The organism is Citrobacter sp. Cpo142, assembly GCF_030332425.1.
GTDB lineage: Bacteria > Pseudomonadota > Gammaproteobacteria > Enterobacterales > Enterobacteriaceae > Citrobacter > Citrobacter portucalensis.
In genome coordinates, this window is the sequence record NZ_JAOWHW010000017.1 from 1 (window position 1) to 57502 (window position 57502).

At 50.7% G+C, this 57502-nt stretch carries 55 protein-coding genes; 21 read left to right on the plus strand and 34 right to left on the minus strand.

Translation table 11 applies throughout. From position 1 onward, the window contains the following. Positions 1 to 143: 143 nt before the first annotated feature. Positions 144 to 1514 (plus strand): carbohydrate porin, encoded by a 1371-nt coding sequence (locus OGY18_RS00115; protein WP_279275554.1) that lies wholly within the window; start codon positions 144 to 146, stop codon positions 1512 to 1514. Positions 1515 to 1562: 48 nt separating this feature from the next. Here the strand turns inward: OGY18_RS00115 and emrB are convergent, their stop codons facing one another. The 14 genes from emrB to OGY18_RS00185 all read right to left on the minus strand — a co-directional run bounded on the left by emrB (position 1563) and on the right by OGY18_RS00185 (position 15736). Then, entirely contained in the window at positions 1563 to 3101 is a 1539-nt protein-coding gene (gene emrB, locus OGY18_RS00120) for a multidrug efflux MFS transporter permease subunit EmrB (RefSeq protein WP_286551145.1), read from the minus strand. A gap of 16 nt (positions 3102 to 3117) precedes the next feature. Then, positions 3118 to 4290: a multidrug efflux MFS transporter periplasmic adaptor subunit EmrA gene (gene emrA / locus OGY18_RS00125; RefSeq protein WP_003825968.1), complete on the minus strand. Its 1173-nt coding sequence runs from the start codon at positions 4288 to 4290 to the stop codon at positions 3118 to 3120. A gap of 129 nt (positions 4291 to 4419) precedes the next feature. Further along, a complete protein-coding gene (gene emrR, locus OGY18_RS00130; protein WP_003037300.1) occupies positions 4420 to 4950 on the minus strand; it encodes a multidrug efflux transporter EmrAB transcriptional repressor EmrR in 531 nt (176 codons plus the stop codon). A 90-nt stretch (positions 4951 to 5040) separates the two neighbouring features. Next, complete coding sequence (ygaH, locus tag OGY18_RS00135; RefSeq protein ID WP_003825969.1) at positions 5041 to 5376, minus strand: L-valine transporter subunit YgaH; 336 nt, start codon at positions 5374 to 5376, stop codon at positions 5041 to 5043. Further along, entirely contained in the window at positions 5366 to 6103 is a 738-nt protein-coding gene (locus OGY18_RS00140; protein WP_191219714.1) for an AzlC family ABC transporter permease, read from the minus strand. The genes ygaH and OGY18_RS00140 overlap by 11 nt, the downstream gene beginning before the upstream one ends. A 122-nt stretch (positions 6104 to 6225) precedes the next feature. Further along, a complete protein-coding gene (locus OGY18_RS00145) occupies positions 6226 to 7410 on the minus strand; it encodes an MFS transporter (RefSeq protein ID WP_079938777.1) in 1185 nt (394 codons plus the stop codon). Positions 7411 to 7607: 197 nt separating this feature from the next. Beyond that, the gene (gene proX / locus OGY18_RS00150) at positions 7608 to 8603 is read right to left on the minus strand and encodes a glycine betaine/L-proline ABC transporter substrate-binding protein ProX (RefSeq protein ID WP_043017315.1); all 996 of its coding nucleotides are present in this window, start codon (positions 8601 to 8603) and stop codon (positions 7608 to 7610) included. A 67-nt stretch (positions 8604 to 8670) separates the two neighbouring features. Beyond that, entirely contained in the window at positions 8671 to 9735 is a 1065-nt protein-coding gene (gene proW / locus OGY18_RS00155; protein ID WP_008785611.1) for a glycine betaine/L-proline ABC transporter permease ProW, read from the minus strand. Beyond that, positions 9728 to 10930, minus strand: a complete 1203-nt coding sequence (proV, locus tag OGY18_RS00160; RefSeq protein ID WP_003825980.1) for a glycine betaine/L-proline ABC transporter ATP-binding protein ProV — start codon at positions 10928 to 10930, stop codon at positions 9728 to 9730. The genes proW and proV overlap by 8 nt, the downstream gene beginning before the upstream one ends. 354 nt (positions 10931 to 11284) lie before the next feature. Continuing rightward, positions 11285 to 12244 (minus strand): class 1b ribonucleoside-diphosphate reductase subunit beta, encoded by a 960-nt coding sequence (gene nrdF, locus OGY18_RS00165; RefSeq protein WP_063940983.1) that lies wholly within the window; start codon positions 12242 to 12244, stop codon positions 11285 to 11287. Positions 12245 to 12254: 10 nt separating this feature from the next. Continuing rightward, the gene (nrdE, locus tag OGY18_RS00170) at positions 12255 to 14399 is read right to left on the minus strand and encodes a class 1b ribonucleoside-diphosphate reductase subunit alpha (RefSeq protein ID WP_193134568.1); all 2145 of its coding nucleotides are present in this window, start codon (positions 14397 to 14399) and stop codon (positions 12255 to 12257) included. Continuing rightward, positions 14372 to 14782 carry a class Ib ribonucleoside-diphosphate reductase assembly flavoprotein NrdI gene (gene nrdI / locus OGY18_RS00175; RefSeq protein WP_149385112.1) on the minus strand — a complete coding sequence of 137 codons (411 nt, stop codon included), beginning with the start codon at positions 14780 to 14782 and terminating at the stop codon, positions 14372 to 14374. Before nrdI ends, nrdE begins: the two co-directional genes overlap by 28 nt. Next, entirely contained in the window at positions 14779 to 15024 is a 246-nt protein-coding gene (nrdH, locus tag OGY18_RS00180) for a glutaredoxin-like protein NrdH (protein ID WP_048236625.1), read from the minus strand. Before nrdH ends, nrdI begins: the two co-directional genes overlap by 4 nt. 280 nt (positions 15025 to 15304) lie before the next feature. After that, positions 15305 to 15736 carry a carboxymuconolactone decarboxylase family protein gene (locus OGY18_RS00185; protein ID WP_003825991.1) on the minus strand — a complete coding sequence of 144 codons (432 nt, stop codon included), beginning with the start codon at positions 15734 to 15736 and terminating at the stop codon, positions 15305 to 15307. 90 nt (positions 15737 to 15826) lie between these two features. On the opposite strand from OGY18_RS00185, the gene pdxR reads away from it, so the two are divergent. Together pdxR and OGY18_RS00195 are read left to right on the plus strand one after the other, a co-directional pair. Next, complete coding sequence (pdxR, locus tag OGY18_RS00190; RefSeq protein ID WP_286551156.1) at positions 15827 to 17161, plus strand: MocR-like pyridoxine biosynthesis transcription factor PdxR; 1335 nt, start codon at positions 15827 to 15829, stop codon at positions 17159 to 17161. Positions 17162 to 17284: 123 nt separating this feature from the next. After that, the gene (locus OGY18_RS00195) at positions 17285 to 17635 is read left to right on the plus strand and encodes a DUF2002 family protein (RefSeq protein ID WP_003037262.1); all 351 of its coding nucleotides are present in this window, start codon (positions 17285 to 17287) and stop codon (positions 17633 to 17635) included. Between the two features lie 34 nt (positions 17636 to 17669). Here the strand turns inward: OGY18_RS00195 and alaE are convergent, their stop codons facing one another. Next, the gene (alaE, locus tag OGY18_RS00200; protein WP_003037259.1) at positions 17670 to 18119 is read right to left on the minus strand and encodes an L-alanine exporter AlaE; all 450 of its coding nucleotides are present in this window, start codon (positions 18117 to 18119) and stop codon (positions 17670 to 17672) included. A gap of 558 nt (positions 18120 to 18677) precedes the next feature. Here alaE and stpA point away from each other — a divergent pair. Then, complete coding sequence (stpA, locus tag OGY18_RS00205; RefSeq protein WP_008785604.1) at positions 18678 to 19079, plus strand: DNA-binding protein StpA; 402 nt, start codon at positions 18678 to 18680, stop codon at positions 19077 to 19079. Between the two features lie 36 nt (positions 19080 to 19115). Here stpA and OGY18_RS00210 read toward each other — a convergent pair whose 3' ends face one another. From OGY18_RS00210 to OGY18_RS00220, 3 genes are all read right to left on the minus strand, one after another. Further along, complete coding sequence (locus OGY18_RS00210; RefSeq protein ID WP_003825999.1) at positions 19116 to 19295, minus strand: GDFGVC terminal motif YodC-like protein; 180 nt, start codon at positions 19293 to 19295, stop codon at positions 19116 to 19118. A 90-nt stretch (positions 19296 to 19385) separates the two neighbouring features. Continuing rightward, complete coding sequence (locus tag OGY18_RS00215) at positions 19386 to 19913, minus strand: rhodanese family protein (RefSeq protein WP_286551158.1); 528 nt, start codon at positions 19911 to 19913, stop codon at positions 19386 to 19388. A gap of 9 nt (positions 19914 to 19922) precedes the next feature. Continuing rightward, complete coding sequence (locus OGY18_RS00220; protein ID WP_003037247.1) at positions 19923 to 20222, minus strand: ArsR/SmtB family transcription factor; 300 nt, start codon at positions 20220 to 20222, stop codon at positions 19923 to 19925. A 184-nt stretch (positions 20223 to 20406) separates the two neighbouring features. Between OGY18_RS00220 and OGY18_RS00225 the strand changes: the two genes are divergently transcribed. Then, complete coding sequence (locus OGY18_RS00225; protein ID WP_003037242.1) at positions 20407 to 20565, plus strand: YqaE/Pmp3 family membrane protein; 159 nt, start codon at positions 20407 to 20409, stop codon at positions 20563 to 20565. Between the two features lie 95 nt (positions 20566 to 20660). Beyond that, positions 20661 to 21110 (plus strand): peptidoglycan-binding protein LysM, encoded by a 450-nt coding sequence (lysM, locus tag OGY18_RS00230; RefSeq protein WP_003037241.1) that lies wholly within the window; start codon positions 20661 to 20663, stop codon positions 21108 to 21110. Positions 21111 to 21122: 12 nt separating this feature from the next. Here the strand turns inward: lysM and csiR are convergent, their stop codons facing one another. The 9 genes from csiR to OGY18_RS00275 form a co-directional block, all read right to left on the minus strand. Further along, positions 21123 to 21809 (minus strand): DNA-binding transcriptional regulator CsiR, encoded by a 687-nt coding sequence (gene csiR / locus OGY18_RS00235; RefSeq protein WP_123268097.1) that lies wholly within the window; start codon positions 21807 to 21809, stop codon positions 21123 to 21125. 45 nt (positions 21810 to 21854) lie between these two features. Beyond that, a complete protein-coding gene (gene gabP / locus OGY18_RS00240; RefSeq protein ID WP_048225221.1) occupies positions 21855 to 23255 on the minus strand; it encodes a GABA permease in 1401 nt (466 codons plus the stop codon). Positions 23256 to 23402: 147 nt separating this feature from the next. Next, positions 23403 to 24686 (minus strand): 4-aminobutyrate--2-oxoglutarate transaminase, encoded by a 1284-nt coding sequence (gene gabT, locus OGY18_RS00245; RefSeq protein ID WP_079938787.1) that lies wholly within the window; start codon positions 24684 to 24686, stop codon positions 23403 to 23405. 25 nt (positions 24687 to 24711) lie between these two features. After that, positions 24712 to 26160: an NADP-dependent succinate-semialdehyde dehydrogenase gene (gene gabD, locus OGY18_RS00250; protein WP_286551163.1), complete on the minus strand. Its 1449-nt coding sequence runs from the start codon at positions 26158 to 26160 to the stop codon at positions 24712 to 24714. A gap of 23 nt (positions 26161 to 26183) precedes the next feature. After that, positions 26184 to 27452: an L-2-hydroxyglutarate dehydrogenase gene (lhgD, locus tag OGY18_RS00255; protein WP_286551165.1), complete on the minus strand. Its 1269-nt coding sequence runs from the start codon at positions 27450 to 27452 to the stop codon at positions 26184 to 26186. Between the two features lie 17 nt (positions 27453 to 27469). After that, positions 27470 to 28447 (minus strand): glutarate dioxygenase GlaH, encoded by a 978-nt coding sequence (gene glaH / locus OGY18_RS00260; RefSeq protein ID WP_003826020.1) that lies wholly within the window; start codon positions 28445 to 28447, stop codon positions 27470 to 27472. Between the two features lie 240 nt (positions 28448 to 28687). Beyond that, on the minus strand, positions 28688 to 29401 hold the full coding sequence (locus OGY18_RS00265) for an MgtC/SapB family protein (protein WP_123268103.1): 714 nt from the start codon (positions 29399 to 29401) through the stop codon (positions 28688 to 28690). 31 nt (positions 29402 to 29432) lie between these two features. Continuing rightward, complete coding sequence (locus OGY18_RS00270) at positions 29433 to 30668, minus strand: MFS transporter (protein WP_043017297.1); 1236 nt, start codon at positions 30666 to 30668, stop codon at positions 29433 to 29435. Positions 30669 to 30679: 11 nt separating this feature from the next. Continuing rightward, entirely contained in the window at positions 30680 to 31504 is an 825-nt protein-coding gene (locus OGY18_RS00275; RefSeq protein WP_286551166.1) for an MBL fold metallo-hydrolase, read from the minus strand. Positions 31505 to 31840: 336 nt separating this feature from the next. Between OGY18_RS00275 and OGY18_RS00280 the strand changes: the two genes are divergently transcribed. Next, the gene (locus OGY18_RS00280) at positions 31841 to 34015 is read left to right on the plus strand and encodes an extracellular solute-binding protein (RefSeq protein WP_149281771.1); all 2175 of its coding nucleotides are present in this window, start codon (positions 31841 to 31843) and stop codon (positions 34013 to 34015) included. 56 nt (positions 34016 to 34071) lie between these two features. Here the strand turns inward: OGY18_RS00280 and OGY18_RS00285 are convergent, their stop codons facing one another. Then, complete coding sequence (locus OGY18_RS00285) at positions 34072 to 34674, minus strand: short chain dehydrogenase (protein ID WP_279275562.1); 603 nt, start codon at positions 34672 to 34674, stop codon at positions 34072 to 34074. Between the two features lie 98 nt (positions 34675 to 34772). Here OGY18_RS00285 and OGY18_RS00290 point away from each other — a divergent pair, with 98 nt between their 5' ends. Further along, positions 34773 to 35663 (plus strand): LysR substrate-binding domain-containing protein, encoded by an 891-nt coding sequence (locus OGY18_RS00290; RefSeq protein ID WP_286551170.1) that lies wholly within the window; start codon positions 34773 to 34775, stop codon positions 35661 to 35663. A 91-nt stretch (positions 35664 to 35754) separates the two neighbouring features. Here OGY18_RS00290 and OGY18_RS00295 read toward each other — a convergent pair whose 3' ends face one another. From OGY18_RS00295 to OGY18_RS00305, 3 genes are read right to left on the minus strand one after another with little or no spacing between them, the layout of a single operon-like run. Continuing rightward, positions 35755 to 37269 carry a tripartite tricarboxylate transporter permease gene (locus tag OGY18_RS00295; RefSeq protein WP_003826025.1) on the minus strand — a complete coding sequence of 505 codons (1515 nt, stop codon included), beginning with the start codon at positions 37267 to 37269 and terminating at the stop codon, positions 35755 to 35757. Between the two features lie 10 nt (positions 37270 to 37279). After that, positions 37280 to 37714: a tripartite tricarboxylate transporter TctB family protein gene (locus OGY18_RS00300; RefSeq protein ID WP_100247225.1), complete on the minus strand. Its 435-nt coding sequence runs from the start codon at positions 37712 to 37714 to the stop codon at positions 37280 to 37282. 14 nt (positions 37715 to 37728) lie between these two features. Continuing rightward, the gene (locus OGY18_RS00305) at positions 37729 to 38706 is read right to left on the minus strand and encodes a Bug family tripartite tricarboxylate transporter substrate binding protein (RefSeq protein ID WP_286551171.1); all 978 of its coding nucleotides are present in this window, start codon (positions 38704 to 38706) and stop codon (positions 37729 to 37731) included. Between the two features lie 153 nt (positions 38707 to 38859). Between OGY18_RS00305 and tctD the strand changes: the two genes are divergently transcribed. The 13 genes from tctD to OGY18_RS00370 all read left to right on the plus strand — a co-directional run bounded on the left by tctD (position 38860) and on the right by OGY18_RS00370 (position 54512). Next, positions 38860 to 39534 (plus strand): transcriptional regulator TctD, encoded by a 675-nt coding sequence (tctD, locus tag OGY18_RS00310; RefSeq protein ID WP_003826032.1) that lies wholly within the window; start codon positions 38860 to 38862, stop codon positions 39532 to 39534. Further along, positions 39521 to 40933: a sensor histidine kinase gene (locus tag OGY18_RS00315; RefSeq protein WP_057067654.1), complete on the plus strand. Its 1413-nt coding sequence runs from the start codon at positions 39521 to 39523 to the stop codon at positions 40931 to 40933. The genes tctD and OGY18_RS00315 overlap by 14 nt, the downstream gene beginning before the upstream one ends. A gap of 454 nt (positions 40934 to 41387) precedes the next feature. Next, positions 41388 to 42803 carry an undecaprenyl-phosphate glucose phosphotransferase gene (locus OGY18_RS00320; RefSeq protein ID WP_198579494.1) on the plus strand — a complete coding sequence of 472 codons (1416 nt, stop codon included), beginning with the start codon at positions 41388 to 41390 and terminating at the stop codon, positions 42801 to 42803. Next, positions 42793 to 44079, plus strand: a complete 1287-nt coding sequence (locus OGY18_RS00325; RefSeq protein WP_125112809.1) for an outer membrane beta-barrel protein — start codon at positions 42793 to 42795, stop codon at positions 44077 to 44079. Before OGY18_RS00320 ends, OGY18_RS00325 begins: the two co-directional genes overlap by 11 nt. A gap of 1 nt (position 44080) precedes the next feature. Beyond that, entirely contained in the window at positions 44081 to 44638 is a 558-nt protein-coding gene (locus tag OGY18_RS00330) for a polysaccharide biosynthesis/export family protein (RefSeq protein ID WP_003826038.1), read from the plus strand. Positions 44639 to 44640: 2 nt separating this feature from the next. Then, positions 44641 to 46770 carry a GumC family protein gene (locus OGY18_RS00335; protein ID WP_286551175.1) on the plus strand — a complete coding sequence of 710 codons (2130 nt, stop codon included), beginning with the start codon at positions 44641 to 44643 and terminating at the stop codon, positions 46768 to 46770. Then, a complete protein-coding gene (locus OGY18_RS00340) occupies positions 46767 to 47978 on the plus strand; it encodes a lipopolysaccharide biosynthesis protein (protein WP_286551178.1) in 1212 nt (403 codons plus the stop codon). Before OGY18_RS00335 ends, OGY18_RS00340 begins: the two co-directional genes overlap by 4 nt. Further along, complete coding sequence (locus OGY18_RS00345) at positions 47975 to 49345, plus strand: capsular biosynthesis protein (RefSeq protein ID WP_286551179.1); 1371 nt, start codon at positions 47975 to 47977, stop codon at positions 49343 to 49345. The genes OGY18_RS00340 and OGY18_RS00345 overlap by 4 nt, the downstream gene beginning before the upstream one ends. A gap of 4 nt (positions 49346 to 49349) precedes the next feature. After that, positions 49350 to 50339 carry a glycosyltransferase family 2 protein gene (locus OGY18_RS00350; RefSeq protein WP_200025624.1) on the plus strand — a complete coding sequence of 330 codons (990 nt, stop codon included), beginning with the start codon at positions 49350 to 49352 and terminating at the stop codon, positions 50337 to 50339. 14 nt (positions 50340 to 50353) lie between these two features. Next, on the plus strand, positions 50354 to 51565 hold the full coding sequence (locus OGY18_RS00355) for a glycosyltransferase family 4 protein (protein ID WP_286551182.1): 1212 nt from the start codon (positions 50354 to 50356) through the stop codon (positions 51563 to 51565). Position 51566: 1 nt separating this feature from the next. After that, positions 51567 to 52679, plus strand: coding sequence for a glycosyltransferase family 4 protein (locus OGY18_RS00360; protein ID WP_057067649.1), 1113 nt, complete (start codon positions 51567 to 51569; stop codon positions 52677 to 52679). Between the two features lie 2 nt (positions 52680 to 52681). Next, positions 52682 to 53089, plus strand: a complete 408-nt coding sequence (locus tag OGY18_RS00365; protein WP_003826052.1) for a hypothetical protein — start codon at positions 52682 to 52684, stop codon at positions 53087 to 53089. A 31-nt stretch (positions 53090 to 53120) separates the two neighbouring features. Beyond that, positions 53121 to 54512 (plus strand): DUF4832 domain-containing protein, encoded by a 1392-nt coding sequence (locus OGY18_RS00370; RefSeq protein ID WP_286551183.1) that lies wholly within the window; start codon positions 53121 to 53123, stop codon positions 54510 to 54512. A 46-nt stretch (positions 54513 to 54558) separates the two neighbouring features. Here OGY18_RS00370 and galE read toward each other — a convergent pair whose 3' ends face one another. The 3 genes from galE to OGY18_RS00385 form a co-directional block, all read right to left on the minus strand. Then, positions 54559 to 55575: a UDP-glucose 4-epimerase GalE gene (gene galE, locus OGY18_RS00375; protein ID WP_149385068.1), complete on the minus strand. Its 1017-nt coding sequence runs from the start codon at positions 55573 to 55575 to the stop codon at positions 54559 to 54561. Positions 55576 to 55627: 52 nt separating this feature from the next. After that, entirely contained in the window at positions 55628 to 56566 is a 939-nt protein-coding gene (locus tag OGY18_RS00380) for a glucosamine inositolphosphorylceramide transferase family protein (protein ID WP_126317533.1), read from the minus strand. A gap of 207 nt (positions 56567 to 56773) precedes the next feature. Continuing rightward, complete coding sequence (locus OGY18_RS00385; RefSeq protein WP_003826059.1) at positions 56774 to 57409, minus strand: carbonic anhydrase; 636 nt, start codon at positions 57407 to 57409, stop codon at positions 56774 to 56776. Positions 57410 to 57502: the final 93 nt, after the last annotated feature.

Below are 57502 nucleotides of genomic sequence, written 5' to 3' on the forward strand. Positions count from 1 at the left end.
ATGGCTCATGATGTCCCTCTGGGATGCGCTCCGGATGAATATGATGATCTCATATCAGGAACTTGTTCGCACCTTCCTTAATAGCCGGTAGATAGGGCTTTTATCAAATCTTATCTGGTATACATTAAACTTTAGGGATGAAAATGAAGGCTAAATATTTGGCGCTGATGATCGGTGCTTGCTTTTCTCATAACCTTTGGGCAGCAAATAATATCACTATTGAGCAGCGTCTGGCTGAACTGGAGCAACGTGTTGTTAATGCCGAAAAACGGGCATCCGATGCTGAGGCGCAAATTCGCTCGCTGAAGCAGCAGCAGGTCGCTGCTGCGCCGACGGTGAATGTCCAGTCTGCCGAGCCGATTGCAGCAGGTGAAACTCCGCCTAAGCTGACATTATCTGGCTTCAGCGATATTAAGTTCTATGGCGATGTCGAATTTAATATGGATGCGGCAAGCCGTTCCGGTAGCCTGACATCGACGAGAACATCAGCGAATAAAGATTGGGCACCAGGAACCAATGAACGCTGGGATATTAACGGACGCCTGTTGCTGGGCTTTGATGGTTACCAGCGGCGGGACAACGGTAATTTTGCAGGGTTCTCGGTACAGCCTCTGGCGGACCTGACCGGAAAAATGAACCTCGATGATGCCGTTTTCTTCTTTGGTCGTGAGAATGACTGGAAAATTAAGGTTGGTCGTTTTGAAGCCTACGATATGTTCCCGCTGAATCAGGATACGTTTGTTGAATATTCGGGGAATACAGCGAACGATCTCTACAGTGACGGTTACGGCTATATCTATATGATGAAAGAAGGACGGGGACGTAGCGACAGCGGGGGTAACTTCCTGCTGAGCAAAACCATCGACAACTGGTATTTCGAAGTTAACACATTGCTGGAAAATGGCAGTACGTTATATACCGAGAAGCAGTACCACGGAATGGATTTAACCAACGATAAAAACGTGGCTTACGTCCGTCCGGTTATCGCCTGGCAAAACGGGCGTTTTTCAACGGCGATAGCGATGGAAAGTAACGTCGTTAACAACGCCTACGGCTATTACCAAAATGGGACGTGGATCGATCAGTCAGATCGTACGGGCTATGGTTTTACCATGACCTGGAATGGTCAAAAAACGGACCCGGAAGATGGCGCAGTGATTAACCTGAATACCGCCTATATGGATGCGACCGATGAGACAGATTTTACCGCTGGGGTGAATGCGTTGTGGCATCGATTTGAACTGGGTTATATCTATGCGCATAACAAAATCGAAGCCTTCAATGCTACCAATATCGATACCGTTTGTGAGGACGATTGCTGGATCACCGATCCCGGCAATTATGACATTCACACTATTCATGCCTCATATTTATTCCCCAATGTGATGGATATGAAAAACTTTAACATCTATCTCGGTGCCTATGCTTCATGGGTAGAGGCCAATCCGACTAATGGTGATAACAGCGAAGATGCGCGTTACGGCGGGCGTCTGAGATTCAAATATTACTTCTGATTGTAGGTCTAATAAAAAAGGGATCCGCAGATCCCTTTTATCAGATAGTTAGTGTGCGCCACCACCACCGCCGCCCGCACCGAAGGGCGGTTTGGCGAACCACACCAGGCCAAGCAGGACCAGGAATATCCCCGCCGACATCCAGAAGATTTCGTTAGCGGAAATAATCAGCCCCTGATTGGTGATCTGCTGAGCTATCCAACCTGAAGCCTGCTGGTGCGTCATCCCTAAATCCTGCAGCTTATCGTACATAGCCTGTGCATTTGGGTTGTAGGGGTTAACAGATTCCGTTAGCTGAGCATGGTGCAGCGACTCGCGGTTCGTCCACATTGTCGTCGTAATCGATGTACCGATGGAACCTGCCAGCGTTCGCGTAAAGTTCGACAAGCTGGATGCCGCCGCCAGACGTTCAGGCGGTAAACCGGACAGCGTAATGGTGGTTAGCGGCATAAAGAAGCAGGCTACCGCGAACCCCTGAATAAACTGCGGCCAGGCCGATGCGCCAAAGCCCATACCCGGCTCGAACGTCCACGCACGCCAGTAGAAACAGACGGCGTACATAATAAAACTGAACGTCACCAGCCGACGCATATCCAGCTTGTGCGCGAAGCGGCCGATAATCGGCGACAGGATCACCGGAATCACCCCAACCGGCGCTGACGCCAGACCAGCCCAGGTTGCCGTATAGCCGTATACCTCCTGCAACAGCTGCGGCAGCAGGACGATTGCGCCGAAGTAGAGCATATAGGCCAGACTGATACACAGACAGCCGATGGTAAAGTTGCGCGACTTAAACAGCGAAAGATCGACAATGGGGTGCTCGTCGGTAAGCTCCCAGACGATCAGGAAGCTGATAGCGATAACGGCGACCACCGTCAGGATGATAATCTCCTGCGAGGCGAACCAGTCCAGCTCTTTGCCGCGGTCGAGCATAATCTGTAAACTGCCGATACCGATGACCAGCAGTGCCAGACCAATGGCGTCAATGCGCCGCTGCTCGGTTTTGGTTTCTCGACCGCGCAGGGTTTGCAGGGTCATCAATACCACTACAGCACCGATTGGCACGTTGATAAAAAATATCCAGCCCCAGTGATAGTTGTCGCTGATATAGCCCCCAAGAATAGGACCACATATCGGGGCAACAATCACCGTCATCGACCATAGCGCGAGGGCGATGGAACGCTTGGCGGGTGGATAGTTATTCAGCAACAGGCTCTGTGACAGCGGAATTAATGGACCGGCAACAATACCCTGGATTACGCGGAAGAAAATCAGCATGTTCAGGCTGGTGGACATCCCGCATGCCCATGACGCAATGACGAAGGCGATAGTTGACCACATAAAGAGTCTTACTTCGCCAAAGCGTTTTGCCAGCCAGCCGGTGATCGGAATAGAGATAGCGTTCGCCACCCCGAATGAGGTGATCACCCAGGTTCCCTGGCTCAGTGAAGAGCCGAGGTTCCCGGCGATAGTGGGGATCGCCACGTTAGCAATGGTGGAGTCCAGCACCTGCATGAATGTCGCCAGGGACAGCGCGATCGTCATAATGACGAGCTGCGCGCCTTCCAGCGGTTTTTGCTGTTGCATCACACGCACCTTTGAATTAGCCCGCGTTGGCCCGCACGATCTCTTCGATCATCTTATTGACCGGAGCAAGGTTGATTTCACGTGCATTACTTTCTGATACCGGCGTGGTACGAACCTGGCTTGCCAGAATTTGTCCGTCACGATTTGAGGTATCTACCGTAACCAGCGTAGACAAACCAATACGTAATGGATGCTGTGCCAGTTGCTGCGCATCCAGTTCGATACGTACCGGCAGACGCTGGACGACTTTGATCCAGTTGCCGGTTGCGTTCTGCGCTGGCAGCAGGGAGAAGGCGCTGCCCGTACCCATATCGAGACCGACAACTTTACCGGTATATTTTACGTCATCGCCGTAAATATCGCTGATAACGGTCGCCGGTTGGCCGATACGCATGTGCGCGAGCTGTGTTTCTTTGAAGTTGGCATCTACCCACAGGTTAGTGGCCGGAACAACCGCCATCAGCGGCGTGGTTGGGCTAATTTGTGCACCAGGCTGTACGGCGCGACGGGATACATAACCGGTCATTGGGCTGACAATTCTGGTACGTTCCAGCGCCAGCCAGGCATTGCGCACTTCGGTAGCAGCCTGTTGCACAGCGGGTTGATCTTCCAGCTTGCTACCCAGAATCATCGCCTGGTTAGCATTATATTGTTGGATTGCGACATCAAGCTGGGCCTGAGCGCTGGCGACGGCATCACGAGCGTGTTGCAGCTCTTCGCGGCCAATCAGGTTGGCATTGCCCAGCGGAACTCGGCGATTAAAGTCGCTTTGTGCCTGCGCCAGTGCGGTTTTCTGCACTTCAATGCTTGCCTGTAACTGCTTGCTGTTGATCATCAACTGGTGCGTCTGACGCACGCTGGAAGCCAGCGCAGTTTTGGCTTTTTCAAATGCCTGCTTTGCATCTGTCTGGTCGAGGGTGACCAGCACATCGCCTTGTTTTACAAAGTCAGTGTTATCAGCCCAGACTTTCGTCACGCTGCCTGATACCTGAGCCATGATTTGAACCTGGTTCCCTGCCACGTACGCATCGTCTGTCTCTTCGACATGACGAAGTACTAAAAACCAATAAATCCCATATGCCACGGCAATGATAATAAAGAGCAAGGTCAGAAGGAGCAGCATACTTTTACGTTTGCCATTCTTCTTGACCGGTTGCTGCGGGGTTTGAGTCTCCGCATTTGCGCTCATGTTGTTCTCCACGATCTTATTTTTTTCACATCGGCTGAGCCGACCTGTTTATCAGACAGGCCAGCAGTATGCGTGCTGGCCTGTCGGTTTTTTCATTTATAAATCTGGATTTCTGAGCGAGTCGGCGCGTTAGCGCAGCGCTTCTAACACCGCGCCATCCTGCTCCATCTGATCAAGACGGGTCAGAAGTTTACGGGTAATTTGCTCAAGCTGATCTTTTTCGGTGGTGCTAAGAGACGACCAGAGCTGATGCAGGCAGTTATGCTGAGGCGGTAACACCTCTTGCAAAAAAGCATGGCCTTTCTCGGTCAATTGCAGATGCAGACAGCGGCGATCGTTATCGCTTTCACGACGTTCGATCCAGCCACGTTTTTCTAACTCATCCGCAATGCGGGTAGCGTTAGTGCGTGACGAGCCAAGCGCGCAACTCAGTTCAGAAGGCTGAATACTGTGGTTTTCCTGAGACTCCAGCGTAATCAACGCCATAAACAACGTCTCGTTAATCCCTTGAGCTTTCAGCATCTTATTGCGGTTTTCCAGCAGCTTGCCCTGCATGTGCATGCATAGGCGAGTCAGAAGCACTTCCTGATAAGGGAACTCTTCGTAGCGGCTGGCGCGAAATTTTAGCATTTGTTCAATGGGCGTAAACGAACTATCCATTTGGGTATAACCTCATTAATTTCAGCCGATATAGTAACGACAGTGACAAATAAAGTAAATGTATTATTTCTTTAAAATGATTGTTTTTATCTATAAGCCAACAAGCATTTTCCAGGCTAATCCATAGCCCAGAGCACTCAGTAACGTTGGAATGATGATGCTGCGGGTCTTATAGAAGCTTGCGCCCAGTATGACAAACCCCACCAGCGTAGGCACGAACCGACGAGCGTCGTGCATAACTTCTGGCGCGGTAGACACCACCAGCAGGGCGCAAATAGATGCAATGCCAATAGTGTCGAGTAATATGCCCGTCGCGCCGCGCTTCGTCGGGCGAACATTGCCGACCCCAAGACGGAGTGGCAAATAGCGAAAACAGTAATTAACGCAGCCGACCAACAGGCCAAGCAGCAGAACCTCATAGCTCATCAGGACCTCCCTGCCAAAATGACTGGATGAGCGCCGTCAGGCATCCACAGACAATACCTGCAAGGATAGCGGCAGGGATGGAAAACAGCATCACGCCAGCCAGCGCCCCGGCCAGGGAGGCAGTCACGCAGAGCGCTTGTTTACGTTGGAATGACGCGAGCAGGAAGCTCATAAACAGCGCCGGGAGCATGAATCCCAGTGCCGCTTCAACCGCCGGGTAATCCTTGAGTAAACCACTGCCGGAAAACGCACCGATCACCGTACCAAACACCCAGGAGGCCCAGGAGCACAGTGCGATGCCGATCATCCAGTTTTCACTCCAGCGCCGATTATCCCGGACCAGTTTTGCCGTTGCGGCGGCAAAGACTTCATCGGTAAGGCCAAAAGCCCACAGTGCACTTTTGGGTTTACTCAGTCGCTGGGCTATTCGGCTGCGCAGGGAAGGGCCGTACAAAACATGGCGGACATCCATGGCCATGACGGTCAGCGCGGCGACCCACAGCGAACTGCCTGCGGCGAGCATGGTGGTAATGACAAACTGGCTGGCCCCCGCATAGATAATGCAGGAGAAAAAGACGCTTTCAACCGGCGTGAAGCCAAGGCGAGTGGCATTGAGACCAAATGCAAAAGCGACCGGAATATAGCTGATGACTATTGGCAGGCTGTCTTTGAATCCTTCCGTTAACGTTGCCGAACTGGATTCAGACTGGGGTACAGGGTGTTCCATAGGGTTATAGGTTTCATTACCGAAATTAATATAACTTGGTTCAATGAGTTATAACCTTAGCAGACTGATGGGCTCCTTAACACCCTGTGGAGCCCAATCAGCGGTAAACATGCGCTATACGCTTAATTTACGGCTTCCTGACGGTGAAAGCCTCGCCACCAGACCAACAGGTTGAGTATGGCAACGGTCGTACCCGCCAGGCAAACGCCAGCCCACCCGGCATGCTGCCAGGCGGAGGCTGAAATCAGTGAACCTGCCGCTCCGCCAATAAAATAGCTGGTCATGTATCCGGCGGTCAGGCGATTACGCGCGTCAGGATGGATGCGATAGATAACCGTCTGGTTGGTGATGTGTACTCCCTGAACGGTGAGGTCCAGCACCAGAATACCGATAATCAGCATGGGGACGGAAGCGTGCCCAAGCCAAATAGCAAGCCAGGAGAGCAGCAGTAATAGCAGCCCCATAGTTGTGGTCAGGTGGGATTTACCCTTATCGGCAAAACCGCCTGCCGGACGTGCGCCTAGCGCCCCTGCGGCACCCGCCAGACCGAACAGACCAATCATTCCTTCCGAATAGTTAAACGGCGGCGCGGCGAGCAAAAACGCCATCGAGGTCCACAGAATACTGAAATTGGCAAACGTCAGGCAGCCCAGCATCGCGCGGGTACGCAGCAATTTATCGTGAATAAACAGACTGAATACGGAGCCTAACAGCTGCGGATAGTTAAGATGAGTATCGGATTTCATCTTCGGCAGGCCGCGCCACAGTGCAACCGCCATCAGCGCCATTAATACCGATGCCACCCAAAATACGGTGCGCCAGCCGCCAAGGTTCGCCAGTAATCCTGCCACGGTGCGCGCCAGCAGAATACCCAGTAGCAGGCCGCTCATAATCGTACCGACGACCTTCCCGCGCTTGTCTGGCGTGGCAAGCGTTGCCGCCAGCGGAACCAAAATCTGTGCCACTACCGAGAACAGCCCGGTCAGGGCAGTACCGAGAATCAGCATACCCAGCGACTGGCTGCTGGCGGTGATCAGCATGCCGCCAGCCGCGAGCAACGTCATGGAGACAATCAGCATCCGGCGTTCAAACATATCACCGAGCGGTACTAAAAACAGCAGGCCGGCGGCGTAGCCGAGCTGGGCCGCGGTGACGATAAACCCGGCGGTACTGGCAGATAGCGAAAAGTTACGCGCAATGGTGTCGAGCAACGGCTGCGCATAATAGTTACTGGCGACGGCGAGGCCGGTGGCGATAGACATTAACAGGATTAGCGAAGGGCTAAGTCCCTGAGTGGTTTTCGTCATTGTTTTCAACTGAGTAATGGGTTGCAGAAAACAATCATAACGGAAGTGATTAAATGTTGCTGATTTGTTGGGTGATGGATTGTGCGATTTAGGTGAGATAGAGGGAGGTAGACCGGATAAGACACATCGCGCCACCATCCGGTATTGGCATAGTTACAGTGCCTGATGAGACTACGCTCATCAGGCCTGCGAGCCGGTTATTTCTGCGCAGCCAGCGCTTCGTTCACCCAGCCGTCAAACTGCTGCTGGTGGGCTTTGATCCAGCCGTCAACGTGACCCTGCACGTCGGCTTCAGACGCTTTCCCGTCGTGCATCATCGCGTTCTGCGCGTTGATATCCGCCAGCGGCAGCTTCATGATGGCAAACAGTTTCGCCGCAGCCGGGTTTTTCTCCGCCCAGGCTTTATTGGCGACAATATGCATAGTGTTCACCGGGAAGCCGTAGTTGGCACCGTTTGGCAGTTTGGTATCAATATCTTTCTGCTCGCCTGGCAGGGAAGAGAACGGTACCTGCAGCCAGACCACATCTTTACCCGGCTTCATTACGTCGCTGACCCAGTACGGTGTCCAGGTGTAGTAAAGAATGGGTTTACCTTCTTTGAAGCGGGTAATGGTGTCGGCCATCATCGCCGCATAGTTACCGTGGCTGACCTCGACGGTTTTTTCCAGATCGAAAGCTTTGTTCTGGTGGTTGATTACTGCTTCACAGCCCCAGCCCGGTGAACAGCCCATCATATCGGCTTTTCCGTCACCGTTGGTGTCAAAGATTTTGGCGATCTTCGGATCTTTTAACTGGGCGATATTGGTGATTTTATACTGCTCAGCGGTTTTCTTGTCGATCAGATAACCCTGTGCGGCACCTGTAACGAATACCCCCTCGCGATAAAACTTTTTGTCTCCGCCCGCAGCGGCGTACATATCATCATGCAGCGGCTGCCAGTTCACGGCGGTAAAAGTTGCATCGCCAGAGGCAATGGAGGTATAGCCGACGTTGTAGTCAACTTCGCTGGTTTTGTTAACGGTGTAACCCAGTTTCTCCAGCGCACGGGCGACTAACTGCGTCTGGAAGGATTCTTCAGAGATAGTGCTCTGGATTGGCTGTACGGTGATGCCTTTGCCCGGCAGGTCGGCAGCGAAAGTGCTGGTGGAGACAAGGGTGGCAAACGCTGTGGCAATAATTATTTTCTGTCGCATCGTTGTTCCTTAATTATTGGAGGGACGTATAGGCCCGGTAAGCATGCGCCACCGGGCAACGGGTGAATTACTTCGTGAATGGGCGAGTGATAAGCCCAATGGGACCGGTGGTGTACCAGCGACGGTTGCCACGACTACGCGAGTCGCGACCGACGGCCTGCGTCAGGCGGTCGAGAATGATTGCGAGGATCACAATCCCAACCCCGCCGACGGTGGCAAGCCCCATATCCAGACGACCGATTCCGCGCAGAACCATCTGGCCCAGTCCGCCGACGGCAATCATCGACGCGATGACGACCATTGAGAGCGCCAGCATCAGCGTCTGGTTAACCCCAGCCATAATGGTGGGCATTGCCAGCGGGAGCTGCACTTTAAACAGCATCTGACGCGGGCTGGCGCCAAACGAGCGCGAGGCTTCAATCAGATCGGCTGGCACCTGGTTAATCCCCAGAATAGTCAGACGCACGATTGGCGGCAGGGCGAAGATAATCGTCACCACTACGCCCGGGACGTTACCAATACCGAAAAGCATGACAATCGGCACCAGATAGACAAACGCGGGTGTGGTTTGCATGGCGTCCAGCAGCGGGCGAACAATTTTTGCTGCTCGTGGACTGCGCGCCAACCAGATCCCCATCGGCAGACCGATAACCACGCAGAACAGCAACGCGGTCAACACCAGCGCCAGGGTTATCATGGCCTGCGACCACGCGCCGATGGCACCGATGGCAATTAAGGAAATCAGCGTAGCAACGCCCATCCCCACGCCGGAAATCTGCCAGGCAATCAGCGCGAACAGGATAATCGCTACCGGGGCTGGCATACCTAACAGCAGCTGTTGAAAGCCGTTGAGAATGTAATCCACCGGGACACGAATGCCCTGGAAGACCGGACGGAAATGGGTAACGACCCAGTCGATCCCCTCTGTGACCCAACTGTCCAGCGGGATCAGCGTCTTATGGAACGGATCCATAATATTGAAATGCTCTGGTGCCGGCGCGGGTGCGCTGGTCAGCCAGTCCGCGCCACCACCGTCAGTGGGTGCGCCTGATGGCGTACTCCAGGCATCAGCATTTTGTGCGGCACTGTCGGCCGCTGGTGTGGTGTCCCACGGATTAGTTTGATCAGCCATTGTTTACCCCCTCACGATCTAAAGCCTGTAACAGCATGCGTTTTGAAATGACGCCCACATACTGCTGTTCCTCATCTACAACCGGCACCGCGCACGGGGCCTGACCGACATGAGAAAGCAACTCGCTGAGAGGGGTTTGTGCATCTACGGCTAACGGCTCATCGATCAATGCCGCTTCAATACCTTGCGCCTGACTTAACGCTGTTTTTAATGAGTCGATAGAGACAACGCCAACGAATTTATTGCCGCGTTCGATCACGTAACCATATTCGCGATCTTTGTCCTGCAATAATTGCAGCGCCGAACGTGGACCCACCCCGGGGTTTTTACGAATTAAACCTTCGGGACTACGGCGTGAAATATCTTTCGCGCTAAAGACCTGGCTAATATCAACGCCACGGAAGAAGGTGCGTACATAATCATTGGCCGGATTATTCAGGATTTCATCCGGCGTACCGACCTGGACCACTTCACCGTTTTGCATAATGGCAATTCTGTCGCCAATACGCATAGCTTCATCGAGGTCGTGGGAAATAAAGACTACGGTACGTTGATGTTTCGCCTGTAGCTTTACCAGCTCATCCTGCATCTCGGTACGAATTAACGGATCGAGGGCTGAGAAGGCCTCATCCATTAATAAGATGTCAGGGTTAATGGCTAATGCGCGGGCGAGGCCCACACGCTGGCGCATCCCCCCGGAAAGTTCATCCGGGTAACCGTGAGCATAATTCTCCAGACCAACCTGGCGCAACGCATCTAACGCTTTTTCACGACGTTCATCCGCACCAACACCGGCTAATTCCATGCCGAATGCCGTATTGTCCAGGACCGTCATGTGTGGCATCAGGGCAAAGGACTGGAACACCATCGCAATCTTTTTTCTGCGCACCTCGCGAAGCTCAGCATCGGATATCCGGGCGATGTCTACGCCGTCAATCAATACCTGCCCGCGGGTGGGTTCAATCAGGCGATTGAGAAGGCGTACCATTGTGGATTTACCCGAACCGGATAATCCCATGATGACAAATATCTCGCCTTCTTCAATGGCCAGACTGGCGTTCTTAACGCCAAGCGATAGCCCCGTTTTATCCAGAATCTGCTCTTTTGAAAGTCCTTTTTCAATATATTTGAAGGCTCTCTGGGGATGCTCTCCAAATATCTTATAGAGATTTTTAACTTCTAATTTAATTGCCATGCAATAGAATGATTCCTGTTATTTGTTTATATCGATATATTACCTGATGGAAATAGTGACCTTTTTCTACCCTAACATACTGAGAATCTGAGACAACCCTGAATTTGGTTGTGGCATGAATATTGCCGAAGGCCAGGCGGCGGGACTTCCCGTGATATAAGGGCTGAGCGCGAATGCGGGCGGGTTAATATTTTTTGTAAATGCCAATGAAAAATCGCCTGAATTGCTGGAATGCAGGCGAATAATGCGGCTGATATTGAGTGTAGATCACACAATTATATTTGCACGACAAAAGTGTGATCCTGTTAAAATATTTCCGCGAAAAATATACGGTATTTCCCGCAGAATTGATTGCTAGAAATTCCAGTCGTCGTCTTCGGTTTCGACCGCTTTTCCCATCACATAGGATGAGCCAGAACCCGAGAAGAAATCGTGGTTTTCGTCAGCGTTGGGCGACAGCGCGGCAAGGATTGCCGGGTTAACCTCCGCCATTTCAGGTGGAAATAGCGCTTCATACCCCAAATTCATCAATGCCTTATTGGCGTTGTAGCAAAGGAAGGCTTTGACGTCATCCACCCAGCCTGTTTCTGCATACAATTCTTCCGTATAGCGCGCTTCGTTATCATACAATTCCATCAGCAGATCGAAGGCAAAGTTCTTTAACTCCTCGCGTGCGGACTCGGAAATATGCTCCAGACCTTTTTGATATTTATAACCAATGTAATACCCATGAACGGCCTCATCACGAATAATCAGGCGAATAAGATCGGCTGTATTGGTCAATTTTCCGCGGCTGGAAAAATACATCGGTAACCAGAAGCCGGAATAGAACAGGAAGGATTCCAGAAACACGCTGGCAATTTTCTTCTTCAACGGTTCGTCGCTGGCGTAATGTGCCAAAACGATCTGCGCCTTGCGCTGGAGTGGGGTATTTTCTTCACTCCAGGCGTAAGCTGCATCCACATCTTTGGTCTGGCAAAGGGTGGAGAAAATAGAGCTGTATGAACGGGCGTGCACCGCCTCCATAAAGCTGATATTCGACAGCACCGCCTCTTCATGCGGTGTTAACGAATCAGCCATTAACGCTGGTGCTCCGGCAACATTCTGAATGGTGTCGAGCAGCGTCAGCCCGGTAAAAACGCGGATTGTTAGCTGTTGTTCGGCGGCGTTCAACGTTTGCCAGGCCGGAATGTCATTGGAGAGCGGGACCTTTTCCGGGAGCCAGAAGTTACTGGTCAGACGGTTCCATACCTCAAGATCTTTATCATCCTCAATCTTGTTCCAGTTGATGGCGCTCACGCGGGATAATGTCATTTTCTCCTCCTTACAGCGCGCATGACACGCAGCCTTCTATTTCGGTGCCTTCCAGCGCCAACTGGCGTAGTCGGATGTAGTACAGGGATTTGATGCCCTTACGCCAGGCGTAAATCTGCGCTTTGTTGATATCGCGCGTGGTGGCGGTATCGGGGAAAAAGAGCGTCAGTGAAAGCCCCTGATCGACATGGCGTGTTGCTTCTGCGTAGGTATCAATGATTTTTTGTGGACCGATCTCATAGGCATCCTGATACAAGGCCAGATTCTCATTGGTCATAAACGGGGCAGGGTAGTAAACGCGCCCGGTTTTGCCCTCTTTGCGAATCTCCACTTTCGACACGATCGGGTGAATGCTTGACGTGGCATGATTGATGTAGGAGATAGAACCGGTGGGGGGAACCGCCTGTAAATTCTGGTTATAAATGCCGTAGCGCATCACATCTTCACGCAGCTGTGACCACATCTCGCGCGTCGGCAGCGTAATGCCGCTGGCGGCAAACAGCGTGCGAACCTTGTCGGTTTTTGGCTGCCAGTCGCCCTGCAGATACTGGTTAAAATATTCGCCGCTGGCGTAGCGCGACTGTTTGAATCCGGCAAAGGTTTGACCGCGCTCGCGGGCGATCTTCATTGACGTATTCAGCGCATGCCAGGTGATGGTGTAGAAATAGAGATTGGTGAAATCCAGCCCTTCCGGCGAACCGTAGGCGATCCCCTCCCGCGCCAGATACCCGTGCAGATTCATCTGCCCAAGACCAATTGCGTGCGACGCGCTGTTTCCGGTCTCAATCGAGGGCACGCTGCGGATATGGCTCATGTCCGAAACGGCGGTTAAGCCACGAACCGCCGTTTCCACCGTACGACCAAAGTCGGGTGAATCCATGGTATGGGCAATGTTTAACGAGCCGAGATTGCAGGAAATATCGTGCCCGGTCTGTGCGTAATTGAGATTTTCATCGTAGGTAGAGGCACTGTTAACCTGCAAAATCTCCGAGCACAGGTTGCTCATATTGATCCGACCGGCAATCGGATTGGCGCGATTCACCGTATCTTCAAACATGATGTAAGGATAGCCAGACTCAAACTGGATCTCGGCCAGCCGCTGGAAGAAATCGCGGGCGTTAATGAATTTTTTGCGCACACGTTCGTCGGCAACCAGTTCGTCATACCGCTCACTCACGGCGATATCACCGAACGGTTTGCCGTAAATCCGTTCCACGTCATACGGTGAGAACAGCGCCATTCGGGCATTTTCTTTCGCCAGTTGAAAGGTAACATCCGGGATCACCACGCCAAGCGAGAGCGTTTTGATGCGGATTTTCTCGTCGGCGTTTTCGCGCTTGGTATCGAGAAAACGTAAAATATCCGGATGGTGTGCGTGCAGATACACCGCCCCCGCACCCTGACGTGCCCCGAGTTGATTCGCATAAGAAAACGCATCTTCCAGCATTTTCATTACCGGTATCACCCCAGATGACTGGTTCTCAATGCGCTTTATGGGCGCTCCTGCCTCGCGCAGGTTGGAGAGTAAAAATGCCACACCGCCGCCGCGTTTGGAGAGCTGAAGTGCGGAGTTGACCGCCCGACCAATAGACTCCATGTTGTCTTCAATACGCAACAGGAAGCAGGAGACCAGCTCACCGCGTTGCTGTTTGCCGCAGTTTAAAAAGGTTGGTGTGGCGGGCTGAAAGCGCCCGGAAAGCATTTCATCGGTCAGCTGCATCGCGAGCGTTTCATCGCCCTGTGCCAGCGTGAGCGCCACCATTGTGACCCGATCCTCAAAGTCTTCGAGATAGCGCTTACCGTCGAACGTTTTCAGCGTATAGCTGGTGTAGAACTTCCATGCGCCGAGGAACGTCTGGAAACGGAATCCGCTGGCGTGGGCGTGGTTGAATAGCTTCAGCACGAACGCGCGATCGTAGCGGGCTAACACGCTGGCATCGTAATAGCCTTCATCCACCAACGTTTCCAGGCGCTCCTGCTGGCTGGCAAACGCCATCGAGTTTGGGCGGACGTGGGAGGCAAAGAAAGCCTCCACCGCCTGATGGTCTTTGTCGAACTGAATGCGCCCGGCTTTATCGTACAGATTCAGCATGGCGTTCAGGGCGTGATAATCCAGCGTTGGCTGCATTACACGTTCTGCGGTTGTCGTTGCCAAAATTCGCTCACTCCTTTTCGAACGTTGTCGATATCGCTTTGGGTGCCCATCAGCTCAAAGCGATAGAGCCACGGCACGCCGCATTTTTGTGAGATGACATCACCCGCGCGACCGTAGGCGTCACCGAAATTACGATTGCCGGAGGCGATCACTCCACGGATTAACGCCCGGTTGTGCGTATCGTTTAAAAAGCGGATCACCTGTCTTGGGACCGCGCCAGCAGTGCCGCCGCCGCCGTAGGACGGCACGATTAATAGGTAAGGTTCGTCTACCCGGATCCGCTCGCGTTCGTTAAGCGGAATGCGGATGGCAGGCAGCCCCAGACGCTGCATAAAGCGGTGCGTATTTTCGGAGCTGCTGGAGAAGTAGACGAGCTGACTCATGCGCTGGCCACACGGTGTTCCGGATGCAGACGGTTGATCATGTCCGGGCGAAACCCTGACCAACTGGTTTCACCCGCGACCACGACCGGTAGCTGGCGAAACCCCTGATCGCGCAGGCTATCAGCCAAATCGGGCTGTAAATCGACATTTACCATCTCAAAGTCAAACCCACGGCTTTCCATTGCCCGTTTGGTGGCGTGGCACTGAACACAGTTATTGCGAGTGTAAATAATAATGCGCATGATTCGTATTTCCATTTAAAAATAAAAGATCGGCGCGATAGAGAGCGTCGGGTTGTGTGTGTCCTGATAGGAAAGATACTAGATGTAGTTTTAAAAAGATTCAACCATACAAGATATGGGAATTTTAGATTGATGATGAGCAGGGTGATGAGCGTGGCGGGGGAAGGCTAACGGGTGATTATAAATTGCCCGATGGCGCTAAGCTTATCGGGCCTACGGGCTACAGGAGAGCACAACGTAGGCCGGATAAGGCATTATGCCGCCATCCGGCAGCGCAGAATCACATGCGCATCCCCACCGCCAGGCGGTTGAAGCAGTTCATCAGGCTAATGGCAAATGTCAGGTCGCTAATCTCTTTCGCGCTGAAATGGTCGAGCAGCGGCAGATAAACGTCATCTTCGGCGTGTGTAGTGGCAATTTGGGTGACCGATTCGGCCCACGCCAGCGCCGCACGTTCCTGCTCGCTGAAGTGGTGACTCACCCTCCAGCCTGCCAGAGCGTCCAGTTTGGCCTGCGCAACACCGGATTTGCGCAGTGCTTTACTGTGCATTTCCAGACAAAAGGCGCAGCCGTTGATTTGCGAGACCCGCAGGTAAATCAGTTCCGTCAACGTAGGTTCCAGCGCGCAGTTTTCCAGCGCCTGGCTTGCCTGAACCAGAGCGTTATAGATTTCGGGACTGAGTTCGTAATAGGGCTGGCGTAACATTGTCATGGTATTTCTCCTCGTTTGGATGACCCGCACTGTAGCACTATAATGGACTGCAACAGAGAGCCATATTGTTGCCAAAAAAGCAGACCATAAATGCCACGTTATCAGCAAATCGCCCGTCAGTTAAAAAACGCAATTGAGAAAGGTGAACTCAAGCCCGGTACCAGATTGCCCTCCAGCAGGACCTGGGCCCAGGAGCTGGGAGTATCACGCTCGACGGTGGAAAATGCCTATGCAGAGCTGGTGGCGCAGGGCTGGCTCGCGCGGCGTGGGCAGGCAGGAACGTTTGTCAGTGAGCAACTGCGACCAGAAAGGGCGCCTGCATCGCCTGCCATCTTCGCCGGAGAAAATCCCAGACCGCAACCTTTTCAGATGGGATTACCCGCACTCGATCTTTTTCCGCGTGAAGTCTGGGCACGGGTGATGGGACGGCGTTTACGCACCCAAACGCGTTTTGATCTGGCGGTGGGCGATGTATGTGGCGAAAGGGTGTTACGCCAGGCAATTGTTGATTACCTGCGCGTTTCACGCAGTATTGAATGCCAGCCAGAGCAGATTTTTATCACTTCAGGCTATGCGGCATCAATGACGTTAATCCTGCGCGCTCTGGCGCATCCCGGTGAGGGAATGTGGGTCGAAGATCCCGGTTTTCCGCTGATCCGGCCCGTGGTGGCTCAGGAACGCATTGAGTTGATGCCGGTAGCGGTGGATGCCGATGGTCTGGATGTCAGTGCCGGGATCCGCGACTACCCGCAGGCGCGTTTTGTACTGCTCACTCCCGCACATCAAAGCCCACTGGGGGTAGCACTGTCTTTGGACCGTCGCCACCAGTTGCTGGAGTGGGCGACTCGCGCGCAGGCGTGGGTAATCGAAGATGACTATGACAGTGAATTTCGTTACCACGGTAAGCCGTTGCCGCCGCTAAAAAGTCTGGATGCGCCCCAGCGGGTGATTTATGCCGGAACGTTCAGCAAATCGATGTTTCCGGCTTTGCGTACGGCATGGCTGGTGGTGCCCCCGACTCAGGTCGATTATTTTCGTCAGCAGGCGGCGCTAACGGCCTGTAGCGTTCCGGTTTTATGGCAGCAAATGCTGGCAGATTTTATGCAAGACGGCCACTTCTGGCGGCACTTAAAACGTATGCGCCAGCATTATGCTCAGCGACGACAATGGATGGAAAACGCCCTGACTGAACAAGGGTTTAGCGTCATTCCTCAGGAAGGTGGGATTCAACTGGTGATGAGTGTAGACGGAGATGATATTGCGCTGGTGCGCAAAGCGAATCAGGCCGGGTTAGCGGTTCAGGCGCTAAGCCGCTGGCGAATAACGTCAGAAGGAAAGGGTGGAATATTGCTGTCATTTACCAATATCAGCTCGGCGGAAATGGCGCAACAGGCGGCCTACCAACTGAGGTTGGCGCTGACATAAATCTGTACGGTTCTTAAGATATTCATCTCATCGTGTTCACTCGTTTATGGACTTTTCTGAAAGCGTTGTTAATGCTGAATCAGGTAAGGTAAGCCCGCAGTAAAAGATAACGAGGAAAATAATATGTATTTACGACCTGATGAGGTGGCGCGCGTACTTGAAAAAGTGGGCTTTACCGTTGATGTAGTGACGCAGAAAACGTACGGCTATCGGCGTGGCGAAAATTATGTGTATGTTAATCGTGAAGCTCGCATGGGGCGTACCGCATTAATTATCCATCCCACGTTGAAAGAGCGTAGCTCTTCGCTGGCGGAACCGGCAACGGATATTAAAACTTGCGATCATTACCAGCAATTCCCGCTGTATTTAGCCGGAGAGACTCATGAGCATTATGGTATTCCGCACGGCTTTAGCTCGCGTATTGCGCTTGAACGTTATCTGAGCGGGCTGTTTGGCGACGTTAATTCTAACTAATAACGCGACTGGCAGTGCCAGTCGCGAAGAAGCGTCAGGCTTTAGCCTGATGATAGCTGCTGACCTTAAACAAGCGGCGGCAATAATCAAGAAAGTAGCCATAGACAGCGCCCATCAGCATTGACACCACGATGTTCGAACTTACTGCAGCTGTAATCTGATGCCAGTCTGCGCCAACCGTCAGCAGAATAATCACATACACCGGCGACTGGAAGGTGACATAAGCCAGCACATCCGCCAGATTTTTTGCCCATCCTGCCTGCGTGGCTTTACGGGCCGCGCGCATGAACAAATCACGATACATGCCGTATGGCCACGCGATCAGTATGTTGACAGGGATAGCGACTAATCTGGAATACAGCGACTGTTCGAAGCTCATTCCAGAAAGGAATATTTCGATCAACATGTTCACGACAGAACAATAAACAACCATCGCGAACGTGTCTGCTACTGCATGACGCAAGCGTGACTGCGGAGAGAACATGTTAATGCTCCTTGTAAAAAGGGGAAAAAAGGTTTTGAATACCTTAACTGCTAGTGATTTGTCTTGCTGCTTTCGCGTTTTAATAGGATATCTGCCTGGATAATAACTAGCAACTAGCTGAAAATTTTTATTTATTGTCTTTTTGTCGATAAAATGCTCTGCAATGGTTTGTTTTTTGTTCGTTTTGGTATTTTCGTTGCTGTATTAATTAAAGTCTTTTTAGATCAAAGAGTTATTGTTGCTTGTTTTTCTGAATTTTTTGCGCTCCTTTTCTGAATGTTGACTGATGTGCAATATGTATACTCGTTGGTTCCACGAGATGCTGTGGCCTGTTTCTTAAGTGACGCGCTGAGATACCTTGCAGGTATATTCAAAGCTGCAATCAGAGTAATAGAATATATTGTCTGGGCGATAGCAGAATGGATGCTGATAAATATCAGAGTTGGCTATTTGTTTAATGATAAACGAATAAATTAGACTGGAAATATAATAATCAGTTGCATACAATATTTAGCGTAATACCGTTTTTATGTTTTACGTTAAAGAGGTTTTGTTAATATGAGTTCAATGTTAAAAAACTTAAATAATATCCGCTCGCTGCGTGCAATGGCTCGTGAATTTTCCGTTGATGTACTGGAAGATATGCTTGAAAAATTCAGGGTAGTGACCAAAGAACGGCGCGATGAAGAAGAACAGCTACAGCGCCAACGTGCAGAACAGCAGGCAAAAATTAATGCCTTGCTGGCGCAGATGCAGGCAGACGGGATCAGCCCGGAGGAGCTGCTGAGCATAACACCTGCGACGGCACGTTCAGTTAAAAAACGCCAACCGCGCCCGGCGAAATATCGTTTTATCGATCTCAATGGTGAAACGAAAACATGGACCGGACAAGGTCGCACACCGAAGCCAATTGCCCAGGCGCTGGCTGCCGGTAAATCTCTTGATGACTTTTTGATCTAATTGCGAAGGCGGTGAGGAGATCCTCACCGCTTATTTTCAGCAAACGCCGAAATCACCCTCTTCGGTATATCGCGTGACATCAGCTGCTTTCAGCGTGAATTTATCACCGCTTTCATTACTGGCTTGTACCGCCACAATTTGATCGTCATTGACTTCAACAACCTTCAGTTTTGGACCGCCCATACGCGGTTGAACCAGATCGCCAGGTTTAAACATATTGCTGCGCTCCTTTATTTATCATTTATCGCAGAACTCACCATAGATCACGTCAACCGGCGGGTACAGTGCTGTTTCAATGATTACCGCTTAATGAGTACGTCGGTTCCAGGGCATGATGTCCAGTAATCGCGCCATACCGCAAAAGCCGGTCATGCCAGCGAGAATCAGCCCGGCGCCTACAAAACCGCTCAGCAGGAAGAAGGCGCTGCTAACGCTATAGCCCAGAATAACGCCGAGTAGGGCAAGGCTGCCTGCGGCTATCTGCACCTGACGCATCAGCGGTAACGGTTGTGAACTGTCTTTTGCCACCGGCAAACCAGCGGCTTTCCAGCCCTCAATTCCACCTTCCAGCAACCAGACCTGCGCGGGCGCGGCAATGGCGTTCAGTTTTGTTGCCGCATTTTGAGTACGTTTGCCTGACTGGCAGTGAAAAATCACCTGCTCTGCGCGTAAATTCGCAGGCAGCGATCCCTGCTCAAGGGTAGGTAACGGCGCCAGATGTGCCTCAGGAATATGCTCGTGTAGATACTCATCAGCATCGCGGATATCAATCAGTTTTGCACCCTGCGCGACCAGTGTCTGCGCCTCGCGTGGGGAAATCATCCCAATAGTCATGATGGCTCCTTATGGGCAATACAGTGTTTTTAATGTGGCGATCAACGAATTCACAGCCGCATTTTTAATGGAGTAGAGGATGCGCTGAGCATCGCGCTGGCTTTCTATCAGACCTTCTTCACGCATACGCGCCAGATGCTGGGATGTGGCGGAAGGGCTAAGGCCGGTAACACGGGCTAATTCGCCCGCGCTGGTACCGGGTGAACCACAGAGCATGCACAAAATCAGCAACCGTTTCGGGTTACTCATCGCTTTTAGCAGGGCGGCAGCCTGTTCAGCGCTGGCCTGGAGTTGTTCAAGTTCAGTCATATGTATTTAAGCATAATCTAAATTAAGCACATTCTAAAATAAACAACCAGCGTACGCCAGTGTAAAGAGCGTAAAGGAGGGTAAAACAGCCGCGGAATGCTGGCAGAGTTGGGTAGAATGGCTACTCTTAGAGATAAAATCTCTTTTTAAACAATGATTAATTTTTTGCTTGTAGGGAGTGTGTATGGGTTTCTGGAGAATCGTTTTTACTATTATTCTGCCCCCGCTTGGCGTGCTGCTGGGGAAGGGATTCGGCTGGGCATTTATCCTCAATATCGTTCTGACGCTGCTGGGCTACATCCCAGGTTTGATCCATGCCTTCTGGATACAGACGCGTAACTAATTCCTTTCTACTACGGCGCTTTGGCGCCGTTTTCTTTGTGCCCCTTTCTCCTCTGCTACACTTTTGGGTGTTGATTGTTAATTACCGAGGTGGATATGGGACTCTTCAATTTTGTAAAAGATGCGGGTGAAAAACTGTGGGATGCGGTCACTGGAAACCATGACACAGCCGATCTGGCAAAAAAAGTGCAGGAACACCTGAACAAAACAGGCATCCCTGATGCGGATAAAGTGGATGTGCAAATTAACGAAGGCAAAGCCACTGTTTCTGGCGATGGATTAAGTCAGGAGGCGAAAGAAAAAATTCTGATCGCGATTGGTAATATCTCCGGTATTGCCAGTGTAGACGATCAGGTTAAAACCTCTGCGCCAGCGAGCGAAAGCCAGTTTTATACCGTGAAATCTGGGGATACCCTGAGTGCTATTGCCAAACAGGTTTACGGTAATGCCAACCTGTATAACCAGATATTTGAAGCGAATAAACCAATGCTGAAAAGCCCGGATAAAATCTATCCTGGGCAGGTATTACGTATTCCGGAACAGTAATGTGATTCAGGCTTATTGCGCCAGCAATTTGCCGGACATAGCCTGTTGAATAATCGGAATCGGCGTCAGCAAGTGCTGGCGCATTAATTCGCTGGCACGCGCGGCATCACGTGCCAGAATCGCTTCGGTTAGCGTCTTGTGCTGATCGTGTTTGTCTTCCAGCATTTCAACCGATAGTACCGTTTTACGCAGCCAGATAAACCGGTAGCGCGCCGCCAGAGAGAACAGCCGTTCACGCATTTGCAGCAGATATTGTGAACCACAGCCGGCGACAATCGCCGAGTGAAACGCCTGATGGCGTTGATCCCACTCGTCGAGCATCTGTTCGCTGGCGTCAATGGCTTCAAGCTTACTGAGCATATGTGCGCGCGCCAGAATTTCAGCTTCCCAGGCGTCGTCGCCGCGTTCAATGGCCAGTGCGACCAGCATGGCTTCCATATTGGCGCGGGCATCGAAAATATCGAGCAACTCCTGTTCTGACATCGGGGCGACACGATACCCTTTCTGATTAACCACCGTCACCAACCGCTCGGCAACTAACTGCGAAAGCGCTTCGCGTAGCGGTCCCACGCCAAGCTCATAGCGTGAGGTCAGCAGGCTCATACGCAGTTTTTCATCAGGCTGATACACACCGCGGATGATGTCGTTCTTCAGCCAGCGGTATCCATCAATGGCCGTCGGTTGGGGAATGGCGGTCATGGTCATACTCCTGAAAGGATTTCCCGGCCTGCGCCGGGAACAGGTTTAATGCGTATTTTGCAATGGTGCTTTTTGCCACGATAGCAGTTTTTTCCAGCGTGACATAATGGGCACGGTGCAAATAATTCCTATGGCTAACAACCCGGTAGAGATAACTTCCAGCTGTTGGGCCGGGCGAAACAGCATGACCACCAGCACAAAGATAATAAACGCGATGACCAGCCAGGTAAGCCACGGATAGAGCCACATTTTCAGTTTAATTTCACCGCCTCGCGCCAGCAGGATTTTGCGCATCCGCAGTTGAGAAACGGCAATGACCAGATAGACCAGCAGCGCGATGGCACCGGAACTGTCGATCAGGAATTTAAACACTTTGGCCGGGGCGTAATAGTTGACGATGACGGTGAGGAACGCGGCACCTGTCGACAGTAGCACCGCCACATAAGGCGTTTTGCTGCGGTTCGTTTTACCCATAAAGGCGGGGGCATCGCCACGGCGGCTCAGGGAGTAGAGCATGCGCGAGGATGTATACAGCGCGGAGTTAAGACAGCTGGTCACCGAAAGCAAAATGACGCAGTCCATGATCAATTTCGCGTGCGGGATATGCAGTAGCTCCAGTACCGAGCGGTAAGAACCCACTTCTTTCAGTCCCGGCATGTTCCACGGGATCAGCGCCACCACCACAAAAATAGAGCACAGATAGAAGATAGAGATACGCCAGATAACCGAGTTGGTGGCGCGAACGATATGTTTATCCGGGGTATCGGATTCGGCGGCGGCGATGGTAACTATCTCCGCACCCATAAAGGAGAACATGGTGATTAACATCGCGCTGATCACGGCGCCAAAACCGTTGGGCATAAAGCCACCCTGATCCCACAGGCGTGAAACTCCGCTAACCTCGGCATAAGGGTAGAAACCGCTAATCGCCGCCGCACCGAGGGTAATAAACGCCAGAATGGCAATCACTTTGCACAGCGCCAGCCAGAACTCGAACTCACCGTAATTTTTGACGCTCAGCAAATTACTGCCGGTTAACGCCAGCGTGATAACCAGAGAAAACAGCCAGATAGGAATGCCCGGTACCCAGGAGTGCAAAATGATGGCGGCGATATTCGCTTCCAGTGGGATAACTAACACCCAGAACCACCAGTATAGCCAGCCGATGGTATAACCTGCCCACGGCCCGATGGCCTTATCGGCGTAAGTGGAAAAAGAACCGGTATCTGGGGTAGCAACGGCCATTTCGGCCAGCATGCGCATAATCATCACCACCAGCAATCCGGCGAACAGATAGGCTAATAATACTGCGGGACCGGCTTCTGCAATCGCCACGCTTGAACCGACGAACAAACTTGCGCCGATTACCCCGGCAATAGACAGCATGGTGACGTGGCGTGATTTCAGCCCGCCCCCTAAATCATGTGATTGTGACACTTGCCCCATCTTTAAACCTCGTTATTGTTATTGACGTCGCTTCCTGCACCTTACCCGTAGGCCCGGTAAGCGTAGCGCCACCGGGCATCACAACATTGCCGGATGGCAGCGCTTGCGCTTTATCCGGCCTACAATTTCCCGTTTTTATTCGGGGGTTTAACCCTGTTTTGCCTCGGCAAAACACTGGGCGATAATGTCCAGCCCCTGGCGGATTTGCGCATCTTCAATGGTCAGCGGGACAAGAATGCGCAGCACGTTGTAGTAAGGTCCGCAGGAGAGCAGGATCAGCCCTTTATCGCGTGCACGCGCCACCACTTCCGCAGTCAGTTTGGCGTCTGGCTTCGTGTGATCGCCATCTTCGAACAGTTCGATAGCAATCATCGCGCCCAGCCCGCGTACGTCGCCAATCTCGCGGTGAGTTTCCGCGATAGCCAGCAGGCCTTCGCGCAGGGTTTGTCCCAGCTCGTTGGCTTTTTGCAGCAGATTTTCCTGTTCGAAAATGTTCAGTACTGCCAGTGCGGCGGCACAGGCAATTGGGTTACCGGCATAGGTACCGCCCAGACCACCCGGTGGGATTGCGTCCATGACTTCGGCGCGCCCGGTCACGCCTGCCAGCGGGAAGCCTCCGGCGATGGATTTGGCGAAGGTGGTGAGATCGGGCGCAACGCCCATCTGCTCCATGGCGAACAGCGTACCGGTGCGGCCCGCACCGCTCTGTACTTCATCGGCAATCAGCATGATCCCGTGTTCGTCACAAATGGCGCGCAGCCGTTGCATAAAGGAAGGAGAGGCCGCGTAAAAGCCGCCTTCGCCCTGAACGGGTTCAATCACGATGGCGGCGACGTCTTCTGGCGCGGCATCGTTTTTGAAAATGCGGTGAATGCTGGCGATAGCATCATCTTCACTGATGCCGTGCAGTGGGCAAGGATAAAGCGCGCGATACACGTGGCCCGGCATCAGCCCCATTCCGGCAGAGTATGGGTTCACTTTCCCTGTCAGTGACAAGGTGTAGTGGGTACGGCCGTGGTAAGCACCGCTGAAGGCGATCGTACCGGTGCGTTTGGTGGCGGCGCGGGCGATTTTCACCGCGTTTTCCACCGCTTCAGAACCGGTCGTCACCAGCAGGGTTTTCTTGGCAAAATCACCCGGCACTTTCTTATTCATGATTTCGCACAGCTCCAGGTACGGCTCATAGGCCAGCACCTGGAAACAGGTATGAGACAGCTTTTTCAACTGCGCTTCTACCGCAGAGACGATCTGCGGATGCAGGTGACCGGTGTTCAGCACCGCAATACCGCCAGCAAAGTCGAGGAATTCACGGCCTTCAACGTCCCAAACCCGACAGTTTTCTGCCCGCTCGGCAAAAATAGGGTGGATCTGTCCTACGCCACGGGGAACGGCGTTGCTACGACGTTGCATTAGTTCTTTGTTGGTGCTCATCAGGTATTCTCCAGTATTTATTTTATTAAAGGCCGATGCACATATATTTGATTTCTAAGTAATCTTCGATGCCGTATTTCGATCCTTCACGACCAAGACCGGAGGCTTTGATCCCACCAAACGGGGCGACTTCGTTGGAGATAATGCCGGTGTTAATCCCGACGATGCCGTACTCCAGCGCTTCGCCAACGCGGAAGACGCGGCTCAAATCACGGGCGTAGAAATAGGCGGCCAGACCAAACTCGGTGTCGTTGGCCTGAGCGATGACGTCAGCTTCGTCTTTAAAACGAAACAGCGGAGCCAGCGGGCCGAACGTTTCTTCTTTGGCGACCTTCGCGTTATCTGGCACATCCACCAGAATGGTGGGCTGGAAGAAGTTACCGCCGAGCGCGTGAGGTTTACCGCCCGCGATAATGCGTGCGCCTTTATCCAGAGCATCGGCGATGTGTTCCTGCACTTTGGCAACCGCTTTCTCGTCGATCAGCGGTCCGGTGGTGACGTCAGGTTGCAGACCATCGCCGAGATGCAGCTTGCTCACCGCCTGCTGGAGTTTTTCGGCAAAACGCTCATACACGCCGTCCTGCACGTACAGGCGATTGGCGCAGACGCAGGTTTGCCCGGCGTTACGGAACTTCGATGCCAGCGCACCTTCCACGGCTTTATCGAGATCGGCATCGTCAAAGACGATAAACGGCGCATTGCCGCCCAGCTCCAGCGATACCTTTTTGATGTCTTTGGCACACTGCTGCATTAACTGACGGCCAATTTCGGTTGAACCTGTAAATGACAGCTTGCGCACCAGCGGGTTGCCGGTCAGCTCGTTACCTACCGCGCTCGCAGAACCGGTCACCACGCTGAAAACGCCAGCCGGGATCCCGGCGCGATTAGCCAGTTCTGCCAGCGCCAGTGCGGAGTAGGGAGTCTGGCTGGCGGGTTTAAGCACCATCGTACAGCCTGCTGCCAGCGCCGGACCGGCTTTACGGGTGATCATCGCTGAGGGGAAGTTCCACGGCGTAATCGCGGCGGTAACGCCGATCGGCTGCTTGATGACGATCAGACGCTTATCGGCCTGATGACCAGGGATCGTATCGCCATAGATGCGTTTGCCCTCTTCGGCAAACCACTCAATAAATGAGGCGGCATAGGTGATTTCGCCTTTGGCCTCCGCCAGCGGTTTACCCTGTTCCAGGGTCATCAGGTGGGCGAGATCGTCCTGATGCTCAATCATCAGGTTGAACCAGCGGCGCAGGATATTGGCTCGCTCTTTGGCGGTCAGCGCACGCCAGGCCGGTAAGGCGCGGTTAGCGGCGTTAATCGCTTCGCGGGTTTCATCTGCCCCCATTTTAGGTACGCTACCCAATTGCTGACCGTTGGCGGGATTGGTTACCGCGATGGTCTCACCGCTGTTGGCGTCACGCCAGTTGCCGTCGATCAGTGCCTGCTGGCGAAATAAGGTTGGATCGTTAAGTTGCATGATTGCTTCCTGTCTTAATCGGTTTAACGGGTAAATGCGGCGTGTAATGTCTCCACGCTACGTGCCGCACGCAGCGTGCGTCCGGGATTACTCTGGTTCTCCAGCAGTGCATGAACTTTGCTGACAATATGTGCGCCGATAGGGATCGCCGACGTTGCCGCCGGAGAAGGGGCGTTACAGGTGTGAATTGAGCGTGGCGTGGTGACAAACAGAAAATCGTCGATAAGCTTGCCATCAGGTGATACCGCCTGTGCCCGTACGCCCGCAGGCCACGGTTGCAGATCCTTGAGCGTCAGGCTCGGGCAGTACTTTTGTACCAGCCGCAGATAACCGCTTTTGCACAGCGAATTCTTCATTTCACCAAGCCCTGAGCGCAGGTTGTTTTGCAGCACGCGGCGAATACCAGAAGAGCCGAGGATCTCCAGCGTATCGCTGAGCGAGAAGTCACGTTTACGGTAGCCTTCACGTTTAAATGCCAGTACCGCGTTGGGGCCGACGGTGACGCTGCCGTCAATCATCCGGGTCAGATGAACGCCGAGAAACGGCATCGCCGGATCGGGGATGGGGTAGATCAAATGGTTAACTATCTGATTATGTTCTGGCGCCAGGCGGAAATATTCGCCCCGGAACGGACAGATGATAAAGCCAGGTTCAACGCCGAGCATTTTTACCAGTCGGTCCGCCATCAGGCCAGAACAGCTAATCAGCGTCGCGCCTTCATATTCCTGGCCCTGACGGGTACGGACAATCACGCCCGCAGCATGCTCTTTCAGCGCGCTGACCTCGGCGTTGTAAATAATCTCCCCGCCTTTGGCCTGGAAAATCTTCGCCATCGCGGCGGTGACTTCGCGGTAGCTGACAATCCCGCTCGACGGGACAAAAATGCCGCCCAGTCCGGTGATATTGGGTTCACGCTCGCGAAGTTCCTGCGCATTCAGCCATTCGCGCTCCAGACCGTTAGCGGCGGTGCGATCCCAAAGCGCGCGCATGCGCTCCATTTCCAGAGTGGAGGTGGCAACCAGCATTTTTCCGCAGACGTCGTAGCGGATGCCGTTTTGGTCGCAAAAGGCTTTTGTGGCGCGATTTCCGGCCAGGCAAAACTGAGCCTTCAGGCTGCCGGGGGTGTAATAGACCCCGGCGTGAATGACGCCGCTGTTATGGCCCGTCTGGTGGCAGGCCGGGCCGGGCTCTTTTTCCAGTAGCGCGATTTTGGCGTCCGGATAGACATCAATCAATTGCATGGCGGTCGACATGCCGATAATGCCGCCGCCAATAATCACAAAATCATACATCCGCTTTTCCTTCGCGCTTACTGATGGGTCTGGTAGTGGTTTGTCGCGTACGCAAAATAACCACGCTGGCGCATCAGTTCGCGGCGCAAGTCCGGATGCGAAGTGAAACGATCGCGCCCGTGCAGCCAGAACAGGTTGTTGATCAGCAGGAATTTACCTACTGAAACCGGAACGGAAATAATGCTCTTGCTGGTTTCCAGCGCATCGGACAGGTCACTCAGCCAGACGCCTTCTTCATAGTCTTTTGGCTGGACGAACTGGTCGATGTAGCGCATTACCGGGCGGCCCTGCTGGTCAACGTCAAATACCGGATGGAACACTTCCTGACTGACGTTTTTGCTTGGCGGTGCGGCAAAGCGCATGGCGCGACGCGCCAGAGGATGGGTAAAGTACTGCTCCAGATGCTCCCAGTCGTCGAGGTGCAGTAGCAGCGAGTTACCGCCGGTCATGTTCTGCTCGTCGATCTTCATCATCAGCACGTAATCGGTGATTTCCTCGAGGTAGGTTCCGTCGTTGTGCAATTCCATCACTCGGTGAGGCTGGCGCAGATAGCTGTCTGAGTTATCGACGTTTTTCACCACAAAACGAGCGTAATATTGACCGCTCATCGCATCAAAATTAGAGCGTCCGATGAGGTGCGCTACCGCCGTTGCCAGCTTGACCATCTCTTCCGCCTGCGCCACGTCGTCTACGCCAACGGCATTGATTAGCAGTGCGCCTTCGGCACGATCGAGCAGGGTTTTCAGCAGCAGGGGCTGTAACTGATTGCCGCACAGGTCGTCGAGGATTTTGCCCACTTTGAAGCGCAAGAAGGATTTGTATTCCAGCGCCTGAACCGGCCACTGCGCAACGGCCTGCAGAAATTGCTCAGTGGTCTCAGCAGAAAAAGTCAGCTCCAGCAGGCGTGGGGATTGGGCTGACGGTTTCAGCGTGAAACCGCTGTAGTGCTGGGCTGGATCTTCAGCGTTCGGTTTTACGGCAGTCAGTGCGTTCATCAAATCGTTCCTCTCAGTAGATTGTCAGGGAGATATGGCGCAGCTCGTTTCGTAGCCATAAATTAAAAATATCTACATTTTTGAAAAACGCGCACAGAATGAGCTTGTTTGTTTATTATTTGTGATCAAAGGCAACAATTATTTAACATTACGAATGGTGAGGATTTAGGGGCTGGTTGGATACAGAGTGGCTATTTCAGGGGTGAAAACCCCTGATTTTAAAGAGGAAGATAAGGTGTATTAGTGTTCCAGGGCGATGGCGCAGACGTGATCCACATGGGTCAGATCGTGGTATAAGTCGGGCAAGGTCATCTTTTGACGAATTACGATTTTGAGATTGACCTCAATTTTGCCCTTCTTGATATCCCTGATCGTGATGTTTTCGATAATGTTTTTCTGTTGATGAATGCGGGTTATCAGACTTTCGAGAGCGTCTCGTTCATCAAGAATAACCCGCACTTTAACTTTTCCGGGAAACTGGTTTCTGGTCTGTAAGAAAATAATGAATGGGCTTAGTTTGATCGCTAATAAAAATAAAGCCGTGGCAAAAACTGCATGAAAATAAAATCCGGCTCCGCAGGTGATTCCCACCCCTGCAGATGCCCAGACAATTGCTGCAGTAGTGAGCCCAGAGATAGCATCGTCGTGTCGGTGCAGAATGACTCCCGCACCGAGAAAACCAACGCCGCTGATAATCTGAGCCGCCAGGCGCATAGGATCGCTACGGATATTCATCGAAATTTCAGCATAGTATTCAGCAGATTGTATTGATACGACAGTTAACACACAGCTGGCTACGGATAAAATAACGCAGGTTTTGAAGCCGACCGGTTTCCCTTTCGATTCTCTTTCCAGGCCAATAATGCCACCCAGAATAAATGCAATGCTGATTTTGATGATCGTAGTTAAAGGCAACAATCCTTGCTCATTGATGATGGCGGCCAGATTATTCATGCAATTACCTTAATGAGAGAGTCTTTAACGATCAGGAGTTTGCTTTTTTCAATGTGAGGTCCGTTTTGCGTTTCGAAATATCGTCCCGGAAGAAAATCAGGAAGAATACGCTGACCACTGCGGCAACGCCTGCTGAAACTAGCCAGAATGTCTCCCATTGTGGTAACGCCTCTGGACCTTGTTCCGTCACGGTGTTGTTAAAGATTTGCCCGCATACGGTGGAGGCAAATAGCAGACCAACGCCGTTGGAGACGATAAATCGCAGGCTTTGGGCTTGTGCTTTAATCTCTGGCGCTGCTTTACGGTCAACATAAATGTCGCCCACGGTAAAGAAAAAGTCCCAGCAGAACCCTTGTAACATCAGGCCGATCAGCACAAACATCATGTTGGCATCCAGCGAGGCATTAGCAAATAATAGTGTGCGGATAATCCAGCAAACTGCGCCTAACATCAGTGTGATTTTGAAGCCAGCTTTTAGTAAGAAGAACGACAGCAGGAACATGAAAATGACTTCACAGGCGATGCCAACCTGCATCATTGAGGCGGCGTTATCGAATCCAAGCGCTTTTAAAAAAACCGGGATATAGGCGGAATAAGCCGTTTTGGGGATCATCAGGACAAAAATACTGAGCATCAAAACCGAGAAACTGCGGTCTTTGAAAAGCGCCAGAGCATCCAGACACAACAGATCGCGAAGCGTAAACACGCTTCCTTTTGCTTTCGGTGGGGTATTTGGCAACGTAAAACAGTACAGGCCGAGAACGACACCGGAAGCCGACGCAATATACCAGGTGATGGTATTTCCAGAATAACCCATTTCACCAATGATAAAGCCGATGACCATAAAGCCAAATGTGCCGAATACACGAATAAATGGGAAGTATTTTACCCCGTTAATGTGGCTGAAACTGATACTGTTCGCCAGCGCAGTTGTAGGATAAAACAGCAGACCAACAAGGAAAATCATGGTTAACGTCATACCTGTGTTTTGTGCCTCAATAAATTGCGGAACAAACAACAGTACACCAGCATTAATTAAATGCAGGATCGCCATGACTTTTTGTGACGAAAAAAAGCGGTCGGCGACCATGCCAATAAATAGCGGGGAAAGAATAGTCGCCAGGCCAAGCAAAGCATAGGATGAGCCAATAATTGTCGCCATACCATAGGTGCTCAATACCAGCCCCATGGTCATATTCCAGGCACCCTGCATGAAATATTGTATGAACATCATAATCAACAGGCGTGGTGTTTTATTAAGGTCCATATTGAATATCCTTATTGGTTGATGCTCAGGTTAAACCCGTCCCAGGCGACAAGAATGTTTTCTTTATCGCATGCCGCAACGAGATCGTCGTGCAGCAGACCTCCGCTGTGTGAAATATGCGAGACGATAAGTTGGCTATTTTTCTCAAGGCAACCGAGTTCCGCAAGCCTATCTCTGGCGGCGAAGACGGTTTCCAGGCTCATGTGGTTATTCGTACGATTATCACCATTAAAACCGTAGGTGCATTCCAGGACAGCCAGATCGATTTTTTTCCCTTTCAGCCACTGCCATGTGAGCTCAGGAAACCAGCCTGAATCATGTCCGTAGAAAATTGACTGGCCTTCTTTTTCGATAAACCAGGTATAACAAAGCTCCCACTTGGCATGGTTAGCCAGCAGCGGAGTGATGCGGTATCCGCGAGTTTCAACGGTCACGAAGGGAACCAGGCAATGAAAAGCAAATCTTTCAGCGCTGTAGCCTGGCAGCACTTCAGCGGCACCGTTAATTGCACGGTCGTTACCAAAAATGTGCAGTGGATGAGTAATTTCGAATCCATACCCTTCCATCCGGCTAAAAAGATCGCCGACGTTGAAATGATCGGGATGAGTATGTGTGAACAATAGCGATCTGATCTCTGTTGCGTCCAGGCCATCTCGCAGCAGTTGTTGGCTGAATTCAGGTGCCACGTCAATTAGCAGTTCATCGTCGATAATCGCTGAAGAGTGTGTGCGCAAGTCTTTGCCTTTACGAATGCGGGCTTGCTGGCAGTGCTCACAACGGCAAAAAGGATTGGGGATCCCTTCAGATGCAGCGGTTCCCAGAAAATGAATCTTCATGTTTCCCTCTTAATGACAAATGCAATTGTTGTTTTTTTAGGCGTTAATGCAATAAAACGTAATTGGAACGTGTCAATTATGATTCCGGCGTTTTATATGAACAACGATCTTTTGCTTCAGAAGTGATCATCTTCAAATATTATAAAATTTATACTTATATTTCATTATGTTAATGTTTTTATGTTATGAAGGGAGTCTATCAATAGCGTCAGTCTTTTATGATGACATGTTTATAAAATGCACTTTTTAATATTGTAACGTTCAAATTTAAGTGCTGAAGATAGTTTCCTAATGAGCGTCGTGCTAGCATCAAAGCATTAGGGGAAGGATGTAAAAATGCCAACTATCAAAGACATAGCAAGAATTGCCGGTGTGTCGCATGGGACTGTCTCGAATGTGCTCAATGGCAGAGGGAACGTAAGCGTCGAGAAGATTGAAGCGGTTCAACGTGCAGCCCGAGAAGTTGGCTATCAGTTGAATGCGCAGGCGCAATCGTTAAGAGCCAGCAAAAGTCAGGGAGTGGCATTGATTCTGCCTGACATCAATGCCGAACAGTACTTTCAACTCTATCGGGGATTGCATCAGGTTTGGCAGCCTTCATTAAGCGAACCAATTGATCTTTACCTGACCAACGATCTGCCCAATCTTGAGCTGGAGATTCTGCAAACGCTGGCGGCAAAGTCTTACCAGGCAGTTGTCTCGGTCAGTTGCCTGAATGACAGTCAGCCCTATTACGACTTGCTCAGGCTCTCCCCAGAAAATATTCTGTTTGCATATCGCCAGCCTGTCGGCGCAGTTTGTTATTTTAGTCTTGACTATGTGACTGCAGGCGAAGAAATAGCGAGGAGGGCGCTGGCGCAGCAGCCGGGCCATATTGGTATTTTCTGCGAACGTCTGGAATTTTCTCATAGCGCGAGCTTTACTCAGGCGATACAGGAAACCTGCCGGGAATTAAGTCCGCATACGAAGCTAACGATTTTACCTGCACATGCCAGTGAAGCTAACACCGTCGCTTTTGACTTTTTTCGCGGGGCAATTCCCGATCTGTTTATTGTCCAGGACTCTGAGAGAACGCGAGCACTGACGCAAGCAGCCTGGTTTGGAAGCTCCCAGTCCTGCCCGCCGATATTGCAACTGAGTGATAATCTCCCTGCATCCTTCGACGGGATCACAAGCTACCAGATGGATTATGGTCGCTTGGGGACAACTATTGCCTCCAGTATTCGCCTGCCCAAAAGTAAAGAAAAGCATCGTATTCTGACGAATTGCGGTTTTTCCTGGAATGGTCAGTACGTGCCGCCGCCTGAAACAGAGGCGACGCTGAATATGTTAATTTTACCGAGTCCTTCGACTGATGCGTTGAAGAAACTGTTACCCCACTTTTATCGCCAGACCGGTATTAAGGTTAATCTGGCGGTTTATCCCTATGATGAAGTTTTTGAAATCCTCTCCCATCTTCATCTACATCCTTATTACGATTTACTGCGAATCGATATGGCGTGTTTTCCCTGGTTTGCAGAGAAAGTATTATTGCCGCTGGAATCCGTCTCTTCTGAGCTTCCGTTGCTGTTGGAAAATTTCTCTGAGCAAATTCAACACCACTTCAGCATGGTGAATGGGACGGCATGGGCAATACCCTTCGATGCCAGTATGCAGCTTCTGTTTTATCGACGAGATCTGTTTGAAGACGCGACGATTAAACGGATGTTTTATGAAGCAACGGGAAAAGAGTTAACGCTGCCAGAAAGCTTTGCGCAATTTGATGAGATAGCGGCTTTCTTTAGTCAAATACATCAGCCAGAAAACAGGCAGCGCCCGATGGGAACAGCGGTGACGCTGGGAAGCTCGGGGCTTATTGCTACCGAGTATCTGCTGCGTTACTACGCACTCGGTGGGCGTTTGGTGCGTGAAGGCGAGCCGGTACAACTCGAGCCTTCACTTGCCGCAACTGCACTCGAACAATATCTACAACAGCTTTCTATCGCCGTGAATTTGCCCGGTGAGTGGTGGAGTGACGCGGTAAAACAGTTTGAGCGTGGAAATCTTGCCATGCTGATCATGTATCTCAATTTGTTTAACGATGTGGCGCATACGGCCATAGCGCCCACTATTGGCTATGCTCCCGTTCCGGGGCAACTTCCACAATTGGGGGGCGGTTCCATTGGAATGTCCCGCTACAGTAAAAAGAAAAAACAGGTTGAGCAGTTCTTTCATTGGCTTTATTCCGATGAAATTGCGCGCCATCTGGTTTTGCTGGGAGGAAATAGCGCCTGGTCTGGAATATGTCACGATCAAAACGTTCTCAATCTCTACCCGTGGTTTAATTTATTGAATGAAAAAGGCATGACGGGAATAAGGGAGTCTGAGGGAAGTAAAGGTGAACCTTTCAACCTGCGGCAGGCAGAGATTATCATCGGGCAAGGTGTGACGAATGCAATTAACGGCATTATGGATGTCACTCAGGCCGTGGAATATATCAATGCGCGAATAAGAAACGAAACGGGTGCCTGAAAATAGGCAGCGGCTTGCCTCTTACTGATGATGTAAGAGGCAAGGTAATGCTTTTATCAGTAACCGACTTTATAAATACGCCCGGTCTGGATGCCTTCCACACTGCGGCGATAGGCGTTGGCGACGGTGGCGGCGGGGACACTTTCAAAGCCCGGGAAGAAACTGTCGTAAGCTTCGGCGGATTCACTCAGCACGGTCGGACTTATCAGGTTAATGCGTTGACCATGGCCTAGTTCACAGGCCGCGGCGCGAACAAATCCTTCCAGCCCGGCATTGATCGTTGCCGCATTCGCTCCCTGTGCGATGGGCTCTTGGGCGATAATGCCGCTAATGAGCGTAATTGAGCCGCCATCATTGAGAAAATGCTGCCCGGTTAATGCCAGACGAATCTGGCCTAACAGTTTATCCTGAAGCCCCTGGTTAAAGTCCTGGTCGGTCATTGTCGACAGCGGCCCAAAGAACAGATTGCCGGTGGCGGAAACGATCGCATCTACCCGACCGACTTTTTCAAACAAGGCCTCGACACTCTCCTGCGAGGTGATATCGACCTGGTAATCACCCTGAGTACGACCCACGCGGACCACCTCATGTTTATGGCTCAATGCTTGAGTAACTGCGCGACCCACTGTACCACTGGCACCAATAATGACGATTTTCATAACCACCTCCGCAATAGTGTGAGCCGCTATTCTTTAATGAAAATGAAATCAGATAAACTGGCTAAAAGTTAGATGATTACTAACCAGGGGTTTGTAATATGGATAAACTGCGCGGCATGGAAACGTTTGTCGCCGTGGTGGAGAGCGGGAGCTTTACTTCTGCGGCGACGAGGCTCGAGATGTCTGCGGTGATGGTGGGAAAATATATCACCCAACTGGAAGCGCAGCTCGGCACGCGTTTGCTGGAGCGCAATACGCGCCGCCAGAATCTGACCGATGCCGGACGCGTCTATTTTGAAGAAGCCCGTCGCGTGCTGGAGCAAGTAGCGATAGCCGAACGTTCAGTAGAACGTCTGCGGCTGGCACCTGCGGGGACGCTGCGCATTAGCGCGCCCACTTCTTTTGGCGCTTGCGTGATCTCGCCGCTGGCCGCTGCGTTTTTACAGACCTGGCCAGAGGTGCGTATTGAACTGGATCTCACCAACCGGATGGTTGATCTGGTGAATGAAGGTGTCGATCTGGCGATCCGCATTGGCGATATCCATCAGACAGACGTGGTGGCGAAATACCTGTGTCCCTACCGTATGGCAATTTGTGCTTCGCCAGAATATCTTGCCCGCCATGGCACTCCCCGGACGCCCGCGGATCTGGTGGATCATCTGTGCCTGTCCCATACCGTGTGGACGGCTCGCAACGAGTGGATACTGCCTGGCGTGACGGGGGAGGTCAGATGGAAGCGCGATGCGATCCTGCGCTGTAACGATGGTCATGGCCTGCGTATGGCGGCGGTAGCGGGGGCTGGGTTGTTATTGCAACCAGAGGTGCTGTTGGCAGAAGAGCTGGCTACTGGCAAGTTGGTTCGTATTCTGGAAGGATTTACGCCACAGCCGCGGCCGATCCATTTGCTGTGGCGACAGGATTTGCGTCCGTTGCCGAAACTAACGCGGTTTGTCGAGCACGTTCTTAGTGCTGTCCAGGAATTAAGATGAAAATGCCGGATGGCGCTGCGCTTATCCGGCCTACGGTGGTGATTAATCGTAGGCCGGATAGGGCGCAATAGCGCCGCCATCCGGCAATTTGTTAGCCGATATCCACCTGCGGTTTGCTGTTGCGTTTACGGATCATGCGCAGCACTGGCGGGACCACGATAACCAGTACCGCCATCACCAGCAGCACTTTCGCCACGCCGCTGGCCCACAGAATATCCATACTGCCGTTACTGATAGACAACGCCCGGCGCAGGTTCTGCTCCAGCATTTCCCCGAGAACGAAGCCCAGAATCAATGGCGACATTGGGAAGTGCATTTTACGCAGGATGTAGCCCAGCACGCCGAGGGCGACCATCAATACCAAATCGAAGGTGGTGCTGTGAACGGCGTACACGCCAACTGCGGAAACTGCCGCGATAGCCGGTACCAAAAACCACAGCGGGATGGTCAGCATGCGGGTAAACAGACCGATCAGTGGAATGTTCATCACCAGCAGCATTACGTTAGCAATCAGCAGCGCTGCAATCAGCCCCCAAACGATATCCGGCTGCTCGGTAAACATGGCTGGACCCGGGGTGATGTTGTACAGCGTTAGCGCGCCCATCATCACCGCCGTGGTACCGGAGCCCGGCACGCCGAGCGTCAGCATCGGAATAAAAGAGCCGCAGGCCGAAGCGTTATTGGCGGCTTCTGGCGCCGCAACGCCGCGAATATCCCCCTTGCCAAAGCTGTCGCTGTTGCCGCTGAGCTTTTTCTCGGTCATGTAGGTGATGGCACTGGCAATGGTGGCGCCAGCGCCAGGCAGAACGCCGACGAAAAAGCCAATCACTGATGAACGCAGGGTGGCCCCTACGCACTGTGCGCCTTCTTTGGCGTTGAACAACATGCGGCCCGTTTTGCGCACCAGCGTCTGGCCACTGCTGGTATGTTCCAGCATTAACAGTATTTCAGAGACAGAGAACAGCCCAATCACCACCACGATAAACTGCACACCGTCAGAGAGATGGACACTGTCAAAAGTAAAGCGATAAACCCCGGTGTTGGCGTCTACGCCGACGGTCGCAAGTCCGAGACCGATAAGCGCTGCCAGAAATGATTTCAGCGGATTTTGCGCCATCATGCTGCCGAGACAGGCAATGGCGAAAACCATTAAGGCAAAGTATTCCGCCGGACCGAAGGCCAGCGACCATTGGGCTAACGCCGGGGCAAACAGAATGATGCCGCCGATGGCGATAAGCGAACCAAAGAAAGAGCTAACCGCCGAGATAGAGAGCGCCACGCCACCGCGTCCTTGCTGCGCCATCGGGTAACCATCCAGCGCGGTCATAATCGCCGCCGCATCGCCGGGAACATTCAACAGGATGGAGGAGATGCGCCCGCCATATTCACAGCCTATGTAGACTGTAGCCAGCAGGATCAGCGCGGATTCTGCGGGCAGATGCAAAGCAAAGGCCAGCGGAAGCAGGATCGCCACGCCGTTGATCGGCCCAAGGCCGGGCAGCAAACCCACAATGGTGCCGACAAAACAGCCTATCAAGGCGATGACCAGGTTTTCCGGTGTCATTGCCACCGCGAAACCCTGAGAAAGATAAATCCAGGTATCCATCGTTTCTCCGTTAACCCAGCCAGGCGCCGAGTGGTAAGGTGACGTCAAGCAGTCGGTCAAAGGCATACCACAGCAGAATGCCGAGCACCGCGCCGGAAATACCCGCAGCCGGGATGGTTGCACCGAACAGCATGCCAATCACCACGGTGAGAATGGCGGTGGCGATGGGAAAACCGAGCCACTCAAAACCCCAGGCGTACATCAACAGAACAATGACCATCGTCAGCAGCTTTTGCAGCACGTGGCGACGGGGCCAACTGATGGTGTCCGGATGGCGCAACAGCAGCGCCACGGCACAGACCAACATCAGACCGATAATGCCAAGCGGGAAGGGACGCGGCCCTACGGGTTCATAGCTGTATTCGCTGCTGATTTGCCAGGCCACGAACAGCCCGGCTATGCAGAGCAACAGCCAGATACCTGCGAAAATACGATCGCTCATCATCTTTGCCTCTGCGTTTACTTCGCCAGACCGAAGGCTTTCGCCTGCTCACGATAATCCGTGACCTGCTTTTTCACGTAGTCGTCGAGCTGTTTGCCACTCATGTTGAATTCAAACAGGCCGCGCAGATCGCGCTGCTTTTTAAACTCATCGGTCTGCTGGAGTTTGTTAAAGGCATCAACCCACCACTGATACTCGGCGTCGCTGACTTTTGGCCCAACGTAGAAGCCACGAATGATAGGCCACACGAGGTCATAACCCTGCTCTTTGGCGGTTGGCACGTTGGCTAACTGTCCCGGCAGGCGTTCATCAGAGAACACCGCGAGCACGCGGATTTTGTCGCCGCTGAGGTAAGGCACCATCTCACTGAGATCGCCGGAAACCACCTGCACGTGATTGCCCATCAGTGCGGTAACCGGCTCGCCACCGCCTTCAAAGGCCACATAGCGCATCTTGTGTGGATCGACATTGGCTTTTTGCGCCAGCAGTGCCGACTTCATCCAGTCCTGGCTACCGATAGAGGCACCTGCACCAATGACCACGCTGTTAGGGTCTTTCTCCATTGCCGTCAGCAGATCTTTCAGCGTTTTCCACGGTGAGTCCTGGCGTACGGCAATCATGCCGTAGTCGGTACCCACACTTGCCAGCCAGCGGACATCATCCGCGCCGTAGCGACCAAACTTGCCCTGTGACAGGTTCAGCAGTGAGCCGCCGGAGAAGGCCACTACGGTTCCCGCTTCAGCCGGGCGTTGAGCGACGATCGCGTTATAGGCCACGGCACCAACGCCACCGGGCATGTAGGTGACGCGCATCGGTTTTTCGATAGCGCCGGTTTCCATCATGCTCACCTGAATCAACTTACAGGTGAGATCGAAACCGCCGCCGGGTTTAGCAGGGGCGATACATTCAGTGCGCGATGGCGCTTGTTCCGCCAGTACAGAGGTACTCATCAATAAAATGCTTGCAGTAAGGGTACGAAGTAACTGTTTTTTCATTGTTTATCCTCACGCCGGAAAACCGGATTTTCGGGTACGGAAGAAGATTTTTGTGATTATGTGAGCCGATGTGTAGCAGTTCGGTTGCGTGATTGTTAAAACATTAACCTTTCAATTCCCTTTCAATGCGGCAGAAACTTTACAGGATGTGATATGCGTCTCTTATTAGCGGAAGATAACCGTGAGTTAGCTCACTGGCTGGAGAAAGCGCTGGTGCAAAACGGTTTTGCCGTTGACTGCGTGTTTGATGGCCTGGCAGCCGACCATCTTTTACATAGCGAAACGTATGCGCTGGCGGTGCTGGACATCAATATGCCGGGGCTGGATGGTCTGGAAGTCGTTCAGCGGCTGCGCAAACGCGGGCAGACGCTTCCTGTCCTGCTGCTGACAGCGCGTAGCGCGGTGGCCGATAGGGTGAAAGGGTTGAACGTCGGAGCCGATGATTATCTGGCAAAGCCGTTTGAAATCGAGGAACTGGATGCCCGGCTGCGGGCCTTGCTGCGTCGCAGTGCGGGACAGGTGCAAGGCATACAGCAACTGGGGGAGCTGGCGTTTCACGATGAAGGCTATTTTCTGTTGCAGGGGCAGCCGTTGGCGCTCACGCCACGTGAACAGGCGCTGTTGACGGTGCTGATGTACCGTCGGTTGCGGCCGGTTTCACGTCAGCAGTTGTTTGAGCAGGTCTTCAGCCTGAGTGATGAGGTTAGTCCCGAAAGCATTGAGCTGTATATCCATCGTTTGCGCAAAAAGCTACAGGGAAGCGATGTGCGTATTGCTACGCTGCGTGGTCTGGGCTATGTGCTGGAGCGTAGCGATGAAGTGGGTTAAACCCCAATCGTTGTACCTGCAACTGCTGATGTTTCTGGGCTTGCCGCTAATGTTGCTGTGGGGTCTGTCGGCATTTAACAGCTATGTCAGTGCGCTACAGGCGGCGACCCAGGCGTATGACCGCACGCTCCTTTCATCCGCCAGGACCGTTTCCGAGCGGCTGGTGGTGCGCAATAAACAGCTGGAAGTGAACGTGCCATGGGTGGTGCTGGACAGCTTTGAATTGAATATGAATGACCGACTGTACTACAAAGTGGTTGATCCGGCGGGGAAGGTTATCTCTGGTTATGACGATTTACCGGCGATGCCGCCAGCTACCTCGCGCACGCGGCTTTATCCGGCGCTGGCATGGTTTTATCACACTGAATATCGCGGTGAGGCAATCCGCGTGGCGCGTCTGCTGCAGCCCGTCAACGAAGGCGGCATTGTCGGCATGGCGGAGATTTATGTTGCCGAAACGCTGCAATCGCGGCGCTATCTGGCGCGACAGCTGCTGTTTTCCTCGTGGGTTTCGCAAGGGCTACTGGTGCTGCTGACGCTGGTGCTGGTTGGCTGGCTGCTGCGCCGGGTGCTGCGCCCGATGCGCCAGCTTTCATCGCTGATGGTGCGTCGTGAGCCAGGCCTGCTGACGCCGCTGCCGGAACTGCTGCCATGGTCGGAAACCCGTCTGCTGATTGTGGCTTTCAACCGTTATCTGGACCGACTTCGCGGTCTGATCTCTCGTCAGGAGCGCTTCAGCGCGGATGCTTCCCATCAGCTCAAAACGCCGTTAGCGGTACTGAAAACTCAGGCATCGGTGGCTCTCGCCAGCACCGAACCGCGGCAATGGTATGAGAGTTTACAAGCCATGAGTAGCACGCTCGATAATACCATTCAACTGACGGAGAGGCTGTTGCAGTTGTCTGCGGTGAAGCGCAAGGAGCAGGGGGAAAGGCATTTCTCGCCGGTTAATCTGTATGAGGTGGTGCAAACCAGCTGTTTTACCCGACTGGCGCAGTCGCGTAGTAAAGGGATCGATCTGGGCTATGAAGGGGAACAGGACGCGGTGTGGGTCGAGGGAGATGAAGTGCTGCTCGGTGAACTGTGTGGGAATCTGCTGGATAACGCACTGAAATACACGCCGTCACAGGGGATGGTGACCGCCCGACTGCAACGAGAAGGAGAGGCCGTGGTGCTGGTGGTCGAAGATAGCGGACCGGGCATAGATGAGCAGATGGTTCATCAGGCTCTGCTACCGTTTCATCGTCTTGATAACGTAGGCAATGTCCCAGGCGCCGGGATCGGCCTGGCGCTGGTCAATGATATTGCTCGCCTGCATCGCACGCATCCTCAGCTAACGCGTAGTGAGACATTAGGTGGGCTGAGGGTTCAGGTACGCTTTTTAAGCGTTACCGTATGAGGTATTCATGGTGATGATATTTGTTGTTTAATTATAATAAAAAGTAATTAATTGTATTATTAATATCATTTGAAATGTTGTCTTAAGGCAGCTGTTTTTATTTTAATTACTGTATTAAACAGTAACGCTAAAGTGATTCAACGTCACTGAAACAATACTTTTGTGCAATTTATCATACATAAAACACTTTTTCATAGACCATGAGATTTTATCTGTCAATAGCGATAATGTTTTTAAAGGTTATCTTTTTTGCTGAGGTAGATAAAACTTCTATTGATATCAACTGCATTAAAATCATATAGATACAATTTCACTGGAGAGGGTTGTCACAGTAATGAGTATTATTTTTTACATTTACTGACAATGTGCCATTGCGTTTTTTAGACTTGTGATATAATTAGCAACATGAAATGAGAAAAAAACAATTAAAGATCAATAAATAATGGGCTGAGATATGCTTAAAAAATCGCTAAAGATTAGCAGCCAGGGATATCCAGTCTTTTTAAAACTGGTCGATTTCATTGTTATCAATGTGACGTTAATTTTTAGCGCCCATCTGCTGGGTTTGATGCCCTTTAACACCATTGCGATTTTGAGTCTTCTCTTCTCCATCTTTTTCTTGCTGTTTGCTGAATACATTAAAATGTACCAGCAAAAGATTAAGACGATCGGTTTACGTAATCAAAAGCGCTTGGTTTTTTGTACGCTGCTGGCGATTTTTTTTAACGAACTGGTCAGTATGACGGTGGCTGAACCTGAGTCACTGGGCTACTTAGACAGACTGCCTTCCCCTTTTTATTCAGCCATTATTTACTGGTACTTCATTCCATTACCTTTTCTTTACTACATTCGTTTTTTTATTTTTAAGTATTCAACGAAAAAGAGTATACGGGTGGCGATTATTGGTCTGACCGACAATGGTCTGGCCGCAGAAACCGCGCTAATGAATGAATACGCCAATATCACATTAGATCTGGCCTTTTATGATGAGCGCGCCTTATCTCGTTGTGGCGATGTCGTTGATAAGGTTAAAAGTCCCTTTCGTGGTCCGGTTATCAATCTGGTCGAGGAAGCCAAGAAGGGAAACATAGACGAAATCTATATTGCTTTACCGATGGTTGCTTTACATCGCATTCGTCACTTTTTGGCCATGATGTCAGACACCACCGTAGATACCTATATTGTCCCTGACTTTTATACCTACAGTAACAACATGTCCAAGTTACGATCCATCCACAATCTGCAAACTATCGGTATCTTTAGTTCACCTTTTGAGGGGGCTGGCTCGTTTATTAAGCGGGCGGAAGATTTGGTTCTTGGCAGCGTCATTATGGTGATGATTTCCTCCCTGATGCTGGCGATTGCCATTGGTATCAAACTCACGTCCCGTGGGCCTGTTTTTTTCAAACAGGACCGCTATGGCTTGAGCGGGCAAAAAATTAAGGTCTGGAAGTTTCGTTCTATGCGCGTCATGGAGAATTCCGATACGGTTATTCAGGCCACTAAAAACGATCCACGGGTAACCAAATTCGGGAGCTTTTTGCGCCGCACTTCGCTGGATGAACTTCCGCAATTTATTAATGTTTTGCAGGGAAGTATGTCGATTGTCGGTCCCAGACCTCATGCGGTTACGCATAATGAGCAGTACCGCAAACAGGTCGAAAATTACATGATTCGCCATAAAGTTAAGCCAGGGATCACTGGGCTTGCGCAGATCAACGGGTTCCGTGGGGAAATCGATGCGCTTTATAAGATGGAAAAAAGGGTTCAGTACGATATTGAGTACATTCAAAACTGGTCGTTATGGCTGGATATAAAAATTATTATTAAAACTATTTTCAAAGGATTTGTCGGTAAGAATGCATACTAAATTACTCGTTATTACCGGAATCGTGATATCGCAGTCCGCATGGGCTGATTTAACACCGAAATCACACATTGGCTTTGCGGGGATAGACTTCCAGGGCAAGGTCGCTGTGGACTATGGTTATAATGATAACGTGTCTTATCAGCCACATAGCAGCGATGCTATCGGTTCCTCGTTTCAGAGTGCTGCGCCCGTTCTGAGTATGATTGGAGAGCGTGGTCAGGATAAGTATTTGCTGATGTACTCTGGGGATTATCGTAACTACTCAAGCGATTCTGCTGATAACTACAACGATCATTTTTTCCGTTTTAACGGTGCCTGGCGTTATGGGCTCATGCATGGCTTAACCCTCAATCTGGAGGATTCGCTTGGGCATGAATCCCGCGGCCGTGATATCACCGAGGGTTTTCTACCGAGTCAGTTTGAGCAGTATGGGATTAAATCTCCGCTGACGACGAATTTTATCAATAGTGAATTGCGCTACAGCTACGGTGCGCCTGATGGTCGCGGCAAAGCGGAACTGGCGTTGTTATACAAAAAACTGACTTTCGGTAACACCTCTGATGTTCGGGACAGCAGTGAGGACTTCTACAATTATATTCAGGAACAGGAATGGCATGAAAATAGCCTGATAGCGGAAGTTTTTGACCAATACTCATCCAGAACGCGCTTTCGCTATAGCTTTATTACTAACCAGCGTCGCTATGATAACAACTCAGATAAAGACACTAATGAGTATTATTTGCTGTATGGCCTGAAGTCGCAGTTGACGGGGAAAACCAATGTCGACATGAATATTTCATGGCTGTATAAAACATTTGAAAACAACGCAAACTCGCATGATTTTAATGGTCTAAACTGGGACATAAAAGCGGAGTGGAAGCCGTTACAGCAGTCTGTTTTCACTGCCCATTCTGCGCAAAGCATTAAAGACCCATCGGAAGTTGGGGGATATATTTTAGTGACCCAGTATGGCCTTTCTTACCAGCATTTCTGGTTAGGTACTCGTTTTTCTACTTTATTGGACTACTCATTCACTTCGGAAGACTATAAAAAACAGAACAAGGATCGGCATGATAAAGATGGCGTGTTTAGCGTCACCATGAGCTATGACTACACGCCGTCGGTTAATTTTGAGATTAAATATCAGATAGATACATTAAATTCGAATAAGGATACTGACTCGTTTTATATCGGTCCCAACGACAATCAGGAAGTCATTAGAACGTTGGGTTATGATAATTCTATGATTATGCTTAAAGCTAAGGTTCAGATCTAAAATGAAAATAATAGAACTGTGCGCGGTTTTGCTATTCAGTATCCTGTTGGTCGGATGCACAGCGTCCAGCCCGCGATTAATGGACGATCCTGCTACTGTTCAGCAGGATTACCGGCTTGGGGCGGGGGATACGGTCAATATCGCTGTTCATGGTCAACCCGATATGACGATGCGGTTTATTTTGGATAAGAGCGGGGAAATTAATTTCCCGTTTGTTGGTGCTCTTAAATTACAAGATAAAACCGTTGATCAAGTGACTAAAGAATTAACTCAACGCCTGACCGGAGATTATTTTACATCTCCGATGGTGACGGTGAGTATTGCCGAGTTCCGCAAATACTATGTTTCAGGTGAGGTAAAAAGTCCAAATGGCTTCGCCTATGAGCCAGGGCTTACCGTCGAGAAATCTATTGCGCAGGCGGGTGGATTTACAGATCGTGCTGACCGAAAAGATATCAACATTCGCCTGTCAGGGAGCAATCAGCTGCTTGAGAATGTCGATTTAACGCACTCTGTTCATCCTGGGGATGTCGTGATTATTGGCATGGGGTTCTTCTGACGATGAAACTATCAATAGTGGAAAACGGCAAAAAACGAGAAAGCAGTGTCGAATTCTCCCGCTTTGCCAAAGAGCTGAAAAAGAACGCCTGGAAAATCGCGCTGGCCGGTATCGTTGCCGGGGTCGTCGCGTATCCGTTAATCAGCATGATGTCTTCAAAGTATGTTTCAACGGCGACGGTGCTGATTAAGGCGCAGGCTGATAACGTTTCTCCGTTTCCACAGGTTGATGGTTTCGATTCAACGCGCAGTGGTTACTACGAAACACAATATGCGTTGATGCATTCACGTATTGTGCTGGAGCAAGCCGTACGTGATATGAAGCTGGATGAAAACCCGGAGTTTACCGGGGAAAAAGCCGGTGCTCAGGGGGCTGATAGCAATGAAAGTCGACAACTGAGAATGGAGCAAGCGCTGAAAACGCTGGCGAAAAATCTGAATGTCATTGGTATTCGTACGACGAACCTGGCGTCTATTACCTATGAATCAACGTCCCCTCAGGTTGCGGCTGACATTGCGAATGGCGTCGCGCAGGCTTTCATCAACTACACGGTGGAGCAGAAACGCCTGAAGGTGGAGAAAGCTCGCGAACTGAATTTTGAAAAAATGGAAGAGATTCAGAAGTCGATAGCTAAGCAAAAAGACGAGATGGACAGCTATCTGAAAAATGCCGGGCTGCTGACCTTCCGCGGTATCGATGGTTTTGAAACCGAGCAGTTAAGTATCGTAACCAATCGCCTGGCCGATGCGACCCAGCGTCGGGTTGCCGCTGAATCCGTCTATAACGAGGTGAACGGGGGAGGTAAGTCCATTGAGAGCGTTATCTCGCTGCCTTCGGTCTCTAACCACGCTCAGATCCAGGATTTGCGCATTGCGTTGATTCAGGCGCAACGAACGTTGTCCGAACAGCGTAAAGTCTATGGGCCAAAAAATCCTGCCATTTTAAAAGCAGAAGCCGATGTTCAGTCGATCCAAAGCCAGACCGGACGAGTGTTGGGCGAGCTGAAAGTCGGTTTACGTCAGCAATATCTGGCGGCGCTGGCGGACGAAAAAAACTATCAACAACAGGTGGATGAGCAGAAAGAGATCTTCCAGAAAATGGCGTCAAAGCGGGATGCCTGGAACAGTCAAAAGCTGTCGTTAGATAAAATGGAAGACCTGTATAAATCGCTTTATCAACGTACTCAGGAGCTGTCGCTGTCCGGCGTGAATGCCGATGCGGTGTTATACGACCCTGCAGTACCCGCGTTAAAACCGGCGAAACCGAATAAATCTTTATTGTTGCTGATGGTGGTCATGCTGGTGGTGGTGTTCAGCATTATGTATTTCATTGTCAAAGCGGCAATGGATAACTCAATCGGTACCCTCAGTCGCATGAAAAAACGGCTCAATGTTGTTCCGTTGGGTGAAATTCGTCGTTTTAGCGGAATCTCAGGGCGCGCGCAGGTGCGGGACATGATCATGAAGAACCCGCTGAATGCCGATATTGTGCACGGTATCCGTACCCGGATTATGCTGGATAATCGACCTTTACAGACGCTTGCCGTGGCGTCAACGGAGCACGGCGATGGGCGTTCTTTGTTGGCGAATCTGTTAGCTAACTCTTTTAGTTTCGACCAGAAAACACTGCTTATTGATGCGGATTTCTTTAACACTGGTGGGCTTTCATCCGAGCTGGCGTCAGCTACATCTGCAGGTTTAGCGGAACTGCTACGCGGGGAGACAGAGCTTGAACAGGCGCGGATCAAACTCAGTGATAATCTCGACTTTATTCCACACGGTAAGAGCACCATCTCATCTTTACTGATGCTGTCTTCGGAGCATGTTGAACTCTTAATGCGCGAGTTGAAATCGCATTATCAGCGCATCATTATTGATGTTGCTGCTGTGAATCAGAGCCAGGATGTTCAACTGATCAAACGTGCCGTCGATGGCGTTGTTTTCATTGTGAAAGCCGGGGCAGGTTCGGCAGGACAAATCGCCAACGCGCTGGATAAGATCGAGGAAAATAACGGCGTGGTGATTGGTGCGGTGCTCAATGCGGTTGAAGAAAAGGATCTTGAGACGCAAGAAGGTCTGCGTTCACTGAACTTCAGTACCGATCAACTGATGGCAACGCCAGGCCGCGTATGAGTCTACTGAAGAGCGCTTCCACGATAGCCGGTTCATCAGTCATCTCGCAGTTGATTGGTGCACTGTCTATTTGGTTGATTTCACACAAGTACGATATGGCTGAAGTGGGGCTTTATGCGCTCAACTACAGCATCGCCGTGGTGGGCGCTCAGGTGTGTACCTTTGCATCACAGCTATTAATTCCTAAACAGCAGGATGACGAACTGGTACAGAATGTTGTGTTTTGCCTGCTCCAAAGCACGATCATTGCCTTACCTTACGCCGTGCTCACCGCGTGGCTGTTTCACCAGAACATCCTGTTTCTCTATTTGCTGACGCTGGCAACGGCGTGGGTTTTAATCTCAGAAAACCTGTCGCTACGCACGGCCAACTTTCGTTTTCTGATTTTCCAGCGTATTTCTGTCTCTGTGGTGGTATTACTTTCGGTTCTGGTTACGCATCATGTGCAGCTGTTTTATTGGTCGTGGGCCTGCGCGACGATGGTGCTGACCGTAAGCTGTATTTTGCATTCGTTTGATATTCGTTCGGTGGCGGCCAGACATCTGCGACCCGCCAGTAATTGGCATTTTTTCAAACAGAATATTCATCACATTACCAAAGTGGGCAGCGCGGAAGTGCTGGCGATGGCCAGCAGCAATTTGCCGATTATGCTGATTAACTTTTGGTTCTCGGCGCTGACGGCGGGTTATTTTTCCGTGGTTAGCCGCTTTTGCCTGGCGCCGGTAGTGATCATCGGCAACGCGGTACGCAATACTATTTTTTCCAAGTGGTCTATCGACTTCAGAAATAATACCTTTAACTATCAGGAATATACCAGGGTACGTATGCTATTGCTGGTACTAGGGGTTATCTGTACCCTTGGGGTTTTTATTTTCTATCCGATTGTGATGCGCCTCGGTTTTAGCGAAGACTGGATTAACTCCATTGAGACGTCACGCTACATGTTGCCCTATTTATTCCCTGCGCTGGCGATAAGCCCTCTGACGGTGATAGAACTTATTTTTGGTTCCCATCGCTATTTTCTGCGTATCCAACTGGAACAGCTGGCGATTGTACTCTTCGCTTTTGTTGTGACGCCCTATTTTTATAAAGATTATGCAACGTCGGTCATCTTGTTTTCTTCACTGACATTTATTCGCTACGCGTTCATTTATCTGAAAATGAATAAGCGAGCCAATCTCCTGAAAGACAAGCCGGTGATACTATGACGCTGAATACCGGATACTATTTACAGGTTTATACCTTTGTCACGCTGATCCTGTGTGGCCTGGTGCAATACTTTACCGGCATGCAGTCAGTGCTGTGGATACCTTTTTTCCTCACCTTATTGATGGTGGGATTATTGGTGATGCAGACGCGTGATGGCTCGCTGCAGCTGGATGCGCAGGAGACGATTGTCCTGGCGTTGTATTTCTCGTTCCTGGTACTGGCTGGAACATCGACGCTGATTCAGGGTGGGATCACCGTCGCGATTGTGGCATTTAAAAACGAAATTGCATTGTCGCTGGTGATGATCTGTTTGCTGCTGGGGTTTTGCCGGGAGTCACAGATTTATCGTGTAACACGCTATCTGTACTGGGTGTTTTACGCGCAGATCCCGGTAATGATTTATCAGGTTTTACTGGTCGTTCCCCAGCGCGTTGCGGTGCGCGGCGAAGATGAGAAATGGGACTCCGTGGTTGGCACGTTTGGCGGTGACCCCATGGGGGGCGGGAATACTGCCGCAATGGGCCTGTTTTGCCTGTTAATTATGTTGTTAAAAGTCTCCGAATATAAGCATGGGCTCACCACGTTCAAATCCATGGCGCTGCATATTGTTCTCGGTATCGGGTTATGCATCATTGGTGAAGTGAAGTTTGTCATCCTGCTATCGCCTATATTCCTGGCGTGGGTGTGGCTCTCACCGAGCTACGTCAAAGACGTTAGTAAGGTTAATCTTAAGACGTTATTGGTTATTGTGGCGGGAATGCTGTTGCTCATTAGCCTGTCGATTGTGATCCTCGCGTACTATTACTCTACGGCGTTCGGCGGCGATCCATCGAAAAGCTCGTTAAGTATTTTTATCGACTCCTTAAGCTATATCTTTGATCCGAACTACATTATGTCTACCGGTGAATTAGGGCGCTTTACGACGTTCCTGTTCTGGTTGAAAAATAACGATTTGTGGGGGCTTTCAGGAACGTTATTTGGCTACGGACTCAATGCCACTAACAGTGGTAGTACGGTGTCGCCGGGATTTTTGAATATTATCTACAACTTAATTCTCGACTCGACTTCCCTGAGTATGCTGCTGTGGGAAGTGGGGGTGATCGGCACGTTGCTCTTTATTAGCTTATTCATTTATATCCTGAAGGTTTGTCAGCCAAAGCCATTACTGATGCTTGAGCAACTGGACCAGCAGGATCTTCAGTTGTTGAGCTTTGCACCGGCGTTTAACGCTTTTGCGATTAGTTGCTTAATTAGCTTACCTTATAGCCAGATACTGATGATTACACCGATGTTACAATTCCTGTTCTATTTATCACTAGGATCAAGTTTAGTGATTCGTCGAACCGTCCTTCGCTGCGTAGGGTAATTGTATGGACCAAAAACCGTTTATTTCAGTGAGTATTAAAACACTCAATGAATCTAAATGTATTGAGAAGACGATTGACAGTATCCGTAAGCAGCTTATTGATTATCCACACAAAATTATTGTGGCCGATAGTCTGTCAACGGATAACACCCAACAGCTTGCGATCGATAAAGGGGTGACCGTAGTGTCCTTAACTGACCCTGGCGATCGCTGCTGTGGCGTCGGGCACCAGTTAGGTTATCTGTATAGCGAAGGGGAATATCTGTTGTTGATGGACGGCGACATGGAGCTGGAAGAAGGATTTGTGGATCAGGCCGTCGCATTTTTGCAGGCTGAACCAGAATATGCTGGCGTTGCGGGAACCGTTGAAATGGATGATGCCGTTAACTATGAATTTAAATCGCGTAAGCAACGCATTAATAAAATCTATCCGCTCGGGGATAGTGACCATTTAGGCGGTGGTGGATTATATCGTCGCTCTGCGATTGAGAAAATTGGTTATCTGACTAACCGTAATTTGCACGCGTATGAAGAGGCTGAGCTGGGTCTGCGTTTAATCGAAGCGGGCTATAAACTGCGGCGTCTGGATATTCCTTACTTCAGCCATACGTCACATACGCTGCCGACGTTTAAGATGCTGGCGCGACGCTGGACCAGCGGTTATTACCAGGCTCCGGGTGAGCTTTTGCGTTGTAGTTGGGGGAAACCCTGGTTTTCCCAGTCATTCAACATCGTGAAGAATGAGGCGGTATTTGCGCTCTACCTTATTCTCTTATTTGTGGCGCTGCTCACCTTTAATATCAACGTGTTTGCCGTTGCGCTTCTACCATTACTGGCGTTTACCTTGTTGAAGATTGTGCAAAACCGCTCGTTAACAGATGGGCTGCAAAGCGTTATTAACTTAATCGTACGCTCAGCGGGGCTGATCAAAGGTATTTTTTATCCTGTACGCGATCCGCTGACTCCGCCTAACAGTAAAATCATTCATGAATAACCGGGGCAGGCGCCATGAAAGTATTATTAGTTAACAAGTTTTTTTTCATTAAAGGCGGCGCGGAAACGGTTTATTTTCAAGAGCGCGATATGCTGAAACAGGCCGGAGTGCAGGTTATTGATTTCTCTATGCATCATGAGAATAATTTCCCCTCGGACTATGCGGATTATTTTGTCAGTAATGTGGACTACCACAAAGCGAGCAATCTGCTGGGCGGTATCAAAACGGCGGTTAACTTTATTCATAATTCGCAGGCCTGCAAAAAAATGCTGGCGTTATTAGAAAAAGAGCGCCCGGATATTGTCCACTTTCACAACATCTACCATCAGTTAACACCGGCATTGATTAAAGTTGCGCGCAATTTTGGCTGCAAAACGGTGCTGACTGCGCATGACTATAAGATTGTGTGCCCCGCGTATTCCATGCTGCGCGACGGCAAAGTGTGCGATTCCTGTATTACCGGGACGGTTTTCAATGCCTTCAGGTATCGTTGCCAGGAAGGTTCAGCCTCAAAAAGCTTACTGCTCTCTCTGGAGGCAACCTGGCAGTACATTGCACAAAACTATCAGGCGCTGGATGTGATTGTTTCACCGAGTGTTTTTTTACGCGGTGTCTTGCTGCGTACGCTGCCAAATTCGCGCATTGATGTCATCGTCAATGGCGTTGATGACAGCCGTCCCCTGGCCGAAGTAAGCGATGAGGGCTATATGCTGTACTTTGGCCGTCTGAGCCGTGAAAAGGGCGTGGCAACGTTGTTGGCAGCGCATAAAAAAATGCGGAACAGCGCGCCGCTGAAAGTTGTGGGGCACGGTCCGTTGCATGATGAATTAGCCGCCAAATACCCTGATGTTGATTTTTTAGGTTATGTGCAACAAGGGGAGGCGCTCGATAAGCTTATTAAGCATGCGCGAGCGGTGATCCTGCCTTCAGAATGCTATGAAAACTGTTCTATGGCGATATTAGAAGCGATGTCCTTAGGCAAACCGGTTATCGGGTCGCGCATCGGCGGTATACCGGAACAAATTCGTGACGGTGTCGAAGGGATTTTATTCGAACCGGGTAATGTGCATGAGTTAGCCAATGCGATGGACGCTCTGGCTGACTCGCCTGAGAAGGCGAGGAATATGGGCTTACAAGGTCGTGCACGGTTGAGTGAAAAATATGCGCTGAGTAAACATATGGATACCTTACAGGCGCTGTATAAAGAACTGCTGAGCAGGCCATAGTATGAGTAAAAAAATAACGGTTTTTGGTACGCGTGGTATTCCTGATGTACTGGGCGGTGTGGAAACGCACTGCCAGAATCTATATCCGGCCATTAAGCAGCAGTTCGACGTGGATATTTGCGTGATCGCTCGCTCGCCATATGTAAATTACAAACTATCGGTATATAAAAAAGTCGAAACCTACGCGCTGTGGGCACCCAAAAAGCGCTCGCTGGAAGCTATTGTCCATTCCGTTATAGCGGCGTTTAGGACACGTATCGACCATTCGGATATTGTGCATGTCCATGCTATCGGCCCTGGCCTTGTGATCCCACTCTTACGCGTGATGGGTAAAAAGGTGGTTTTTACCCACCACGGGCCCGATTACGATCGCCAGAAATGGGGATATGTAGCCAAAAAAATATTGTTGCTGGGTGAGCGTTGGGCGGTGAGATATGCCAACGAGGTGATTGTGATTTCTGAAGTTATTAATCAACTGATCCAGAAAAAACACGGTCGCTATGATGCGCATTTAATTCACAATGGCGTGAACGAGCCGCGGTTATTATCACAGCTCACCATCGACAATACGCTCTCCCGCTTTGGGCTGCAGCCGAAAAACTACCTCGTGGTGGTTGGGCGGTTTGTGGAAGAAAAAGGGATGCATGATGCCATCGCCGCTTATCAACACAGTGGTTTGACCATACCGTTAGTACTAATTGGCGATGCGGATCATCCGACCGAATACAGCGTGCGCCTCAAAAAGCTTGCCGCCGACACGCCAGGTGTTGTGATGACTGGTTTTTTACGTGGTGACGAACTTCAGGCGGTGTTTTCGCAGGCTAAATTGTTTGTGATGCCCTCATACCATGAAGGATTGCCCATTGCGCTGCTGGAGGCAATGTCATTTTCTCTTCCGGCCGTCGTCAGTGATATTCCGGCTAACCTTGAAGTTCAACTGCCCGCCGAGGCCTATTTTAAGGTGGGAGATGTAACCGGTCTGGCTGAAAAATTAGGCCAAGGGGCAACAGCAAATAGCGTGGACTATGGTGTATATTTGCAAAACTACAATTGGCATGAAATCGCCAAAAAGACGGTTAACGTCTACCACTCCATTGATAAAGATATAGGTTAATTTTGACCAGTCCTCAAAATCGTCCTCCTGCCATCGAACGGTTTTACGCTCACCTTGATGAGCGGATAGCGGAGGAATTGACCCCTGAACAAAAAGAAGGGGTGGAAAAAGCGCTCCTTGCTACAACCCTGACTTCGCGGCATCAGATCGATATTCGCAGAAGCTTTCCTTTTTTCAGCAAGCGTTATTATCTGGTTTTTTTGTTTGGCAGAGATTTACGCCGCCAGCATCGCCAGGAATCAACCCTGTCGAGAATGTTGCTCACTTTTTTGCTGCTGATTGCCGTGCTATTCGTCACCTGCTGCATATTGCTGACGCTGTATATGATCAAATCCGCGTTAGGTATTGATGTGTTCCAAAATTTTCACGTAGGTATCTGGGACTGGTGGTTAAGTCTGAAAGACCGCTAGCGTTAACAAATTGGTGGAGGACGTCTTTGCGATGAAGCGTAAATGGGGTTGTGCGTTGTTGTGCATGTTTTTCCCGCTGACGGTTATGGCCGCATTGACGACCGTTACCCCCAAAGCATTGACGGGCCCGTTAACCAATCCGGGGATTGGCGTGGCAAGTTTTCATCAGGGATACGGTGAAACGCTGGGGCTGGCGGACTATCCCAATACCGGATTTGAATACGAGCGTTTTTACTGGCGGGATCTGGAGCCAGTCGAAGGCCAGTACAATTTTGCGTTGGTGGATGATGCCTTTAAATACGCGGTGGCACATCGCCCTGCGATGAATGTCGGGCTACGCTTTATGGCTCTGGCAGAGCCGGAAAGCGGTTCGCAAATTCCTGACTGGCTGATTAAAAAAGGCGTGAAAGGAACCTGGACGCCGGATAAAAAGACATTTGCCCCGGATTTAGACGATCCTCTGTTTATTCAATACAGTCAGCGTCTGTTGAACGCATTTGGTAAGCGCTACGATGGTAATGAGAATCTCGCGTTTGTTGATATTGGCATGGTGGGATCGTGGGGAGAATGGCATAACAGCAACTTCCCGAACCTGAAGCCATTACTGGAGCGATACACCACGGCGCAACTGGATCGCTACGTCGCGATGCACTTTTCTGCTTTTCCGGTGACACCAAAAACCATGCTGATAAGCGGCGGTCAAAGTCTGGCGAATGCCGTGGCGCGTGGGGCTGGGTGGCGTGCGGACTGTTGGGGGGACCTGCGCGTATTTTCGGACACCTGGAACCATATGGCTGATGATTACCCCCAGCGATTGCTGGCTGCGCAGCAGAGTTATTCAGGGTTCAACGACGCCTGGAAACGTGCGCCGGTGAGTCTGGAGATCTGCTCGTATATGCAGGACTGGAAGAACACCTTTCACTATACACGTGCTGAAGTGCAGGGGATTTTTGACTGGGCGGTCAAGCAGCACGCCAGTACCATTAACCTGAAATCGAGAACGATACCCAGCGACTATCGACCGATTGTCGACGATGCGCTGACCAAATTGGGCTATCGATTTCGCCTTGCGTCCCTGAGTCATGAGTCCGTGTGGGACAGCGGACAAACGCTGACATTAAACAGTACCTGGTACAATGAGGGTATCGCACCGATTTATCTGCCTTACATGCTGGCATTCCGGGTCGTAGACAGCGCCAATAAGGTGGTGGCACAGGGGAATTCCTCGGAGGATATTCGCCGCTGGCTCCCCGGTAAGTATCAGGTCAGTTATGCGTTATCTATGCCAGGCCGACTGGCGAAAGGACAATACGCGATTGAGGTTGCGATGCTGGATAAGTCGGGTGTGGCGAGAATTAACTTTGCCAATGAAGGGAAGCAGAGCAGTGGCTGGTACCGGGTGTCAACAATAACGGTACGCTAGTCAGACACAGCAGCGAGCCTGACGGTCAGGCTCGCTGCTGAGAACATTAAATTCGATACCCATTCGGGTTATTTTTTTGCCAGTTCCAGGTGTCACGCATCATTTCATCAAGGTTGTAGATGGCCTTCCAACCTAGCTCTTTGTATGCCAGCGATGGGTCAGACCAACATTCGGCAATATCTCCGGGTCTTCTGGCGACAAACTGATAGTTTATTTTTGTCTGCGCCGCTTTTTCAAACGCCTCAATCAGATTAATTACGGAATAACCGACACCGGTACCGAGATTAATCACTTTGTAAGCCGCGCCTTTGTTCTGGCAATCCAGCGCGGCTAAATGACCGGTCGCCAGATCCATGACGTGAATATAATCACGCACACCGGTACCATCAGGGGTTGGATAATCATTACCGTACACAGACACGGTTTCCAGCTTACCAATCGCGACCTGGGAGATATACGGAACCAGGTTATTAGGGATACCGTTAGGATCTTCACCAATCCGACCTGATGGATGGGCGCCAACCGGGTTGAAATAGCGCAGACAGGTAATGCGAAAATCGGGTTGTGCACGTGAGAAATCGGCCAGAATTTGTTCGACCATCAACTTAGACGTGCCGTACGGATTCGTGGTACCACCCGTGCGTGATTGCTCGCTCAGCGGTACGCTTTCTGGATTACCATATACCGTGGCAGATGAGCTAAAAATGAAACGATTAACGCCAGCGGCCAGCATCTCATCCAGTAAAACCAGCGTTCCGGTAACGTTGTTTTCATAGTAGGCGAGGGGCTCTTTTATCGACTCTGAAACTGATTTGAGTCCCGCAAAATGAATGACATCGGTGATGTTATGGTCGGCGAAAATGTTTTTTAATGCCTGCCTGTCGAGAACATCGGCGATATAGACAATGGGCTCTCTTCCGGTGAGTTCCGCGACCCTGTCCAGCGAGATTCTGCTGGCGTTCGCCAGATTATCGATGACTACGACATCATCGCCTCTTTCCAGTAGCGTTAACACAGTATGTGAACCAATATAACCTGCACCACCAGTGACAAGAATTGCCATACAGACTCCAGATAAACGGGGATTGATTCACGCCAGTACCATAGAGAACGCGTTATTGGTAACGTTTGGTAAGGTAATAATTGCGATACCTCACCATGCATTTATAAGAAATTTTTTTAAGTATAGATAAAAAGCTGAATTTGTTTATTTTTGTATCATAAACAATATAGTTATTTGAGAAGTTCAGCGTGTGGACGCCGTCACTGTGGTTGATCGACGAATTGATTTGTTCGATCAGAGTTTCAGCAAAATTAGTGTCGTTTAGTGTCACTAATTCTTTGATATAGATTGATTTTCCATAAGTTTCAGGCGTGCACTCCTGTGTAAGGAAGTACATTTTATTTTCGACCTGATAGGAGGCACCTGCACCTCGATGATGGGGATTGCTCACCTTCAATGAGGGGGTAATCCGCTGCCATTGTCCATAAATATGATCTGCTGAATGAATAATTATTTCGTTATCCATCGTGGTGGACAACAGATAACAGGTTTCATTAATTGAGATAAATACGTTGTCGGTTAATTGGGTATCAGAGATTAAAACTTTAACTTGCTTCCAGCGTGCAGGGAACTCAATTGACTGAAACAGTATTACCTCTTTTCTTTCTGAAGACTCGGGGATCATGAACAGTTGATCGTTGATATGTATCAGATAAGGGAATGACAAATGACACTGTAAGTCGTCAAAGCCTTCAAGCCTAATATCTTCAAGTTCGACCAGTTCACGGTCAAGAACGCGACATCGTAGCGTGCCTTTTGAGTTGCGAAAGCTAAGAGCTTCATAGAAAACATACAGTTTATCATCTTTTTCAATCAGAAAAGGATCGGCCTGAAATGTATATTTCTTTTTTAACTGCTGCGCAGTGGATTTGCTTAATATCTCCAGAGTGTTGTCGGGGAATGAGTGTGTACCATTATCCTTAATAAGCATGATGTCCCACGACTCATGATAAAATAACTTATCCATTATTCTTTTTATTTTTGTTTGCATTTGCACCTGATCCTTTTTATCGCCAGCACCATGTATGAACAGCTGTTTGCGACTCAGTGAATGAGCCTGTCGCAATGTTGTATAAATGTGCGAAAACCGATGTGGAACACCAGTGCCTACTTTAAAACTAGTCGCAAGCCCGTTTTTTGTCCACTAACAGAAATAGGGAGAGGAGATGTCCAGAGCATCCTTGCTCCAGTGGGGGAATTACTCGAAATGCACCTGCGGGTTATCTGCAAGGGAAACGTAGGTTTTGCTGTTTTTATCCAGGGTACGGATTTCACCGCTTTCGATGTCATACACCCAACCGTGCAGACGAAGCGCATTATTGCGCAGCCCAACCGCGACACAAGGATGCGTTTTAATGTTGTTAAGCTGTGCGATAACGTTCTCTTCCACCATGGCATTAACTTTATCGATTGGGTTATCCCAGGTTTTTTTATCGACCACGGCTTTCGCGGCATCGGCATAGTGCAGCCAGTGAGCGACAGCGGGCATCGGATCCAGGGGCTGGCTATCGGCAATGGCTTTCATCGCGCCACAATTGGAGTGACCGCAGATGACGATATCCGTTACGCCAAGTGCGACAACCGCGTATTCGATGGTTGCGGATACACCACCCGGTTCCGGACCAAATGACGGTACGATATTACCGGCGTTGCGGATAACGAAAAGCTGTCCTGGATCTTGCTGAGTAACGAGTTCTGGTACCAGGCGGCTATCGGAACAGGAGATGAAAAGTGCCTTAGGATTCTGGCTGGATGCCAGGCTGCGGAAGAGTTCCTTGCGTTGAGGGAAAATCTCTTTTTGGAAGTTGAGGAAGCCCTCGATGATATGTTGCATAGCAGTGTCTCTTGTCTCTGTTTAAGCAGGTTATGATGAAGATCACACTTTCCAGTTTAACACCAGCCGACAGAAGGGAAAGACTTTATAGCA

Excerpts from the sequence above, each read along its gene's own strand:
- OGY18_RS00115 (WP_279275554.1), top strand. The coding sequence starts at position 144 with ATGAAGGCTAAATATTTGGCGCTGATGATCGGTGCTTGCTTTTCTCAT.
- emrB (WP_286551145.1), bottom strand. The coding sequence starts at position 3,101 with ATGCAACAGCAAAAACCGCTGGAAGGCGCGCAGCTCGTCATTATGACG.
- emrA (WP_003825968.1), bottom strand. The coding sequence starts at position 4,290 with ATGAGCGCAAATGCGGAGACTCAAACCCCGCAGCAACCGGTCAAGAAG.
- emrR (WP_003037300.1), bottom strand. The coding sequence starts at position 4,950 with ATGGATAGTTCGTTTACGCCCATTGAACAAATGCTAAAATTTCGCGCC.
- ygaH (WP_003825969.1), bottom strand. The coding sequence starts at position 5,376 with ATGAGCTATGAGGTTCTGCTGCTTGGCCTGTTGGTCGGCTGCGTTAAT.
- OGY18_RS00140 (WP_191219714.1), bottom strand. The coding sequence starts at position 6,103 with ATGGAACACCCTGTACCCCAGTCTGAATCCAGTTCGGCAACGTTAACG.
- OGY18_RS00145 (WP_079938777.1), bottom strand. The coding sequence starts at position 7,410 with ATGACGAAAACCACTCAGGGACTTAGCCCTTCGCTAATCCTGTTAATG.
- proX (WP_043017315.1), bottom strand. The coding sequence starts at position 8,603 with ATGCGACAGAAAATAATTATTGCCACAGCGTTTGCCACCCTTGTCTCC.
- proW (WP_008785611.1), bottom strand. The coding sequence starts at position 9,735 with ATGGCTGATCAAACTAATCCGTGGGACACCACACCAGCGGCCGACAGT.
- proV (WP_003825980.1), bottom strand. The coding sequence starts at position 10,930 with ATGGCAATTAAATTAGAAGTTAAAAATCTCTATAAGATATTTGGAGAG.
- nrdF (WP_063940983.1), bottom strand. The coding sequence starts at position 12,244 with ATGACATTATCCCGCGTGAGCGCCATCAACTGGAACAAGATTGAGGAT.
- nrdI (WP_149385112.1), bottom strand. The coding sequence starts at position 14,782 with ATGAGTCAGCTCGTCTACTTCTCCAGCAGCTCCGAAAATACGCACCGC.
- nrdH (WP_048236625.1), bottom strand. The coding sequence starts at position 15,024 with ATGCGCATTATTATTTACACTCGCAATAACTGTGTTCAGTGCCACGCC.
- OGY18_RS00185 (WP_003825991.1), bottom strand. The coding sequence starts at position 15,736 with ATGACAATGTTACGCCAGCCCTATTACGAACTCAGTCCCGAAATCTAT.
- pdxR (WP_286551156.1), top strand. The coding sequence starts at position 15,827 with ATGCCACGTTATCAGCAAATCGCCCGTCAGTTAAAAAACGCAATTGAG.
- OGY18_RS00195 (WP_003037262.1), top strand. The coding sequence starts at position 17,285 with ATGTATTTACGACCTGATGAGGTGGCGCGCGTACTTGAAAAAGTGGGC.
- alaE (WP_003037259.1), bottom strand. The coding sequence starts at position 18,119 with ATGTTCTCTCCGCAGTCACGCTTGCGTCATGCAGTAGCAGACACGTTC.
- stpA (WP_008785604.1), top strand. The coding sequence starts at position 18,678 with ATGAGTTCAATGTTAAAAAACTTAAATAATATCCGCTCGCTGCGTGCA.
- OGY18_RS00210 (WP_003825999.1), bottom strand. The coding sequence starts at position 19,295 with ATGTTTAAACCTGGCGATCTGGTTCAACCGCGTATGGGCGGTCCAAAA.
- OGY18_RS00215 (WP_286551158.1), bottom strand. The coding sequence starts at position 19,913 with ATGACTATTGGGATGATTTCCCCACGCGAGGCGCAGACACTGGTCGCG.
- OGY18_RS00220 (WP_003037247.1), bottom strand. The coding sequence starts at position 20,222 with ATGACTGAACTTGAACAACTCCAGGCCAGCGCTGAACAGGCTGCCGCC.
- OGY18_RS00225 (WP_003037242.1), top strand. The coding sequence starts at position 20,407 with ATGGGTTTCTGGAGAATCGTTTTTACTATTATTCTGCCCCCGCTTGGC.
- lysM (WP_003037241.1), top strand. The coding sequence starts at position 20,661 with ATGGGACTCTTCAATTTTGTAAAAGATGCGGGTGAAAAACTGTGGGAT.
- csiR (WP_123268097.1), bottom strand. The coding sequence starts at position 21,809 with ATGACCGCCATTCCCCAACCGACGGCCATTGATGGATACCGCTGGCTG.
- gabP (WP_048225221.1), bottom strand. The coding sequence starts at position 23,255 with ATGGGGCAAGTGTCACAATCACATGATTTAGGGGGCGGGCTGAAATCA.
- gabT (WP_079938787.1), bottom strand. The coding sequence starts at position 24,686 with ATGAGCACCAACAAAGAACTAATGCAACGTCGTAGCAACGCCGTTCCC.
- gabD (WP_286551163.1), bottom strand. The coding sequence starts at position 26,160 with ATGCAACTTAACGATCCAACCTTATTTCGCCAGCAGGCACTGATCGAC.
- lhgD (WP_286551165.1), bottom strand. The coding sequence starts at position 27,452 with ATGTATGATTTTGTGATTATTGGCGGCGGCATTATCGGCATGTCGACC.
- glaH (WP_003826020.1), bottom strand. The coding sequence starts at position 28,447 with ATGAACGCACTGACTGCCGTAAAACCGAACGCTGAAGATCCAGCCCAG.
- OGY18_RS00265 (WP_123268103.1), bottom strand. The coding sequence starts at position 29,401 with ATGAATAATCTGGCCGCCATCATCAATGAGCAAGGATTGTTGCCTTTA.
- OGY18_RS00270 (WP_043017297.1), bottom strand. The coding sequence starts at position 30,668 with ATGGACCTTAATAAAACACCACGCCTGTTGATTATGATGTTCATACAA.
- OGY18_RS00275 (WP_286551166.1), bottom strand. The coding sequence starts at position 31,504 with ATGAAGATTCATTTTCTGGGAACCGCTGCATCTGAAGGGATCCCCAAT.
- OGY18_RS00280 (WP_149281771.1), top strand. The coding sequence starts at position 31,841 with ATGCCAACTATCAAAGACATAGCAAGAATTGCCGGTGTGTCGCATGGG.
- OGY18_RS00285 (WP_279275562.1), bottom strand. The coding sequence starts at position 34,674 with ATGAAAATCGTCATTATTGGTGCCAGTGGTACAGTGGGTCGCGCAGTT.
- OGY18_RS00290 (WP_286551170.1), top strand. The coding sequence starts at position 34,773 with ATGGATAAACTGCGCGGCATGGAAACGTTTGTCGCCGTGGTGGAGAGC.
- OGY18_RS00295 (WP_003826025.1), bottom strand. The coding sequence starts at position 37,269 with ATGGATACCTGGATTTATCTTTCTCAGGGTTTCGCGGTGGCAATGACA.
- OGY18_RS00300 (WP_100247225.1), bottom strand. The coding sequence starts at position 37,714 with ATGATGAGCGATCGTATTTTCGCAGGTATCTGGCTGTTGCTCTGCATA.
- OGY18_RS00305 (WP_286551171.1), bottom strand. The coding sequence starts at position 38,706 with ATGAAAAAACAGTTACTTCGTACCCTTACTGCAAGCATTTTATTGATG.
- tctD (WP_003826032.1), top strand. The coding sequence starts at position 38,860 with ATGCGTCTCTTATTAGCGGAAGATAACCGTGAGTTAGCTCACTGGCTG.
- OGY18_RS00315 (WP_057067654.1), top strand. The coding sequence starts at position 39,521 with ATGAAGTGGGTTAAACCCCAATCGTTGTACCTGCAACTGCTGATGTTT.
- OGY18_RS00320 (WP_198579494.1), top strand. The coding sequence starts at position 41,388 with ATGCTTAAAAAATCGCTAAAGATTAGCAGCCAGGGATATCCAGTCTTT.
- OGY18_RS00325 (WP_125112809.1), top strand. The coding sequence starts at position 42,793 with ATGCATACTAAATTACTCGTTATTACCGGAATCGTGATATCGCAGTCC.
- OGY18_RS00330 (WP_003826038.1), top strand. The coding sequence starts at position 44,081 with ATGAAAATAATAGAACTGTGCGCGGTTTTGCTATTCAGTATCCTGTTG.
- OGY18_RS00335 (WP_286551175.1), top strand. The coding sequence starts at position 44,641 with ATGAAACTATCAATAGTGGAAAACGGCAAAAAACGAGAAAGCAGTGTC.
- OGY18_RS00340 (WP_286551178.1), top strand. The coding sequence starts at position 46,767 with ATGAGTCTACTGAAGAGCGCTTCCACGATAGCCGGTTCATCAGTCATC.
- OGY18_RS00345 (WP_286551179.1), top strand. The coding sequence starts at position 47,975 with ATGACGCTGAATACCGGATACTATTTACAGGTTTATACCTTTGTCACG.
- OGY18_RS00350 (WP_200025624.1), top strand. The coding sequence starts at position 49,350 with ATGGACCAAAAACCGTTTATTTCAGTGAGTATTAAAACACTCAATGAA.
- OGY18_RS00355 (WP_286551182.1), top strand. The coding sequence starts at position 50,354 with ATGAAAGTATTATTAGTTAACAAGTTTTTTTTCATTAAAGGCGGCGCG.
- OGY18_RS00360 (WP_057067649.1), top strand. The coding sequence starts at position 51,567 with ATGAGTAAAAAAATAACGGTTTTTGGTACGCGTGGTATTCCTGATGTA.
- OGY18_RS00370 (WP_286551183.1), top strand. The coding sequence starts at position 53,121 with ATGAAGCGTAAATGGGGTTGTGCGTTGTTGTGCATGTTTTTCCCGCTG.
- galE (WP_149385068.1), bottom strand. The coding sequence starts at position 55,575 with ATGGCAATTCTTGTCACTGGTGGTGCAGGTTATATTGGTTCACATACT.
- OGY18_RS00380 (WP_126317533.1), bottom strand. The coding sequence starts at position 56,566 with ATGCAAACAAAAATAAAAAGAATAATGGATAAGTTATTTTATCATGAG.
- OGY18_RS00385 (WP_003826059.1), bottom strand. The coding sequence starts at position 57,409 with ATGCAACATATCATCGAGGGCTTCCTCAACTTCCAAAAAGAGATTTTC.